Source organism: Enterovibrio calviensis DSM 14347 (assembly GCF_000621165.1).
Classification (GTDB): domain Bacteria; phylum Pseudomonadota; class Gammaproteobacteria; order Enterobacterales; family Vibrionaceae; genus Enterovibrio; species Enterovibrio calviensis.
In genome coordinates this window covers 179,070-234,633 of the sequence record NZ_KK211219.1, presented here as the reverse complement: position 1 = coordinate 234,633, position 55,564 = coordinate 179,070, and the positions used below count along the sequence as shown (strand labels likewise).

At 48.8% G+C, this 55,564-nt stretch carries 54 protein-coding genes (1 of these 54 running past the window's edge); 16 read left to right on the top strand and 38 right to left on the bottom strand.

Annotation, left to right across the window (positions count from 1 at the left end):
- From Q365_RS0125035 to fkpA, 9 genes are all read right to left on the bottom strand, one after another.
- Window positions 1–435, bottom strand: a 435-nt coding sequence (locus Q365_RS0125035; RefSeq protein ID WP_028025943.1) for a GTP-binding protein, incomplete at its 3' end; no start/stop codon positions are given.
- Between the two features lie 100 nt (window positions 436–535).
- Window positions 536–2,632 carry an elongation factor G gene (gene fusA, locus Q365_RS0125030; protein ID WP_028025942.1) on the bottom strand — a complete coding sequence of 699 codons (2,097 nt, stop codon included), beginning with the start codon at window positions 2,630–2,632 and terminating at the stop codon, window positions 536–538.
- A gap of 72 nt (window positions 2,633–2,704) precedes the next feature.
- Window positions 2,705–3,175 carry a 30S ribosomal protein S7 gene (gene rpsG / locus Q365_RS0125025; RefSeq protein ID WP_028025941.1) on the bottom strand — a complete coding sequence of 157 codons (471 nt, stop codon included), beginning with the start codon at window positions 3,173–3,175 and terminating at the stop codon, window positions 2,705–2,707.
- A gap of 97 nt (window positions 3,176–3,272) precedes the next feature.
- Window positions 3,273–3,647, bottom strand: a complete 375-nt coding sequence (rpsL, locus tag Q365_RS0125020; protein WP_028025940.1) for a 30S ribosomal protein S12 — start codon at window positions 3,645–3,647, stop codon at window positions 3,273–3,275.
- 179 nt (window positions 3,648–3,826) lie between these two features.
- On the bottom strand, window positions 3,827–4,117 hold the full coding sequence (tusB, locus tag Q365_RS0125015; RefSeq protein ID WP_028025939.1) for a sulfurtransferase complex subunit TusB: 291 nt from the start codon (window positions 4,115–4,117) through the stop codon (window positions 3,827–3,829).
- 9 nt (window positions 4,118–4,126) lie between these two features.
- Window positions 4,127–4,483 (bottom strand): sulfurtransferase complex subunit TusC, encoded by a 357-nt coding sequence (gene tusC / locus Q365_RS0125010; protein ID WP_028025938.1) that lies wholly within the window; start codon window positions 4,481–4,483, stop codon window positions 4,127–4,129.
- Between the two features lie 10 nt (window positions 4,484–4,493).
- Entirely contained in the window at window positions 4,494–4,886 is a 393-nt protein-coding gene (gene tusD, locus Q365_RS0125005) for a sulfurtransferase complex subunit TusD (protein WP_028025937.1), read from the bottom strand.
- Complete coding sequence (locus tag Q365_RS0125000) at window positions 4,883–5,605, bottom strand: helix-turn-helix transcriptional regulator (RefSeq protein ID WP_028025936.1); 723 nt, start codon at window positions 5,603–5,605, stop codon at window positions 4,883–4,885. Before Q365_RS0125000 ends, tusD begins: the two co-directional genes overlap by 4 nt.
- A 195-nt stretch (window positions 5,606–5,800) precedes the next feature.
- The gene (gene fkpA, locus Q365_RS0124995; RefSeq protein WP_028025935.1) at window positions 5,801–6,556 is read right to left on the bottom strand and encodes an FKBP-type peptidyl-prolyl cis-trans isomerase; all 756 of its coding nucleotides are present in this window, start codon (window positions 6,554–6,556) and stop codon (window positions 5,801–5,803) included.
- 119 nt (window positions 6,557–6,675) lie between these two features.
- On the opposite strand from fkpA, the gene Q365_RS0124990 reads away from it, so the two are divergent.
- Together Q365_RS0124990 and Q365_RS0124985 are read left to right on the top strand one after the other, a co-directional pair.
- Window positions 6,676–7,662 (top strand): WD40 repeat domain-containing protein, encoded by a 987-nt coding sequence (locus Q365_RS0124990; RefSeq protein WP_028025934.1) that lies wholly within the window; start codon window positions 6,676–6,678, stop codon window positions 7,660–7,662.
- Between the two features lie 4 nt (window positions 7,663–7,666).
- Entirely contained in the window at window positions 7,667–7,891 is a 225-nt protein-coding gene (locus tag Q365_RS0124985; RefSeq protein ID WP_028025933.1) for a SlyX family protein, read from the top strand.
- 47 nt (window positions 7,892–7,938) lie between these two features.
- Here the strand turns inward: Q365_RS0124985 and Q365_RS0124980 are convergent, their stop codons facing one another.
- The 5 genes from Q365_RS0124980 to kefG form a co-directional block, all read right to left on the bottom strand.
- On the bottom strand, window positions 7,939–8,904 hold the full coding sequence (locus tag Q365_RS0124980; RefSeq protein ID WP_028025932.1) for an isoaspartyl peptidase/L-asparaginase family protein: 966 nt from the start codon (window positions 8,902–8,904) through the stop codon (window positions 7,939–7,941).
- A gap of 213 nt (window positions 8,905–9,117) precedes the next feature.
- Window positions 9,118–9,693: a peptidylprolyl isomerase gene (gene slyD / locus Q365_RS0124975; RefSeq protein ID WP_028025931.1), complete on the bottom strand. Its 576-nt coding sequence runs from the start codon at window positions 9,691–9,693 to the stop codon at window positions 9,118–9,120.
- Window positions 9,694–9,803: 110 nt separating this feature from the next.
- Window positions 9,804–10,013, bottom strand: coding sequence for a YheV family putative zinc ribbon protein (locus Q365_RS0124970; RefSeq protein ID WP_028025930.1), 210 nt, complete (start codon window positions 10,011–10,013; stop codon window positions 9,804–9,806).
- Between the two features lie 75 nt (window positions 10,014–10,088).
- Window positions 10,089–11,885 carry a glutathione-regulated potassium-efflux system protein KefB gene (gene kefB, locus Q365_RS0124965; protein WP_028025929.1) on the bottom strand — a complete coding sequence of 599 codons (1,797 nt, stop codon included), beginning with the start codon at window positions 11,883–11,885 and terminating at the stop codon, window positions 10,089–10,091.
- Complete coding sequence (kefG, locus tag Q365_RS0124960) at window positions 11,885–12,448, bottom strand: glutathione-regulated potassium-efflux system ancillary protein KefG (RefSeq protein ID WP_028025928.1); 564 nt, start codon at window positions 12,446–12,448, stop codon at window positions 11,885–11,887. Before kefG ends, kefB begins: the two co-directional genes overlap by 1 nt.
- A 331-nt stretch (window positions 12,449–12,779) precedes the next feature.
- On the opposite strand from kefG, the gene Q365_RS0124955 reads away from it, so the two are divergent.
- On the top strand, window positions 12,780–14,702 hold the full coding sequence (locus Q365_RS0124955) for an ABC transporter ATP-binding protein (RefSeq protein WP_028025927.1): 1,923 nt from the start codon (window positions 12,780–12,782) through the stop codon (window positions 14,700–14,702).
- The gene (locus Q365_RS0124950) at window positions 14,645–15,169 is read left to right on the top strand and encodes a TIGR02444 family protein (RefSeq protein WP_081796397.1); all 525 of its coding nucleotides are present in this window, start codon (window positions 14,645–14,647) and stop codon (window positions 15,167–15,169) included. The genes Q365_RS0124955 and Q365_RS0124950 overlap by 58 nt, the downstream gene beginning before the upstream one ends.
- Before the next feature lie 41 nt (window positions 15,170–15,210).
- Here the strand turns inward: Q365_RS0124950 and Q365_RS0124945 are convergent, their stop codons facing one another.
- Window positions 15,211–15,813, bottom strand: coding sequence for a LysE family translocator (locus tag Q365_RS0124945; protein ID WP_028025925.1), 603 nt, complete (start codon window positions 15,811–15,813; stop codon window positions 15,211–15,213).
- Between the two features lie 123 nt (window positions 15,814–15,936).
- On the opposite strand from Q365_RS0124945, the gene Q365_RS0124940 reads away from it, so the two are divergent.
- The 5 genes from Q365_RS0124940 to Q365_RS0124920 all read left to right on the top strand — a co-directional run bounded on the left by Q365_RS0124940 (window position 15,937) and on the right by Q365_RS0124920 (window position 20,503).
- Complete coding sequence (locus tag Q365_RS0124940) at window positions 15,937–17,319, top strand: aminotransferase-like domain-containing protein (protein WP_028025924.1); 1,383 nt, start codon at window positions 15,937–15,939, stop codon at window positions 17,317–17,319.
- Between the two features lie 11 nt (window positions 17,320–17,330).
- On the top strand, window positions 17,331–18,299 hold the full coding sequence (locus Q365_RS0124935; RefSeq protein ID WP_035025805.1) for a hydrolase: 969 nt from the start codon (window positions 17,331–17,333) through the stop codon (window positions 18,297–18,299).
- A gap of 30 nt (window positions 18,300–18,329) precedes the next feature.
- Complete coding sequence (locus Q365_RS0124930) at window positions 18,330–19,337, top strand: DUF3187 family protein (RefSeq protein WP_028025922.1); 1,008 nt, start codon at window positions 18,330–18,332, stop codon at window positions 19,335–19,337.
- An 8-nt stretch (window positions 19,338–19,345) separates the two neighbouring features.
- A complete protein-coding gene (locus Q365_RS0124925) occupies window positions 19,346–19,564 on the top strand; it encodes a YheU family protein (RefSeq protein WP_028025921.1) in 219 nt (72 codons plus the stop codon).
- Between the two features lie 69 nt (window positions 19,565–19,633).
- On the top strand, window positions 19,634–20,503 hold the full coding sequence (locus tag Q365_RS0124920) for a phosphoribulokinase (protein ID WP_028025920.1): 870 nt from the start codon (window positions 19,634–19,636) through the stop codon (window positions 20,501–20,503).
- Window positions 20,504–20,674: 171 nt separating this feature from the next.
- Here Q365_RS0124920 and Q365_RS0124915 read toward each other — a convergent pair whose 3' ends face one another.
- Window positions 20,675–21,094 carry an OsmC family protein gene (locus tag Q365_RS0124915; protein ID WP_028025919.1) on the bottom strand — a complete coding sequence of 140 codons (420 nt, stop codon included), beginning with the start codon at window positions 21,092–21,094 and terminating at the stop codon, window positions 20,675–20,677.
- A 237-nt stretch (window positions 21,095–21,331) separates the two neighbouring features.
- Between Q365_RS0124915 and crp the strand changes: the two genes are divergently transcribed.
- The gene (gene crp / locus Q365_RS0124910) at window positions 21,332–21,964 is read left to right on the top strand and encodes a cAMP-activated global transcriptional regulator CRP (RefSeq protein ID WP_002535199.1); all 633 of its coding nucleotides are present in this window, start codon (window positions 21,332–21,334) and stop codon (window positions 21,962–21,964) included.
- A 179-nt stretch (window positions 21,965–22,143) separates the two neighbouring features.
- Window positions 22,144–22,341: a hypothetical protein gene (locus Q365_RS0124905; RefSeq protein ID WP_028025918.1), complete on the top strand. Its 198-nt coding sequence runs from the start codon at window positions 22,144–22,146 to the stop codon at window positions 22,339–22,341.
- A gap of 99 nt (window positions 22,342–22,440) precedes the next feature.
- On the opposite strand, the gene Q365_RS0124900 is transcribed toward Q365_RS0124905, so the two are convergent.
- The 11 genes from Q365_RS0124900 to rpe all read right to left on the bottom strand — a co-directional run bounded on the left by Q365_RS0124900 (window position 22,441) and on the right by rpe (window position 38,041).
- On the bottom strand, window positions 22,441–23,235 hold the full coding sequence (locus Q365_RS0124900) for a DUF1338 domain-containing protein (RefSeq protein WP_028025917.1): 795 nt from the start codon (window positions 23,233–23,235) through the stop codon (window positions 22,441–22,443).
- 42 nt (window positions 23,236–23,277) lie between these two features.
- On the bottom strand, window positions 23,278–24,735 hold the full coding sequence (astD, locus tag Q365_RS0124895) for a succinylglutamate-semialdehyde dehydrogenase (protein WP_028025916.1): 1,458 nt from the start codon (window positions 24,733–24,735) through the stop codon (window positions 23,278–23,280).
- Between the two features lie 9 nt (window positions 24,736–24,744).
- Complete coding sequence (astA, locus tag Q365_RS0124890) at window positions 24,745–25,761, bottom strand: arginine N-succinyltransferase (protein ID WP_028025915.1); 1,017 nt, start codon at window positions 25,759–25,761, stop codon at window positions 24,745–24,747.
- A gap of 44 nt (window positions 25,762–25,805) precedes the next feature.
- Window positions 25,806–27,023, bottom strand: coding sequence for an aspartate aminotransferase family protein (locus Q365_RS0124885; protein WP_028025914.1), 1,218 nt, complete (start codon window positions 27,021–27,023; stop codon window positions 25,806–25,808).
- Between the two features lie 320 nt (window positions 27,024–27,343).
- On the bottom strand, window positions 27,344–27,928 hold the full coding sequence (locus Q365_RS0124880) for an aminodeoxychorismate/anthranilate synthase component II (protein ID WP_028025913.1): 585 nt from the start codon (window positions 27,926–27,928) through the stop codon (window positions 27,344–27,346).
- A 91-nt stretch (window positions 27,929–28,019) separates the two neighbouring features.
- Window positions 28,020–28,988, bottom strand: coding sequence for a response regulator (locus Q365_RS0124875; protein ID WP_028025912.1), 969 nt, complete (start codon window positions 28,986–28,988; stop codon window positions 28,020–28,022).
- The gene (locus Q365_RS0124870) at window positions 28,978–32,316 is read right to left on the bottom strand and encodes a PAS domain S-box protein (protein WP_028025911.1); all 3,339 of its coding nucleotides are present in this window, start codon (window positions 32,314–32,316) and stop codon (window positions 28,978–28,980) included. The genes Q365_RS0124875 and Q365_RS0124870 overlap by 11 nt, the downstream gene beginning before the upstream one ends.
- Before the next feature lie 171 nt (window positions 32,317–32,487).
- A complete protein-coding gene (locus tag Q365_RS0124865) occupies window positions 32,488–35,307 on the bottom strand; it encodes an ExeM/NucH family extracellular endonuclease (RefSeq protein ID WP_028025910.1) in 2,820 nt (939 codons plus the stop codon).
- A 257-nt stretch (window positions 35,308–35,564) separates the two neighbouring features.
- Window positions 35,565–36,581, bottom strand: coding sequence for a tryptophan--tRNA ligase (gene trpS, locus Q365_RS0124860; RefSeq protein WP_028025909.1), 1,017 nt, complete (start codon window positions 36,579–36,581; stop codon window positions 35,565–35,567).
- A gap of 83 nt (window positions 36,582–36,664) precedes the next feature.
- Window positions 36,665–37,363 (bottom strand): phosphoglycolate phosphatase, encoded by a 699-nt coding sequence (locus Q365_RS0124855; RefSeq protein ID WP_028025908.1) that lies wholly within the window; start codon window positions 37,361–37,363, stop codon window positions 36,665–36,667.
- Window positions 37,364–37,366: 3 nt separating this feature from the next.
- On the bottom strand, window positions 37,367–38,041 hold the full coding sequence (gene rpe / locus Q365_RS0124850; RefSeq protein ID WP_028025907.1) for a ribulose-phosphate 3-epimerase: 675 nt from the start codon (window positions 38,039–38,041) through the stop codon (window positions 37,367–37,369).
- Between the two features lie 175 nt (window positions 38,042–38,216).
- Here rpe and Q365_RS0124845 point away from each other — a divergent pair, with 175 nt between their 5' ends.
- Entirely contained in the window at window positions 38,217–38,429 is a 213-nt protein-coding gene (locus Q365_RS0124845; RefSeq protein ID WP_028025906.1) for a DUF2970 domain-containing protein, read from the top strand.
- A gap of 9 nt (window positions 38,430–38,438) precedes the next feature.
- Here Q365_RS0124845 and Q365_RS0124840 read toward each other — a convergent pair whose 3' ends face one another.
- From Q365_RS0124840 to pilM, 9 genes are all read right to left on the bottom strand, one after another.
- Window positions 38,439–39,272, bottom strand: coding sequence for a Dam family site-specific DNA-(adenine-N6)-methyltransferase (locus tag Q365_RS0124840; RefSeq protein ID WP_028025905.1), 834 nt, complete (start codon window positions 39,270–39,272; stop codon window positions 38,439–38,441).
- A gap of 104 nt (window positions 39,273–39,376) precedes the next feature.
- Window positions 39,377–40,900: an AAA family ATPase gene (locus Q365_RS0124835; RefSeq protein ID WP_028025904.1), complete on the bottom strand. Its 1,524-nt coding sequence runs from the start codon at window positions 40,898–40,900 to the stop codon at window positions 39,377–39,379.
- Between the two features lie 30 nt (window positions 40,901–40,930).
- Window positions 40,931–42,007 (bottom strand): 3-dehydroquinate synthase, encoded by a 1,077-nt coding sequence (gene aroB, locus Q365_RS0124830; protein WP_028025903.1) that lies wholly within the window; start codon window positions 42,005–42,007, stop codon window positions 40,931–40,933.
- Between the two features lie 18 nt (window positions 42,008–42,025).
- A complete protein-coding gene (gene aroK, locus Q365_RS0124825; protein WP_028025902.1) occupies window positions 42,026–42,544 on the bottom strand; it encodes a shikimate kinase AroK in 519 nt (172 codons plus the stop codon).
- Window positions 42,545–42,827: 283 nt separating this feature from the next.
- A complete protein-coding gene (locus tag Q365_RS0124820) occupies window positions 42,828–44,546 on the bottom strand; it encodes a type IV pilus secretin PilQ (protein ID WP_035025783.1) in 1,719 nt (572 codons plus the stop codon).
- Window positions 44,547–44,600: 54 nt separating this feature from the next.
- Window positions 44,601–45,119 carry a pilus assembly protein PilP gene (locus Q365_RS0124815; RefSeq protein WP_028025900.1) on the bottom strand — a complete coding sequence of 173 codons (519 nt, stop codon included), beginning with the start codon at window positions 45,117–45,119 and terminating at the stop codon, window positions 44,601–44,603.
- On the bottom strand, window positions 45,116–45,709 hold the full coding sequence (locus Q365_RS0124810) for a type IV pilus inner membrane component PilO (protein WP_028025899.1): 594 nt from the start codon (window positions 45,707–45,709) through the stop codon (window positions 45,116–45,118). Before Q365_RS0124810 ends, Q365_RS0124815 begins: the two co-directional genes overlap by 4 nt.
- Window positions 45,699–46,286: a PilN domain-containing protein gene (locus Q365_RS0124805; protein ID WP_028025898.1), complete on the bottom strand. Its 588-nt coding sequence runs from the start codon at window positions 46,284–46,286 to the stop codon at window positions 45,699–45,701. The genes Q365_RS0124810 and Q365_RS0124805 overlap by 11 nt, the downstream gene beginning before the upstream one ends.
- Window positions 46,283–47,215 (bottom strand): type IV pilus biogenesis protein PilM, encoded by a 933-nt coding sequence (pilM, locus tag Q365_RS0124800; protein WP_028025897.1) that lies wholly within the window; start codon window positions 47,213–47,215, stop codon window positions 46,283–46,285. The genes Q365_RS0124805 and pilM overlap by 4 nt, the downstream gene beginning before the upstream one ends.
- A gap of 147 nt (window positions 47,216–47,362) precedes the next feature.
- On the opposite strand from pilM, the gene Q365_RS0124795 reads away from it, so the two are divergent.
- Window positions 47,363–49,879 carry a penicillin-binding protein 1A gene (locus Q365_RS0124795; RefSeq protein ID WP_028025896.1) on the top strand — a complete coding sequence of 839 codons (2,517 nt, stop codon included), beginning with the start codon at window positions 47,363–47,365 and terminating at the stop codon, window positions 49,877–49,879.
- Window positions 49,880–50,062: 183 nt separating this feature from the next.
- Here Q365_RS0124795 and oxyR read toward each other — a convergent pair whose 3' ends face one another.
- A complete protein-coding gene (oxyR, locus tag Q365_RS0124790; protein WP_028025895.1) occupies window positions 50,063–50,971 on the bottom strand; it encodes a DNA-binding transcriptional regulator OxyR in 909 nt (302 codons plus the stop codon).
- Between the two features lie 148 nt (window positions 50,972–51,119).
- On the opposite strand from oxyR, the gene Q365_RS0124785 reads away from it, so the two are divergent.
- The 3 genes from Q365_RS0124785 to Q365_RS26575 all read left to right on the top strand — a co-directional run bounded on the left by Q365_RS0124785 (window position 51,120) and on the right by Q365_RS26575 (window position 53,802).
- Window positions 51,120–51,851 carry a glutathione peroxidase gene (locus tag Q365_RS0124785; protein ID WP_028025894.1) on the top strand — a complete coding sequence of 244 codons (732 nt, stop codon included), beginning with the start codon at window positions 51,120–51,122 and terminating at the stop codon, window positions 51,849–51,851.
- A gap of 115 nt (window positions 51,852–51,966) precedes the next feature.
- On the top strand, window positions 51,967–53,418 hold the full coding sequence (locus Q365_RS0124780) for a dihydrolipoyl dehydrogenase (protein ID WP_028025893.1): 1,452 nt from the start codon (window positions 51,967–51,969) through the stop codon (window positions 53,416–53,418).
- Window positions 53,419–53,553: 135 nt separating this feature from the next.
- Window positions 53,554–53,802 carry a DUF3624 domain-containing protein gene (locus tag Q365_RS26575; protein WP_081796394.1) on the top strand — a complete coding sequence of 83 codons (249 nt, stop codon included), beginning with the start codon at window positions 53,554–53,556 and terminating at the stop codon, window positions 53,800–53,802.
- Between the two features lie 110 nt (window positions 53,803–53,912).
- On the opposite strand, the gene argH is transcribed toward Q365_RS26575, so the two are convergent.
- Window positions 53,913–55,564, bottom strand: partial view of an argininosuccinate lyase gene (gene argH / locus Q365_RS0124770; RefSeq protein ID WP_028025892.1) — the 3' portion only. The gene runs 226 nt beyond the window's last position; only the last 1,652 of its 1,878 coding nucleotides appear in the window; its start codon lies beyond the right edge, outside the window; it ends in the stop codon at window positions 53,913–53,915.

Here is a 55,564-nt window from a genome sequence, read left to right as displayed (position 1 = left end):
CTCTTCGTCGTCAACCATGTCACACTTGTTCATGAAAACAAGGATGTAAGGAATACCAACCTGGCGACCTAGAAGGATGTGCTCACGAGTCTGTGGCATTGGACCATCAGTTGCAGCAACAACTAGGATACCACCGTCCATTTGCGCAGCACCGGTGATCATGTTTTTAACATAATCGGCGTGTCCTGGGCAGTCTACGTGTGCGTAGTGACGTGTAGGAGTATCGTATTCTACGTGTGAAGTAGAGATAGTGATACCGCGCTCGCGCTCTTCTGGAGCGTTATCGATAGATGCGAAGTCACGTGCAGAACCGCCGTATACTTTAGAAAGTACAGTACAGATTGCTGCAGTTAGAGTGGTTTTACCGTGGTCAACGTGGCCGATAGTACCAACGTTAACGTGCGGTTTCGTACGTTCAAATTTTTCTTTAGACACGATCGTGTTCCTTCCTAGTTATGAGCCGCACCTACCGTCGTAAGTGCGATCAGAAGTTTTTATCAATGCTGGCGAACAATGCCAACATCAAAGCTACTAATCAACTACGCTGTGCGATGATTGAGTCAGCAACATTCTTTGGAACGTCAGCGTATTCGCTGAATTCCATAGAGTAAGATGCGCGGCCCTGAGTCGCTGAACGCAAGTCAGTTGCGTAACCAAACATCTCAGCCAGCGGTACTTGTGCACGAATGATTCTCAAACCAGCAGGACCTTCGTCCATACCAGAAATCAAACCACGGCGGCGGTTCAAGTCACCCACTACATCACCCATCCAGTCTTCTGGAGTGGTGATTTCCACTTTCATCATTGGCTCAAGAATGACAGGTTGTGCTTCAAGCGCACCTTTCTTGAATGCCATAGATGCAGCGATTTTAAACGCCATTTCGTTGGAGTCAACATCATGATAAGAGCCATCGAACAACGTGGCTTTCACGTCGAGTACTGGGTAACCGGCAAGGACACCACTACTCATCTGTTCTTCAATGCCCTTAGCCACTGAACTGATGTACTCTTTTGGTACTGAACCACCAACGATTTCATCAACGAAGACAAAGCCTTCGCCGAGTTCAGATGGCTCCAGTTTGATCCATACATGACCATACTGACCGCGACCACCAGACTGCTTAACGAACTTGCCTTCGACTTCAGCATTTCCACGGATGGTTTCGCGGTATGCCACCTGAGGCTTACCTACGTTACATTCAACGCTGAACTCACGGCGCATGCGATCGACAATGATGTCGAGGTGCAGTTCGCCCATACCTGAGATCAGGGTTTGCCCTGATTCAATGTCAGTTTCAACGCGGAACGATGGATCTTCTGCCGCCAGTTTACCCAGCGCGATACCCATTTTTTCTTGATCAGCTTGTGAGCGAGGCTCTACAGCAATCTGAATTACCGGCTCAGGAAACTCCATGCGCTCAAGAATCACTTTAGATTCTAGTGCACAAAGGGTGTCACCCGTCGTCACGTCTTTCAGACCAATTGCCGCCGCGATGTCACCCGCGCGGATCTCTTTGATCTCTTCGCGTTTATTCGAGTGCATCTGAACGATACGGCCAAAGCGCTCACGCTTTTGCTTCACAGAGTTATAAACTGTGTCGCCAGTATTCACCACACCTGAGTAAACACGCAGGAAGGTTAACGTACCAACAAATGGGTCAGTGGCGATTTTGAATGCTAGTGCTGCGAATGGTTCGTTATCGTCAGCATGACGGTCGATCACATTGCCATCTTCGTCTTCACCATTGATCGCTTTCACGTCAACCGGTGATGGAAGGTATTCAACAACAGCATCTAGCACCGCCTGAACACCTTTGTTCTTAAATGCAGAACCACAAGTTGCCAGTACGATTTCGTTATTTAGTGTGCGTTCACGCAAAGCTTGCTTAATTTCGGCTTCTGTCAATTCCCCGTCTTCGAGGTATTTGTCCATCAGCTCTTCGTTTGCTTCAGCAGCAGCTTCAATTAGATTTTGATGCCACTCTTCAGCCAGCTCTTGCATGTCGGCTGGGATTTCTTCATAACTGAAGGTCATCCCTTGATCAGCTTCGTTCCAGTTAATCGCCTTCATTTTAATCAGGTCGATAACACCACGAAACTCATCTTCTGAACCAATATTCAAATGAATTGGAACAGGATTAGCGCCTAGTCGATCTTTAATTTGATTAACTACGCGTAAAAAATCTGCGCCTGTACGATCCATCTTATTGACGAAAACCATACGAGGAACTTGATATTTGTCGGCTTGACGCCAAACAGTCTCAGACTGAGGTTCTACACCAGAAGAGCCACAGAATACAACGACTGCACCATCCAATACGCGCAGTGAACGTTCAACTTCAATCGTGAAGTCTACGTGTCCAGGGGTATCGATGATATTGATGCGATGCTCAGCGAATTGTGCATCCATACCATGCCAGAAGGTGGTAGTCGCAGCGGATGTGATAGTAATACCACGTTCCTGCTCCTGCTCCATCCAGTCCATGGTTGCGGCACCATCGTGCACTTCACCAATTTTATGAGATAGACCGGTATAAAACAGGATACGCTCTGTTGTTGTAGTTTTACCTGCGTCTACGTGAGCACAAATACCGATGTTACGGTAGCGCTCAATCGGGGTCTTACGAGCCACAGTAGTATCCTCTTACTAAGGTCAACCTTAGAATGTGGTTTAGGCGCGGCAGATGCCGCGCCTAAAAAGGTATTACCAGCGGTAATGAGCAAACGCTTTGTTAGCGTCAGCCATACGGTGAACGTCTTCACGTTTCTTAACCGCAGTACCTTTGTTCTCAGATGCATCTAGCATTTCATTAGCTAGACGCTGAGCCATAGATTTTTCACCACGCTTACGCGCTGCTTCAACCAACCAACGCATAGCAAGTGCGTTACGGCGAACCGGACGAACTTCTACTGGTACTTGGTAAGTTGAACCACCAACACGGCGAGATTTAACCTCTACCGCAGGGCGTACGTTTTCAAGAGCTGTTTCGAACACAGACAGATGCTCTTTACCAGAACGCTCTGCCATGATGTCTAGTGCACCATAAACGATTTTTTCTGCAGTCGACTTTTTACCGTCAACCATTACGATGTTTACAAATTTTGCCAGCAGTTCTGATCCGAACTTAGGATCCGGAAGGATTTTACGCTGACCAATTACGCGACGACGTGGCATGGAATTCTCCGTTGTCTTCTTCAGGTTTTATCCAAAACTTTTCAGTTTTTTCAAAATTACAAATTAATTAGTGTTTGGCCTTACTTAACGGATTCCATTAAGACTTCGGACGTTTCACACCGTACTTAGAACGACCTTGTTTACGGTCGTTAACGCCTGCACAGTCAAGTGCACCACGAACGGTGTGGTAACGCACACCTGGAAGGTCTTTTACACGACCACCGCGGATAAGAACAACACTGTGCTCTTGCAGGTTGTGGCCTTCACCGCCGATGTATGAAGTTACTTCATAACCGTTAGTCAGGCGAACACGGCAAACTTTACGTAGAGCCGAGTTAGGTTTTTTAGGCGTGGTAGTGTAAACACGAGTACAAACACCACGTTTTTGCGGACACGCTTCCAACGCAGGCACGTTGCTTTTTGCAACTTGCTTAACGCGTGGCTTACGTACCAGCTGGTTGATAGTTGCCATTAAATAGCTCCTGATATTACTTACGTATAAGTGTGAAAAATCTATGCCCCACAAAAGTAGGGACGCGAAATTTTAGGCGTCGTCTATTTAGGTGTCAAGATTTATACAACGATCTTTGCATCGCGCAAATTGTAAACGCTGCAATCCTGAACTTTTACGCTAGTCGAAAGAGGCGGAATTCACCATTTCATTTGCGTGACATGCCGTTCGGTTAAAGAAATAAAACCTTTAATATCAATAACCTTAAATGATTTTATAATTTCATCATTTATGCCTCGAGCAACAACATCTTCATGAAGCACATAAATTCGGCGTCCACACGATGTCAGCGCTTGTTGCCACTGTCCGCTGTCAATTGCGGCGATTACAGCGTCTTCGATCAGTAAGATCTCGCTGTTTGGGTCAGAATATCGCAGACAATTGCTCAATGATGACGATGAAAAAGGGGAAGTGCTAACGGTATGAAGCATCATCTGTCCTTAAAACTGAAGTACTTTTGTACACGCAGAAAGTTGCTCTGATATCGTTGCCGATGACACGATATCGGCATCAATCACCAAGGATGAATGACTCAATCCCCGCTCTTTCAATGAAGAGTCACACACATAGATTTCTTCCACATCACATAGAGACAGCATTTTGAATGTAGAGATGTAGTCACGGCAGCCTATTTCATTAGGCCGCTGATTCGCTAACAACTGCATCACCCCGTCACCCACGAAGAATAGCGCGAGGTTTTCGCTATAGTTTGATGTCGCGAGTACGGCATCCAGTCCTTCACGCCCACTGGCAGAACCATGCGGTGCGGAAGAAAAGACAAATCCTAATTTCTTCATGTCTATTCTCTTAAAATTGCACAACACGATCGGCGGTAAGCAGCGCTTCAGATAGCGCACCGAGTCCGGCTTGAGAAAAGCCCGCCGCCATATTCGAGGAAGATAAACCGTGTAACTTAGCTTCATCTTCGCCAATTTGTCCTCGACGAAGCGCTGCTGCGACACAGGTTTCTAACTCAACATCATGCGCTTTCGCCAGTGCTTGCCACGCAGATACCAAATCAAATTCATCATTGGCTGGCACTGTCAGCGACGACGCGTTGGACACACCGTCTTGATAGAAAAAGACTTTCGATAATGTATGCCCTTGTGCCACTAACGCTTCGGCAAAACGATACGCCGTCATCGACGATTGGCGTCCGTATACAGGCGCACTCACAACAATGACATAGTTGAGTGTCATCTTTCTCCGTCCTCACCTTTGCGCTGACGAATATAGAGATACACGGTGTGCTTTGAGATATTGAGGCGGTCCGCAACACGGTTGATAGCATCTTTGATATCAAAAATACCTTTATCAAAAAGCTCCATCACGATCTGGCGATTTTTGGTGTTGTTAGAGACCGATTTGTCCGCGTTGATTTCTTCTATCGTGCGCTCTACCGTTTGGTCGACAAGCTCATCTACGTCGCTCGCAAAGTTAACGGCAGATACCGCCTGACGGGCTTCTTCTGTGGGCATAAAGGCTTGAAGCACTTGAGAGAATGGCGCGTCGAGGTTGATGTTGATACACAACAATCCAATCACTCGATTGTCGCCATTGCGAATGGCTACCGTGATGGATTTCATCAAGGTATTCCCTTTCGCACGCGTGAAATAAGCACGAGAGAAATTACGCTCAGACCCTTCAATATCTCGCAACATGCGCAATGCCAAGTCGGTGATGGGTGAGCCCACCTGACGACCGGTATTTTCACCGTTAGCGATTTTAATGGCTGACGTATTTAAGTCTTCGAGGGAGTGCAGCACGATTTCACAATGTTGACCAATCAATGCTGCCAGACCGTCTACCACGGCTTCATAGGACTTTAGGATAGTGAAGTCTTGCTGTGTGAACGGATTACTTTCGATAAAGTCACTGTCGACGATCACATCTGAATCCAAACTGTCTGTTGATACCACGGCCTGTTTTCCTTCTGTTAGTTTTCGCTCATCAACGGACAAAAGATAAACGAAATCTGCAACATTTAAAATATAGCGACAAGTCTAACAGACTTGGTTCAAAAGATATAAAAACCCCGACATTAGTCGGGGCTTCAAGTATCGCAATGTGATCATCGCAGTCGGCATCACACGATGCCGAGCGAGCAACGCGGATTACTTTTTGATTTCAAGCAACTCAACGTCAAATACCAGCGTTGAGTTCGCTGGGATTGTTGGTGTGTCTTGCGCACCGTAAGCCAATTCTGACGGGATCACGAATTTGAACTTAGAACCCACAGGCATTAGTTGAACACCTTCCGTCCAACCTGGGATCACACGATTAAGCGGGAAAGTGGCTGGTTGGTTACGATCATACGAGCTATCAAACTGCGTACCATCAGTCAGTGTGCCTTTGTAGTGAACAACAACGGTATCTTCCGCGGCAGGCTTATCGCCTTCGCCCATGGTTTCAACCAAATACATTAGGCCAGAATCCGTGGTTGTTACGCCTTCTGTTTTTGCAAATTGAGTGCGGAACTCTTCACCGGCTTTCACTGCTACTGCAGCATTTTCTTGTGCTTGTTTTTGCGCCATTTCAGCAACACGTTGATCCAATGCTTGCAACGCAGCTTGCGCTTCTTCGTCGCTCAGTTTTGATTTATCTGAGAACGCGTCTTGTACGCCTTGTAGAACCAAGTCAGAGCTTAATGACAAACCAATTTCTTGTTGTTGCTCAAGGTTCGCTTTCAGGTATTGCGCCAACGATGCGCCAATCGCGTAGGCAGCTTTATCGTCTTCGGTCGCAAAGGTAACGGTTTCTGCGGCCACTGGCGCTTCTACTTTCGCGGTTTCTTCTTTCGCGTCTTCTTGACAACCGACTGCCAATGCAACGGTTGCCGCTAGCAATGACACTTTAAAAACTGATTTCATTTGTTACTCCGTTGGTGTAAACACCACATTTCTCTTATTCGCTTACGCGAGAACAATGCGAAAGCCCAAAACGATCAATATACTCGACGTTATAGGGGTCCAAGATAAGGAACACAAGGGTGACGCGACAATTCGCCAGCACAATTTGCTTATTTCTGACACTGTTAGCACTTTCTGGATGCTTTCACTCCACCCATGAAGCCCAGCGTTGGACGCTTCAGCCGGATGGCGTGACCAGTTTCAGTCTCAGCCGGGACGGGCGTTTTGCCCTGATGGCATCCACTGAAAATGGCATCGTTCTTTGGGATTTACTCCAAAACAAGCAGCTTGCCGATTTTGGTTATCAGGACCCAAACAAGAACACCGTCACGGCCAGTCAGATCTCCGATAACAATCGTTATGCAATTTCTGCCACTTCCCAAAACTTTGCGGTGTGGGATCTTGCATGGGGACAAGCTGAAGGCTTGTGGTCGATATCAGACGGAATTATCCGTGATGTTGATATCAGTAATAACGGCCAGAAAATCCTGCTCGCGCTGTCTAACGGCAAAGCCTTGTTCGTAGACTTAGGCACAGGAAGACGCTTAGAGTTCCTTGCTCATAAAGATAAAGTGAACAGCGTGTCTCTTGCGCCCAATGGCAAATACGCCATGTCTGGCGGGAATGATCACAATGCATACTTCTGGAGCACGGAAACGGGTCAAATTTTAAATGAATTTGCCCATGAGCATCGTATTACTCGTGTGGAATTACATAGAAGCGGTAAATTTGCCTTTTCGGCAGATGGCGACGATTCTGCCATCATTTGGGACTTGTCCACTGGCGAGCCAATGAGTGAACTCCAGATGTTCCAGCGCCATGCCAACTTCTCAACGGCACGATTTTCAGATGATGGCACCAAGTTAGTCACTGGTACGCCAGGGCGACGCATTGAATACTGGAATACCGCGACCGGAGACAACCTAGGCCGCTGGTTAGCGCAAGAACAACAAAATACTCGGCCGCCAAGCGCTGTGGTGTATGATGTCGCTATTGATCCAACTGGACGCGTTATATCTGGCACCTCCGCGGGTATCGCACAGGCTTGGATAGCGCAGGAAGATTAAAAACATGACCGAATTTGAACAACAGCTACAAAAGCAGATTGAAGATCTTGAAATCAAACAAGCATTTCAAGAACACACCATTGATGAACTCAATGATGCGTTAACTGGCCAACAGAAAACGATTGATCGCATGAACACGCAAATCGCTTTTCTCGTGACCAAACTAAAAGCGATGGAGCCTGCCAACATTGCAAGCATGAACGAAGAAACGCCACCACCGCATTACTAACACATAGGTTCTAGTGCGTAAGTTTCTAGGGCCTAAGGTTCTAGGGCCTAAGCGCCTAGGACCTGAAGTTCCTCATCCGCAAAAATTGCCACTCGCGCATTGCCATCCGCATCCACTGTCGCACGATACATGCCCGCGCAATTCAATTCGAAGTTTACCCTGCCGTTGGCATCAATCGCGATCACGCCGCCTTCACCACCTAGGGTGAGGAAGTCGCCATGAACAACATCACGACACGCCTGCTCAATACTCGCATTCCCATACTGCATTCGCCCTGCAATATCGCCTGCCACCGTGCAACGCATCAATAGTTCGCCCATACCTGTGGCTGATACCGCTACATTACCGTTACGGGCATAATTCCCACCGCCGACAATAGGTGTGTCGCCAACCCGTCCCCAACGCTTGTTGGTTAAGCCACCTGTGCTGGTCGCCGCCGCCAAGTTACCATACTGATCCAACGCCACCGCACCAACCGTCCCGTGTTTCTTTTCATCGGGGTAGCGGGCTTCTGACAGTGCAACACCACCCGTTTTCTTCATCGCACGCAGTTCTTTGTATCGACGATCTGTGAAGAAGTAATCCTGCTCGGTGTATTCATAGGCGCATTCTTTGAAGGCAAACGTCTCTGCACCTTCACCCGCCAGCATCGCATGTGGGCTTTTTTGCATCACGTCGCGAGCCAGTTGTATCGGGTTTTTAATATGGCGAATCAAGGTCACTGCGCCAGCACCGAGGTCTTGCCCATCCATCACACAGGCATCCATTTCTACGGTTTCGTCATAAGTCAGCACTGATCCCTTTCCGGCGTTAAAAAGGGGACTGTCTTCCATCACAGTGACGGCGGCCACCGTTGCATCAACCGCATTGCCACCAGCAACAAGCACGGCATGACCTGCAAGGACAGACTGCGCTAATGCTTGGCGATAGGCCTTTTCAAGCTCCGGTGTCATCAAACTACGAACAATGGTTCCTGCGCCGCCGTGAATAGCGATCGATAATGGGTGAGACATGGCGATTCCTTCGTTAACGATTACTGATTACTGATTACTGATTACTGCAAGTGTTAAATGGTTCTTCGTTCAGTGTAAAGCGCTTAGCTTTTCCTAGGATCTTCTTTTCCCACGACCTAAGTCCTGACCCCAAACCAAAAAACAAAAAGCGCCGCTCGATTTCTCGAACAGCGCTTTGTCAGTCAGACGCTCAAAGCGTCTAGCAGAATACGATTAGTGAGAGCCGCAACCGCCGCCGCCACAACATTCGTGGTCGTCGCCTTTGTCTTCGCCACCACAGCAACCACCTTCGTGGTCATGGTCGTGATGACCGCCACAACCGCCAGCTTGGTGGATGTGACCGTGCTCGATCTCTTCTTCTGTTGCTGCGCGAAGCTCTACCACTTCAACGTTAAACGTCAGAGTTTGGCCAGCCAGCATGTGGTTACCGTCAACAACCACTTCGTCGCCGTCAACTTCAGTCACTTCAACAGGGATTGGACCTTGGTCAGTATCCGCAAGGAAGCGCATACCTACAGTGATTTCGTCAACGCCTTGGAATACGTCAGCAGGAACACGTTGAACCATTTCGTCCATGTGCTCGCCGTATGCATCTTCCGGTGCAACTGTCACTTCAAATACTTCACCTACTTCACGGCCTTCCAGCGCGTTTTCTAGGCCAATGATCAGGTTGTCGTGACCTTGAAGGTACTGCAATGGGTTCGCTTGGGTTGACTCATCAACCACGATACCATCTTCATTTTTCACTTGGTAAGCAATGCTTACTACCACGTCTTTAGTGACTTTCATCTTTACTCCGGAAGCGGTTATTTAAGTCTGGGTGCTGCCATCGCGAGTTTGCATTATGGCCACCTGCTTATTTCGGCGCCGATAATACATAAATCTTCTCGCTACGACTATCACTGCGGTTTAAATATCCCTATCACTTGCGCATCCTGCTGTTTGGGTGCGGACTCAGAATCTTCCGATGCCACGGGTGAACGGCGGTCAGTATGACCACATTTCACACACTCTACCACTTCTACGTGGTGCTCTTGCCACCAGCGCATCGTGTCACCTTCTTTACATGATGGGCACGTGGCGCCAGCGATAAAACGTTTCTTAGTCATGTCAGTCCTTGTACGTATTTCATCAACCACTCCGCTCAATACTCGCGTTCGTCTCGCCGTATTGAGCGATTGATATTATTCCCGATTCCAGCTTTGGTGTCGCTCTGTGTCCCCTTTCATTTCGAGGTCAAACAACTCTTCCAGCTCCAAACGGGCTTCTTTTGTTCTAGACGCTGCCGATACATCCTCACTATGGTGAGGCTGCATTTCATGTAAGCGCATCTCATCTAGCTTGCGGAAAAAGGCTTCCGCCCGTTTCGCTTTGTACGGGTGCATCCCTAAAGCGATCAATGTTTGCTTACCTAAATCCAATGCACTTAAAAAAGTCTCACGCGAGAAACCCTCAACATTGAGACCCAGCAGTTGATTGGCTTCAACGCGGCTTCGTGCTCGTGCCAACACCTTTAAGTTCGGAAAATGATGCTGACACAACGAGACAATTTCGATGACCTCTTCTGGCGAGTCGGCACACACAATAATGGCCTCTGCGGTGGCAGCGCCAGCGGCTCGCAATAAGTCCAATTGCGTTGCATCTCCGTAATACACCTTGTAGCCAAACTGACGCAACAGCGCGATTTGAGATGGGTCACGCTCCAAAATCGTCAGCTTAATTTTATTGGCAAACAGTAAGCGCCCAACCACCTGACCAAATCGACCAAATCCGGTAATGATCACGCGACCACCATCATGGTCAAACTGCTCATTTTCCGGCAAAGATGCATCTGCATTAATGGTGCGAGCAAACCATTTGGTTTGCAGCATTAGCAGTATCGGCGTCGTCATCATAGACAGGCTCACGACCACTAACATGAACGCATTCAAGTCAGGGTCAAGAAGCCCTTCCCCACGCGCTGCAGTGAACAATACAAACGCAAACTCGCCACCTTGACTGAGAAGTAGCGCCACCTGACTGCGTGATTTGGCACTCCCGCCAAAGGATCTAACCAACGCATAGATGATGGCGACTTTCACGCCAATCAAGGCAATCACAGCACTGATTATCTCAAGCGGGTATTCCAGCAACAGCCCCAAATCAACGGCCATGCCTACGGCGATGAAAAACAGCCCCAACAACAATCCTTTGAACGGTTCAATCGCGATTTCTAACTCATGGCGATATTCACTTTCTGCCAAAAGCACACCCGCAAGGAAAGTGCCTAATGCCATCGATAACCCTAACGCTTGCATGCCAAGTGCAATACCGATCACCAGTAGCAATGCGGCAACTGTGAACATCTCTTTGACGCGGCTCATCACGACCCAGCGAAGCAGTGGACGCAAAAGGTAATGACCGCCCACCAGGAGCGTGATCACTGCGCCTAACATGATACCGACGTCTAACCAGCTTCCGCCCGCGCCACCCGCCAAGGCAGGTAGCACTGCCAGCATAGGTATCACTGCGATATCCTGAAACAGCAATACCGCAAAGGCAGATTGCCCTGCTTCACTGCGCATTAAGCGTTGTTCTTCGATAATTCGCATGGCGATAGCGGTTGATGACAACGCCAAGCCCATCCCCACAACAAGGGCATCGACCTTGGACGCGCCAAACAACATGACAACGACACCAATCACCACCGCACTGATCAGTACCTGGCTGCCCCCCAGCCCTAATATGGGTTTGCGCATTTGCATTAGTTTTTTGGGGTTAAGCTCAAGGCCAATCAAGAACAGCAGCAGCACAACACCGAGTTCAGCAAAGTGAAGAATGGCCTCAACGTCACTGATAAGCCCCAAACCCCAAGGGCCAATCACCACACCGGCAAGCAAATAACCCAAGACAGAACCAATCCCAAGACGCTGAGCGAGAGGTACCGCAATCACTGCGGCTGCAAGAAAAATGAGGGCGTCGAGAAGAAAGTTATGCTCCATTACACCACCTCCGAAACAGGGTGGCACAACCAATCCGCATACAACTCCGCGTGGGCGTTTCTGTCATCATCAGTGATGCGACGCGCCCAGTGCAGAATCAGCGGTTCAACCCAGCGCATTTGGCACAAGAGCGCCGTCAGCTCGAAAGGCTGCAACAGTTCTTCCATGCTGTATTTGTTATAACCCGTTTGGCTAAAGGCTTCCGCTGCGCCCCCCGTCGTCACCACAAAGCGACAGGTTTTCCCTGCCAGCGCATTACCACCGCCATGAGCAAAGCCCTTGCCAAGCACGACATCAATCCACTCTTTCAGTAAAGACGGACAGGAATACATTTGAAGAGGGTGTTGAAACACAATCACATCATGGGCAAGAAGCAGTTCACGTTCGTAGTGAACATCGATAATGAAATCGGGGTAAGTGGCGTAGAGATCGTGAATAGTCACATGCTCGTGCTGGCGAGCGGTATCAATCATGCGCTTATTTGCCACTGACTCATAAGGGTCTGGGTGGGCAAATATGATCAATACTTTTGATCGAAAAAGTGACGTCGTCTTGTTTTCCATTTTGCAGCAAATTCCTTTATCACTGTGGAGCATCAGCATCTAACAAGCAAAAAGCATCTCGAGATAGCTCGGACATAACATAATATTTTTTATTGTCTTTTTATGATGACACAAATCACCCGATCATGAGTGGTACTCATTATTGTTTCCACCATACGGTAAATACCGCCACTTTTCACGACCTGAGACTAGGACAAATCCGTCAAAAGCCCCCTACACTCTCGATTTACCCTCCGTCCGACATATCGCATCTTAAGTAAACGACTGGCCTGTGGTATAACTGCGCCAGAATTTTTATCTCCAAAGCATGCGGCTGGGGCCGCCAGTAGTCATGATCACAATTTCTGATATTCAGCTTCTTCGCGGCGGAAAACCGTTACTTAATCAAGCTTCTGCCACGATTCACCCCGGCGACAAAGTCGGTCTGGTGGGTAAAAATGGCTGCGGTAAATCAACCTTATTTGCGCTATTGAAAGACGAATTGTCACTCGATGCCGGCAGCTGCAACTTCCCAAGCGGCTGGGAGTTAGCGTGGGTGGCACAAGAAACCCCTGCGTTAGAACGTGAAGCGATTGAATATGTCATTGATGGCGATCGCGAATACCGCGCATTGGAAGCATCTCTTCGTCATGCAGAAACCATCGACGATGGGCACAAGGTCGCCGTACTCCACGACAAGATTGATGCCGTTGGCGGTTACAGCATTCGAGCTCGCGCCGCAGAATTGCTTGATGGCCTGGGGTTTAGCCAAGAGCAGATGCAATGGAACCTGACGCAGTTTTCGGGCGGTTGGCGTATGCGCCTTAACCTCGCACAAGCGCTGCTTTGTCGTTCTGACCTATTGCTACTCGATGAACCAACCAACCACTTAGACCTCGATGCGGTGATGTGGCTTGAGAAGTGGCTGCAAAATTACCGTGGCACCTTGCTGTTGATTTCCCATGACCGTGATTTCCTTGACCCTGTGGTCAGTCGCATCGTGCATGTCGAAAATCAGTTACTCAATGAATACACGGGTAACTACTCCGCATTTGAAAGCATGCGCGCTGAAAAGCTCATGCTGCAACAATCGATGTATCAGAAACAGCAAAAGCAAATGACGCACATGCAGTCATACATCGACCGCTTCCGCTATAAAGCGAGCAAAGCACGTCAGGCACAAAGCCGAATCAAAGCACTTGAGCGCATGGAGAAAGTACTACCAGCCCAATTCGATAACCCATTCAGTTTTGAGTTTCGCGAGCCAAGCGCGCTGCCTAACCCTATCCTAATGATGAAAGATGTGGCGGCAGGCTATCCGAACAAGCTGATACTGGAAAAAATCCACCTTAACTTGGTTCCCGGCAGCCGCATCGGCTTGCTAGGTCGCAACGGCGCAGGTAAATCAACACTGATCAAATTGCTATCGGGAGATTTGCAGGCACAAGCTGGCGAGCTTCAGTATTCGCAAGGGGTGAAAATTGGCTACTTCGCCCAGCATCAGCTGGAAACTCTGCGCACCGATGAGACGCCGTTACAGCACATGATGCGCCTCGCGCCCAAATCGACTGAGCAACAGCTTCGCGATTACCTTGGTAGTTTTGGTTTTGTGGGTGAAAAAGCGCTAGATATCATTGGCCCATTCTCTGGTGGTGAAAAAGCGCGTCTCGTACTGGCACTCATTGTTTGGCAAAAGCCCAACCTGCTGTTACTTGATGAACCAACCAACCACTTAGACTTGGATATGCGCTCAGCGCTGACATTGGCACTACAATCATTTGAAGGTGCCATGGTTATTGTCAGCCACGACCGTTATTTGTTGCGAGCGACAACCGACGATTTGTATCTGGTTCATGACCATCAAGTGTCCCAGTTCAATGGCGACCTGAATGACTACCATCAGTGGTTGACCGAACAACAACGTGCAGAGCGTCGACAAGAGCAAGCGGACAACGCCAAAGCCGCTGGGACTAACACCCAAGTCTCACGTAAAGAGCAAAAGCGCCTCGAAGCCGAATTTCGTAAAGAGACCGCGCCACTTCGCAAGAAAATTGACGCGCTGGACACAAAACTCGAAACCTTCTCTGCCACAATCGCAGACGTAGAATCAGCATTGTCGGAGCCTTCTATCTATGAAGCTGCTAACAAAGATAAACTGACTGAGTTACTGCGCAAACAAGCCGATGCAAAATCGTCATTGGAAGAGGTGGAATTGGAATGGATGGATCTTCAGGAACAACTGGAAGCGATGGAAACCGCGTTCCAAAACCGCTAAAAAACAATGCCACGGCCGATGGGCTGTGGCAGTTTTGCCTGCATCACTATAGTCAGCAGGAAGTGAAACATGCCTGTTTGAAGCTGCAAGACCACTACAAAGGCAACGTCAATCTGGCGTTGCTATTGGCATGGTTAGAAGATGCGGGGTTCTCACTGACAGGCACATCATTGACAGCCTTACGCCAATCTCTGATCCCATCGGAAACCCTGCTCAACCGCTATCGCGTCATGCGACGTGATTTAAAACCCCAGCTCTCTCGCGGTGCCTATCAAAAGATGCTGAATTACGAACTCACGCTAGAAAAGTTCCAGCAACAGGCGCTGTTAGCATGCATCAATCAGCAGCCTTGGCGAGACAGTGGCCCTTCTGCGCTTCAATTGTATTGCACACAACTTGATGCCTCTTCACGGTACTTGTATCCAACGCTGACCAAAGGCTTGCATGGACTTGCTGACTCGAGATAACACCACATTAGCCTCAGTTCATTTCCCCCTTCGTGATGCCCTTAAGCCCAAATGAAAAACAAACACGACGCCGTCAACATACCCATCACACGATTGAATATGACCCAGCTTCTGTCCGACGACAGTACCTTGCCTACCCAAACGCCAAAGCCAGCCCAAATCGAAGTCAGAGATAAACCAACCACCAAAAAAGTGATGACAATCACTAGCGAAGACAGCCAGTAGTCCCCACCAGACAGCGTAAAGGTTCCCACCGCACTGACCGCCATTGCCCATGCTTTCGGATTCACGTATTGGAATAAGGCCCCTTCTAATAACGTCATTGGACGACGATCAGACGACGTATTTTTTGACGGCGCACCCGCGATGGCAATACGCCAAGCGAGGTAAAGCAAATATGCACTGGCCATCAGTTTCATCCCCTCCTGCACCCAAGGATAAATTTGAAACACCGCGCCAAGTCCGGCCGCCACCACGCCGATCAACGAAGCAACCCCAAGGGAGATACCAATCAGGTGCGGTACCGTGCGTTTGAAGCCAAAATTCGCCCCAGATGCCGTCAGCATCATATTATTGGGACCAGGCGTGCCCGTCATCGTCGCGGCAAATAGTGCCAGTGTTACTAAAAAAGATAGTTCCATCATGAATTGTCTCCCCGCTCACATTGTATCGATACAATTCACATCAAAAGTTGAAATGACCGCACTTACTGTTCAAAATTCACGCTAACAGGGATCGAAAAGCGGATCAAAAGGTTTATTGTCACCATGACAATCATGAATATTGTATTAGAGAAAGACGGCACGCCGATTTATCGCCAAATCGCAGATGCCATTGCCACTAAAACACAAAGTAATGAGCTCCCCGCAGGCAGCAAGCTGCCCACGCATCGTGCGCTCGCTGATGCATTGTCTGTTACGGTGGGAACCATCACTCGTGCCTATGCTGAGGCAGAGCGACGCGGTATTGTCGAAGCGAAGGTCGGTGCGGGCACTTATGTGTGTCAAAACGACAAACCGCGATGGACGTTCGCCAGCCCAGAACGCCCGGGGATCACCAGCTTTGGCTACAATGTGCCCCCAGCAATCAACCGTGCCGATTTATTTTCCGATGCGTTACAACAACTCGCCGATCACCCCAATGAATTGAACAACCTGATGTTGTATCAGCCGCCATCCGGTATTGTGCGCCATCGTGAAATCCTGTCGCAGTGGCTGGCGCAACACAATGTCATCACCGACATCAATCGCTTGTTGTATTGCTCAGGGGCACAGAATGCCATGCAGCTTTGCATGCTCACGCTCTGTCGTGCCGGCGATACCATTTTGGCGGATAAATTTACCTACCCCGGTTTAATGAGCCTTGCCCGTCAATTGCAGCTCACCGTTAAGCCTGTTGATATGGATGACGAAGGCATGCTGCCAGAGTCACTGAGCGCCGCCTGTCAGCAATATCAGCCTCGTTTCGTCTACCTCACGCCCACGTTGCAAAACCCAACGTCTGCCATCATGAGCGAATCACGCCGACACGCGATGATTGAGGTTTGCCAAGCACAGAAACTGGTGATTGTGGAAGATGATGTGAACGGACTCCTGCCCATTGAACGCCCGCAACCTATGGTGAACCTCGCGCCGGATGACGTGATATATATCGGTGGCCTCGCGAAGACATTAGCCCCCGGATTGCGACTGGGCTTTCTGCATTTGCCAGAGCGCTACTATCCGCAATTTGTGAATGCGCTACAAAACCACAGTTGGATGATTAGCCCCCTGCTCACCGCAATGGCTGCCATCTTGCTGGAAAACGGCGGCGCTAATCAGATTTTGCAGACCATACGCCAAGAAATGGAACAACGATGGGAAGTACTAACACACCATCTTGGAGAGGCCAATCTTCGCTTTCATCCTAACGGTTTCCATGGCTGGCTGCGTTTGCCAGACGAGTGGTCACTCAGCGAATTTCTCTCGGCATGCAAGACACAAGGGCTGGAGATTAAATCGTCTGAACTGTTTGTTCCCGCGGGCTATTCTGCTCCTCCTTGTGTTCGGTTAGCCGTCAGTGCGCCCCCCACCCGAGAAGCACTGGAATTTGGCAGTCAACAATTAGCACAACTGCTTGCCAACCCGCCGATATCAGAATTTGCGATATGAGCATGCAATCCATGAATGAGAATTTTGAACCGATGAAATGGGGGAGCAACCCTCACGTACAAACCCTGCTACCCCGCTTCATCAGAAGAAAAGCCGTGTTTGAACCGATATGGCAACGCCTCGATACACCCGACGGTGATTTCCTTGATATTTGCTGGACTGAACCACCAGAGAAAGCACAAGGAAAGCCAGTCGTCGTGTTATTCCACGGCCTTGCTGGGTGTTTCTATAGCCCTTACGCCAACGGATTACTTAACGCCTTCAAACAGAAAGGCTGGCTGGGCGTGATGATGCACTTTCGGGGTTGTAGCGGTTTGATTAACCGCCAAGCTCGCAGCTATCACTCAGGGGAAACCAGCGATGCGCGTTTTGTGTTGGAATATATTCAACAGCGCTTTCCCGATGTTCCCCGACTGGCAACTGGGGTGTCGTTGGGCGGAAATATGTTGGTTCGGTACCTTGCAGAGTTTAATCACGACCCACTCATACAAGCCGGTTGCGTGATCAGCCCTCCGCTTGATTTAGGTGCCTGCTCATCGCGTATTCAACAAGGCTTTTCACAGGTCTATCAGGCGTATTTACTGCGTTCCATGAACCGAACACTCACCAACAAGCTTCAGCGTCACCCTCAAATTGGTCACTGGACATCGGGTCAAAAAGTGAAGATCTCCACCCTGTATCAATTTGATGAAACAGTGACAGCACCACTCAATGCATTTGATAGTGCAGAAGATTACTACCAGCGATGTAGCGGATTGTCGGTGCTCCAAGACATTGCGACACCGCTAAAAGTGATCCATGCTAAAGATGACCCATTTATGACACAGGCAGTTATACCAACAGAACCATTGCCGGATAACATCGACTATCACTTAACCGAGTTCGGTGGTCATGTCGGGTTTGTGTCAGGCACGCTCAAACAGCCAGAGTTTTGGCTTGAGAAAGAAGTGCCACGCTGGTTAGCCCTGCACATAGAATAATTCGACCAAGCAGGGCGAGAGAGGTGGACAATGACATTATCTCGCACTGCTTACTCAATGCTCGCGCTGCCCTTTTTTTTGCAGCCAGCGTTTGCTGACGAATCAAAAGAAGAGACAACGGAAACTCATGCGATGCGACTTGGCCCGTTTATCGTGCAAAGCCAAGCGCCTCTCCAAATCACCGGGTTGACGCCCTTCCTCCACGACCCGACACTGTTGAAAAGTGGTGAAACCGACGTGTTCGCATCGGCCACCATTGCCAGTGTTTGGGCCAACACGCCAGAGTACCAATTCGATTACTACCACAATCAATTCATGTTGGGCTTCTTGCACGCCCCCAGTGACACCACCAAAGTGGGTGTCTGGTATCAATATCGCTATGCAGCTAATAATCGTTTAGACGGCCTGACAGAGAAATTTCACAGCATATTTGGCATTGACCAAAACGGGCGAACGGAAGTCGATGAAGACCGATTTTTCATCGACTTTCCCAATGATAATTCTGCTCCGCAGGAATACTTTGTTGGCGACCCTTTGCTTAGCGCAATCAATCTCTACGGAGAGCAAACCGTCTATCGTTCCGCACACCATGCAGTCAGTGTGGGAGCGACGTTGTTTTTTAATCGAGTAAGTCATGGCACGTTTGCCAACACATCTTTTGAGCAATCGATGCAAATCAATTACGGCTATCAGCGAAATAAGCATCGCGTTACCGCTTCTTTCGCCATCGTGCATCGCCCCGACAAGCCCCAACATTTTGTGCCCGTAAAATCGACAAGCATGAATGGTGGCATCAGCTATCAATACCAATGGCGAAAAAATCACGAATTCATTGGTGAGTACCTGCTCTCTCAGGCAAAAACCGACACCGACGGTTTGGGGGAATTGAATGCGCCGGTTCATGAGTTTGCACTGGGTTATCGCTACCTTTTTGATACCAGTGCGCTAGAATTGGTGGCCTTAGAAAATATGTTTAATCACGATAACAGTACCGATATCGTGTTTACTGCCACCTTCCGCCACCGTCTCATGTTGTAGGTATCGCGATGATCATCCCTTGGCAAGAAATCCCAGAAGAAACGCTTCGAAATTTGGTTGAACACTTTGTGCTACGTGAAGGCACAGACTACGGAGAGCAAGAGGCAAGCTTCGAAGAGAAAGTAGAGCAGGTCTACCTTTTGCTCAAAAACAAAGAAGCCATGGTGGTGTACTCCGAGTTACACGAAACGGTCGATATCAAACCTGCGCGATCACTCACCGCCTAACGTCTACTTGACCCAACCGCAACACCCTGTTAATTGTTTGACATCTTTTTAAAATTGACAGGGTTTGTCATGTCTGCAAAACATCCTATTATTGCAGTCACCGGTTCATCCGGCGCAGGAACCACCACCACATCTGATGCATTTCGAAAGATCTTCAACATGATGGACATTCGTGCCGCGTGGGTTGAAGGCGACAGTTTTCACCGTTTTACCCGTCCAGAAATGGACGTAGAGATCCGTAAAGCCAGAGACCAAGGCCGCCACATTAGTTACTTTGGCCCGCAGGCCAATGACTTTCCAAGGCTTGAATCCTTTTTCAATGAATACGGTAAGCAAGGCACAGGGCAGTTTCGCCGCTACTTGCACACCTTTGATGAAGCGGTTCCCTATAACCAAATGCCTGGCACCTTCACCGCATGGCAAGATTTACCTGAAAACAATGACGTGATGTTCTATGAAGGACTTCATGGTGGCATTGTGGATGGTGACATCAACGTTGCAAAACACGTCGACCTTTTGATTGGCATGGTGCCTATCGTGAATCTAGAGTGGATTCAGAAATTTGTTCGAGACACTCGCGACCGTGGTCATTCACGCGAGGCTGTGATGGATTCTATCGTGCGTTCCATGGACGACTATCTTAACTACATCACGCCACAGTTCAGCCGAACACACATTAACTTTCAACGTGTGCCTACCGTGGACACATCCAACCCGCTAAACGCCAAAGGCATACCCAGTCTCGATGAGAGCTTTGTCGTGATTCGCTTCCGCGGTATTAAGAAAGTGGACTTCCCTTATTTGCTGTCCATGATCCAAGGGTCTTTCATGTCGAGGCACGATACCTTGGTGGTACCTGGTGGGAAAATGAGCTTTGCGATGGAATTGATTATTCAGCCACTTATTCAACAATTGATTGAAACAGGCAAGATTAGCTAGGTAACAAGATAACGCTCTGCCTGCCTGAAAGTCTTGGCAATATCGCAACCCCAGACTTCGCTATTGCATCGTCACAAACAACATTAAAAAATACATATGGAGGGCTACGCCCTCCATTTTCTCGTTTGCTAAATCAAAACGCATGCGAACGCTACCAGCCTTCCGCTGCACTCAAACCTTGCAACTAGGGATATCACGCACTTCGTACGAATGCGTCATTTCCATGCCCGCGCCTAGCATCAAACACACAGAGCAATATTTCAATAAGCTATCTTTCACCGCGGTTGCCACCAACGCTTCTTCCAGTGCTGTACCTGTCACCACAAAGTGAAAGTGTATGCCAGTAAACAGGCGTGGTGCTTGCTCTCTTCGCTCTGCGGTTAACTCGACTTCACAATGAAAGATGGATTGTTCGGCTGATTCTAAGGCCGCGACGACGTCAACTGAGCTGCATCCGCCCGCGCCCATCAACACCATTTCCATAGGGCTTGGTGCTTTTTCACCCCCATCTCCATCCATCACAATGCTATGGCCTGAATTTGACTGGCCTAGAAAAGTCTTATTTCCGCACCACTTGACGCTTGCTCGCATCTCTTTCCTCCATTTACTTTCAGTGTCGTGATCTTGTCCACGTTTTTAGCCTTTAATAGGGCACTAAGTCCATATCAAAATCAAGAAATCGTGCTGGAAAAAGGATAAACTCAATGACTCAAACAGAGAGCTTGTAGCCTGACGGTTGACACTTTATGCTATCCGACGGACTTGTGCCGCAGGACGGTGGGCTAAGGAAGACTCATCAGGCAACAACTGCAGAGGAAATGAGAGATTATGGTTCCAGGAAAACCTCAAACAGACCCAACACTAGAGTGGTTCCTTTCACACTGCCACATTCATAAGTACCCTTCAAAAAGTACACTGATCCATGCTGGTGAGAAAGCAGAAACGCTGTACTACATCGTGAAAGGTTCTGTGGCTGTACTGATCAAGGATGAAGAAGGCAAAGAGATGATCCTTTCTTACCTCAACCAGGGCGACTTCATTGGCGAACTGGGCCTATTCGAGGAAGATCAGGAGCGTACAGCTTGGGTTCGCGCTAAATCTCCATGCGAAGTCGCTGAAATCTCTTTCAAGAAGTTCCGTCAGCTGATTCAAGTGAATCCAGACATTCTAATGCGCCTTTCTTCTCAAATGGCTCGTCGCCTACAAGTGACCAGCCAGAAAGTTGGCGACTTGGCATTCCTAGATGTGACAGGTCGTATCGCGCAAACATTGCTGAACTTGGCGAAACAACCAGATGCAATGACTCACCCAGACGGTATGCAAATCAAGATCACCCGTCAGGAAATCGGTCAAATCGTGGGTTGTTCACGTGAAACCGTTGGTCGTATTCTGAAGATGCTTGAAGAGCAGAATCTGATTTCTGCACACGGTAAAACTATCGTGGTATACGGCACTCGCTAAGCATTTATGCTTTGAAGTGAAAGCCACCGTAAGGTGGCTTTTTTGTTTCCGCGTGTTTTTTGTTTCCACGTGATAATTGTCACATGAATTTCATCACAGAGATTCCAATTTGGTGCTAAGTTTCAGTGCAAGACATGTACGAATTAACGTGCATATCATGACAGAACTGGAGCCTCAATATGGACATGGAACGTCACGCGTTTGGAAGCACCCCGACCCCATCAGCTATTGGGCCTTGGGGACAAGCAAGCACAGAGCTAACCGGCTTTACCGGCATGTCTCACTATCATCTTCAACGTCTATTGGGCGATGATGAGCGACGTACTACGCCGCCCGCTCATGCAGAATGGCCAACAAGCCCAACCGACCTTTGCTAGACACCAGCCTCATTTGGACGCTGAGCTCTTTTAAACAGAGTGATATCATTGCCATGTGATAAACACTTCGTGATTGCTTACGCGATCAGCAAACTAGGCCTAATGATCGGTACTCTCAAAGATCTTATCCGCTGACGCTTCAACAAACCCCTGATACAAAGAACCATCAGGCAAAGGGTATCGCTTAGCAAATTCATAAAATCCGCCCGAAACCTCTTTTTCACCATCACTAAAGCGCACTGAAACCTTATCTGCCATAGTCGCAGATTGCTCCAAGCACACCTCTGGGTCACCTTTGACTTCGCCACCCGACTCATTAATCGCAAAGCCAGACTGACGCAGCACTTGGTTGACATCAACCACCTCATTAAGCGTGCTTAATTGGTTAACACTCACCGTAAAGTGGTTCGCGCCAAAACCATGCGCCGACAACCAGCCTGCGTATTCGCTTTCGCCCGACAGCAATTCATAAGTTGCGGTATCAAGATCCCAAAGGCGTCCGCCATACAAAAACGCGGGGTCATTAAGTGCTGCATCGTCTACCTGATCAACCAAGGCGCGCACAGCCTGCTGCAACTCAAACGAGCACTGTCCGACCAGAAGTTCGCTAATAAAAACCTTAGGGGCATCAGGGTTCGGATGCTCAAAATGGCGCGCGAACAGTTTCTTGGCCTTGAAATGGTATTCCCCTTTTGGAACGTAGCCGATAGCAATGAATGGCGCAGCCAGTCGGTCAAGTCCTACCTTAGGAAGCGCAAACGTGCGCAGCGCTATATGGTCATTGAGAAGCGGGGTTCCTTCTTCCAATAATGCATGTACTTTCGCCGCTGATGGGCACAACCGCTGAGTGTAGTCTTTCCAAAGTCCATCAAATAAAGCCCGTACGCGTTCCATGACATCCTCCTACCTTGAGTATCCTAATTGACTTTTATATCGCTACAGCGATAACCCTGGACTCAGTTGTGCGGGCATGGACACTTTATCGCCCTCCATTGATGCCATCGGATACGCACAATAGTCCGCCGCATAGAAAGCACTTGGACGCAGATTTCCTGACGCGCCCGGCCCACCAAATGGCGCATCACCACTGGCACCCGTCAATTGGCGATTTCGATTTACAATGCCAGCGCGAATATGATCTAAGAAATATGCCCATTCGCTATCGTCTGTCGAAATTAATCCCGCAGACAATCCATAGCGTGTGTCATTGGCCAGCACAACCGCTTGCTCGAGGGAGTCATAACGCACGACTTGAAGCAGTGGCCCGAAGTATTCTTCGTCTGGCAATTGTGCAATCGCTGTTGCCTCAATGATGCCCGGCGAGACCACAGCATCATGCAGCAGTTCCGCTTTCAACAGTGGCACACCACCCAAAGACTCCAAGTTAGCCTGCGCCGCCAGAATGCCTTCTGCGGCGCGTACAGAGATTTGTGCGCCCATGAACGAAGCTGGTTCATCAAACTGACCGCCCACTTTGATGTTCTTGGTCATCTCAACAAGACGGGTAAGCAGTACATCTCCGCGCTCACCGTTAGGTACATAAAGGCGACGCGCACACGTACAGCGCTGCCCTGCACTGATAAAGGCAGACTGGATGATGGTGTAAGCCGTCGCATCCAGCTCGCCATAATGCTCGGAAATCACCATAGGGTTATTGCCGCCCATTTCTAGGGCTAACATCTTGCCGGGTTCGCCAGCAAACTGGCGGTGAAGTATGTGTCCGGTATTCGCACTTCCAGTAAAGAGCAGCCCATCAATCCCTTTGGATTGCGCTAAAGCTTCACCGGTTTCGCGACCACCTTGCACCATGTTGATTACGCCTGCAGGTAAGCCGGCATCTATCCAAAGCTTCATGGTTTCTTCAGCGGTTTTTGGTGTGAGATCAGACGGTTTGAACACCACAGTGTTACCCGCTAAAAGCGCAGGAACAATGTGTCCGTTTGGCAAATGCCCTGGGAAATTATACGGGCCAAACACAGCCATGACGCCCAAGGGGCGATGACGCAATACTGCCTGCGTACCCGCGACATCTTTGCTGCGCTCGCCCGTGCGTTCTTGATAAGCGCGCAATGACAGCGCAATTTTTCCCACCATGGCAGCTGCTTCAGTGCGTGTTTCCCAAAGAGGTTTTCCGGTTTCTTCTGCAATGACGCGTGCCATGTGCTCGCTGTTCGCTTTGATTGCCTCAGCGAAGCGCTCAACCAGTGCCTGACGTTCTGCCAACGAGGTGTGCTTCCACGTTACAAAGGCGTCTCGCGCTGCGCTCACCGCAGATTCCACTTGCTCCGGCGTTGCTGCACGTCCTTGCCAAATCGACTCGCTATTAAACGGGTTCAGTGATTCAAACGTGTCGCCTTTGCCTTCAAGCGGCTGGTTATCAATCCATTGTGTCATTATCTACTCCTACACAGACACGAGTCGCACCACGTCGCCATTGCTCACATTGAGCGCATCGGCGACGGCTTGGCTAATCAATGCTTCATTGCGCTCTTCGTCGACACCAATTTTGGCTGACGTGGCACGGAAGTTTTGGAAGTCGCTGTTACAAATCAGGTAATCCTGCGCACTGCTGTGCTCGGCGATTTTGACCCTTGCAGTGAACGAACGACGAATAGAATCAATGTTTTGAAGCAAGCATTCGACTGTCGGTCCGGCATCAAAAATGTCGACGTAGCCACGGCAGGTAAACCCTTCTTTTTCTAGTAAACGCAACGCTGGGCGTGTTTTTTCATGCACTTGCCCAATCACCTCACGCGCTTCATCGCTGAGCAAATTCACGTAGATAGGAAGCTTGGGCATCAAATCGGCGATAAAGCCTTTTTGACCAATTCCGGTTAAGTAATCTGCGAGGGTAAAATCAATGGAGAAAAAATGCTCTTTGAGCCATTTCCAGAACGGTGAATTCCCTTCTTCATCAGACACACCGCGCATCTCAGCGAAAATGATGTCCGAGAACTTTTCAGGGAATTGCGCCAGCATCAAGAATCGGCATTTAGACAGCAACTTGCCATTGAGCCCGCCGCGAAATTCAGGGCGCAAAAACAGGGTGCAGATTTCCGTCGCCCCAGTGTAGTTGTTCCCGAATGTCAGCACTTCGACCACGTTGTGCACGTTGAGTCGGCGCGAATGGTGTACCACTTTGCTGATGTGATAGCTATAGAAAGGGTTATCCAGTCCGATGGCGGCTTCAATGCCTGTCGTCCCAGCAATTTCTCCGGTTTCCGTATCTTCCGCGACCATCAAATAGCCTTCGGTGCCCGGTGCTTGAGCGTTACGAGAAAAACTGTCTACCGAATGATCGATACGGCCTTGGATCAATTCATCATTGACCGGCAGTGACGTAAAGCCATGCCCCGACTCTTCGGCACAAAGCATCAACGCGTCAAAATCAGATTCCCTGATGGGACGAATTACTAGCATCTTACTTCCTCCTGATGCAGTGGGTGGTCAAAACAGCGCGGCAATTATGCCGCCGCCAGTTTCGCCAGCGCACGATCCAAGCGCGCCATACCTTCATCGAACTCTTCTTTGGTGATAACCAGTGATGGCGTCATACGCACCACGTTGGTTCCTGCCACCAGCAGCAGTAGCCCTTCATCGCCAGCTGCCAGCAAAACGTCACGTGCGCGACCTTGCCATGTTTCATTCAATGCAGCGCCAATCAAAAGCCCTTTGCCTCGAATTTCGCTAAACATATTGTATTTCGCATTGAGCGCTTCTAATCCTTCACGGAACCACGTTTCACGCGCTTGAACGCCCGCAAGAACCTCAGGCTTGCTCACTTCTTCCACCACGGCTTCAGCCACAGCACATGCCAATGGATTACCACCATAAGTAGAACCATGTGTGCCCACTTTCATGTGTGCCGCCAACGCTTCTGTCGTTAGCATGGCACCGATTGGGAAGCCGCCGCCGAGCGATTTCGCTGTGCTCAAAATGTCTGGAACCACGCCTGTTGGCTCGTACGCATAGAATGTACCCGTACGACCGTTACCAGTTTGGACTTCATCGAAAATCAACAGGGCGTTGTGCTTATCACACAGCTCTCGCACACCTTGTAAAAATGCTGCGTCCGCCGACACAATGCCGCCTTCACCTTGAAGCGGCTCCATCATGATGGCGCAGGTTTTGTCTGACATCGCCGCGGCAAGTGCGTCGAGGTCATTGTAAGGAAGGTGGGTAACATCCCCCGGTTTCGGGCCAAAGCCATCGGAGTAAGCCGCTTGTCCACCTACTGTCACAGTGAAGAAAGTACGACCGTGGAAACCTTGCGCGAAGGAGATGATTTCACTCTTCTCTGGACCATGAACATCAACGGCCCAGCGACGTGCCAACTTCAGTGCAGCTTCATTGGCTTCTGCCCCTGAGTTAGCAAAAAAGACGCGTTCCGCAAAGCTCACTTCCGTTAGCTTTTTCGCCAAACGCAAAGCGGGAGCGTTGGTCATCACATTACTCAGATGCCACAACTTTTCTGCTTGTTCTTTCAGGGCATTCACCATCACAGGGTGACAATGACCCAAGCAGCTCACGGCTATCCCGCCGGCAAAATCAATATACTCACGATCGTCTTGATCCCAGATACGAGAACCTTGGCCTCTATCAGGGATCATTGTCATGGGTGCATAACATGGCACCATTACTTCATCGAACAGTTTACGTTCTACTTTATGTCCGGCTGTCATCGCTCATATCCTTCTGTCGATTCTGCTATAAGCATAGTATTTACATTTCATTAACCATATCAATAGCAGAAAATATCAAACCCTTAGCGTGTAAAGGCGGGGAAATTCATCACAATGTCATAGTTATGCGCAATTGCGCCGAAATGATTAATACCACAAGAGGTAAGAGTGTCTTTCCTGGTGGGAAACAAAGCGACAGAGGGAGTATGGGAGTGAATAAGGTTTCACTGTTAACAGGGCGAAAACAGTGGGATTAAAATGTAAAATTGGTGATACAGATCGTCTTCGCGTCACGCGCAAAACGCACGAACAGCGACAGATTACGCGCAGGATGAAGCAAGAAAGTTCGCCAACAACTGGTGACCTTGCTCAGTCAAAATACTTTCCGGATGAAATTGAACGCCTTCCAACGCCAGCGTGCGATGACGGATCCCCATGATTTCATCGAACTCACCATCACGCTCTGTCCACGCAGTTATCTCAAAGCAATCAGGCAGTGACGCTGTTTCGACGACGAGTGAATGATAACGGGTGACCGTAAGTGGATTGTTCAAACCGGCAAATACGCCAAGGTTTTGATGCGTCACCGGGCTAGTTTTCCCATGCATAACTTGCCTTGCACGCACCACATTGGCACCAAACACTTGTGCCATGGCTTGATGACCGAGACACACGCCAAGGATCGGAAGCTTTCCGGAAAAGTATTCGATGGCATCAAGGGAGATACCTGCATCATCGGGGGTGCAGGGTCCAGGGGAGATCACGAGATGGCTAGGCGCCATGGCATCGATATCGGCGAGCGTGATCGCATCATTGCGATGCACTTCAACCTCAACACCTAATTGACAAAAATACTGATACAGGTTGTAAGTAAAAGAGTCGTAATTATCAATGATTAACAGCACAGTTGATCCCGCCAAAGCCTTTCCGCACTACGTCAGCGGAACTGGGCGCAAATGCTACCACAGGCAATTGCGCACTGCATCAGCTGCGACGCTAGAACTCATTGATAGGAAGAATAGGGGTAGGCCAAGGCGAAGAGAGCCAAAGTGCATAGTGCTTGATAAGCTCATCACTTTGGGTGTCTAGGATATGAATGAGCCTAGGGTCCACCAAGGTGCCCGCTTGCTGCGAAATAGTTTGAAGCGCTCCAAGCACACGTTGTTCGACGCTTCCTTCCTGTCTTTCAACTTCTGCATCCAATAACTCAGCGGCACTGACAACACGGCATTCTTCTGGGATTTTCTCACCCTCTATTTCAGGAAAACCAGCGCCGTCCCACCGCGTATTTTTGTAAGTTAACAGCGTAACCGATAAACAAGCAAAGCCTTTAGTGGCCTCGGAAAGAAGCAACATGCTTCGGCTTTCTGCGGATGTGTTATTGCCCCCGTCGTCCCAAAGCTCACCGATGGCGCATAATGGATAAGCGAGTGAAATATCCTCCGCTTTCGATTTCGTCAGCCCATATTGCAAGGCTAACCACTCGCACAATTGCGCGATACGCGGCGCTGCAATCTCTACCTGATTATTATGAAGCGCGGCAACAGCAGCAATTTGATTCATGACCAATTGGTAGTTTTCACGCATGTTTTTTGCGCGGGACTCGCCGAGCAAATTTGCCACTCGACTTCTCACTAACTCTGGAGAGACGGGTTTAATCAGAAAATCGGCGGCACCGCTTTTGAGCCCTTCCACTTCGCTTTGGTATTCATCCAGTGCAGAAACAATCACCACAGGAATATGCCATACCGTTCGCTCACTTTTTAATTGGCGGCACACCTCGTAGCCGTTCATGCCCGGCATCATGATGTCTAGCAAGATTAAGTCAGGCTTTTGCTGCATGGTAAGTTCAATCGCACGCTCTCCGCTTTTGGCAAAAATTAACGTGTATTGATCTTGCAGTATGGTTCTCATAACGTGCAGGTTGCTGGGTTCATCATCAACAACAAGAATTTTATATGCCATAACTTTGGACTCCATCGCGCTGCGAGTTCGGCATCTTATCCATTATGGTTAAGATCAAACTGTATGCCTCATCAAGCTCAAAACTTTCTATTGACGCAACAAACTGCGAAAGCAACGAAGGCGCGACAAAGCTGGCCATCGCTGGAACGAGTTCTTTGTATAAGCCGTCGTCAAATTGGCCTTCTGACAATTTGCTAATAAACACTTCTGTTTTACGGGAAAACGCTTCTTGCGAGAGTTTCACGAACGCCATGTCGCTATCCAATTCATCGGAGCGTATGCCAAGGTAGGCCAGAGCCATGTCAAACGTGTTCGTCATGCAAGCCTCCAGCCCATCGAGTTTGGATTCTGCTTTAGCAATGTCCCCGCCCTCTATGTAAGACAGCAATCGTGTCATGTCTTGTTCAAGCCGCTGAAAACCAATGTGATGAGCGCCATCAATGGCTTCGGAGAGTAATCGCTCTATCGTTTCTGGTTGCTCGCTCAACATTTCTTTCATATGAACAGCAAGACCAAAATAGTTAGTTCGATATTCGGCTACGACACCCAATAAAATCTCTGACGTTGGCCAGTGTTGGAATGCCCATGCATCATTGAAATATTCCCTCTCTTTTTCCTGATCAGCCACATTGAGGGTCGTGATATTTTCATTGCCATCCGCACAGCCACAACACTGCTTCAAAACATCAAGGACAGCGTCACTGAAAAATGGTTTTTCAATCACGCCATCAAAACCGTTTTTGGCCCATTCGTCATCAGGCGTCGGGTCAACTGACAGTTTCATCGCAATCACCTTCAGTGACTCTGAACCACTTTGCTCAGACCATTGACGCAACGTTTCCGGCGAGGGGTAACGCTGTTCATCCAAATAAGCATCGAATAACACAACGTCTACCTGCTGAGTTTTTATGACATCTTCCGCCGCCTCAATGTCTGTAAAGGTCAGTACTTTCACTCCTTGCCGCAACAGCATGTCTCTCAATTCCTGTTGGTTGCGCTGCACATCATCGATAACCAGCACTTCTAATGGTGGCAGTGCGTAACGAACGGTTTCATTGCTAAGCTGAGCGCTATGTTGCGCCAAAATAATCGGTAAATCGGCATACACGACCGAACCGTGTATGGACTCGCCGTCAAACCATAAACTGCCATTCATTAGCTCAATAAGTTGTGTCACTAAGGTGGCAGACAAGGTTTGCCCTGTTTTTTCAGCATCCGCAGGCAGTACGTTACCGTTTTCAAAGGAGTAACTTGCCACCGCAAAGCGCACCATATCGCCGGTAGGAAGAACATGAAGCGCCACGTTGCCTTTGTCTGTTTTGGTTAACGCACTTCGCATCATGTTTTGGAGTAGCTGCTTGATTCGACGAGCATCACCCACATAATGCTCTCTTAGTTGGTGGTTGTAATGCAGAGACACCTGCAGTTCCCGCGCTTGCACCGTTTCTCTGGCTATGAACTCAATTTGGCGGCAAAGCTGAACCAACGAGAAATCATTAATGTCGAGAGGCAATGATTGGCTTTCTAGCTTCGAGGTATCAAGAATGTCATTGATGAGTTTCAACAAGCTGTTACCAGACTCTCGGATGACTTCTAAATGATGACGATGGATAGGGTTATGTTGCTCGTCAATCAACACTTCGGTCAGCCCCAATATTGAATTCATTGGTGAACGAAACTCATAGCTCATGTTCGCCAGAAAAGAGGCTTTCGACTGCGATGCTTTATCTGCTAAACGTATTTTCTCTTCGAGTTCTTTTTCTTCTTCACGCTTATCGGTAATGTCGACAATAATGCCGTCAATCCACGCGCTGCCATCCTCGGCTCGATAGCTATGACCAATTTCCCAGAACCATTTCTCTTCGTCATCTCGGCTAATGAACCGATACTCACAGTCATACTTGCCATTTCGCCTTGATGCGACTTCTCTCGTTTTACGATAATTAGCGGTATCTTCTACGTGGATCCTATCCACAAAATGAGAAACGCCATTCTCGCCGGTCAGTATGGATGCGCTATACCCCGTCATCGACTTTGCGGCTTCGCTGATATACACCATATGGCGTGTCGCACCGGTCATTTCTCGAAAGGCCATACAAGGTAAGTTGGCCACCAAGGAGCGGTACTGCTTAGCATTCTCTCTTAGCGCCCAAGCAAGATGTCGCTGCTCTGAGATGTCAGAAATAACCCCAACAAAACAATGTTCTTCGCCCTTCTGCTGGTATCCAATTGCCAGCCTTACAGGAAACACCGATCCGTCTTTGTGCTTTGCCATGACCTCTCGAACACTGTTCACTACCCCAGGGTCGCGATTATCGAGAAAATTATGAATGTACATGTCGTGGCGATGCTGATGCTCATCAGTGACCAAAATGCGGATGTTTTTACCCAAAGCGTCTGATGCATACCAACCAAACACTTTTTCAGCTGCGGGATTAAAGAAGGTGATCTTGCCTTTACTGTCGATAGATATCACCGCTTCCGTTGCGGTCTCTAGAATCGAATCGAGCTTTTCCTCTCGCCTCCCCAACCGAATGGCTTGCGCTTTCACGCTGAAGTAAGCATTTGCGAGCAGGCTGAACAAGAGCACAAAACTGACAATGAATGTCAGGATCATCAATACATCCCACGCCTCATAGGGACGTTGATCAATTCGATTGGGTTGTGAAGACAAAGAAATCGCTTCGCAAGATAGTATGGCGCAAAGAAGCAACGCCAACGCAAAACACAAACCGCTAGTTAGTGCCCCAGAGATATCGCGTTCCTGCGTGACCTTCTTCTTTTTGGCAAAACGCGACCATAATGCAAGTGTGATCAGCGCAACGCCCACAACCGCAGCCATGGTGAAAACCGCCATATCAAAATGCGCAATCGCGACACCATTAATACCGGCATACACCAAGATGTTTTGCACAACCAGAGACACGGATAGCATCCCTGCGGCCATGAAAATTTTAATCGGTGGGTTCGATTGATAGGCAATCAGCCTCAATGCGACCAAATTAAAGTAGAAGGTGATAACCGCTGGCATCGCAAACATGGCCGGCAAAAAACCTTCATTTTGAAACGATGACACCGACAATACAGTCGCAATAGGCATCAGTGCCATGCCTACTGTCAACACAGCCGCATTCACTAAAATTGGCGAAAATTGAAACATGGGGCTGCTTCGTTCCTGCAAAGGCCTATGCAAGAATGCAAACGTCGCCGTCGCAAACGTTGCCACCGATGCTATCAGCAATACCCACGGTCCTGTGAAGCTGTGCGGCAAAGGCTGAAACGTCACGGAAGGCAGGAAAAATAATGACAATGATTCAATAATTGACATGCACGCTACCGATTTAACTCAAAGTGATACGCAGTGCCCCACACTCAGCAAAGAGATACTAAGCGCTTTTATGAGACACCTATAAGCGTAGTCAAGAATCGGCGTGCAACCCATTAAAAGATGGGTAAAAAATAGGCTCCCGAAGGAGCCTATCGTTTCACCAGCATGTGGTTACTTGATGTTGCAGCTAAAGCGGCGGAATACCGCTTTGGTTTTCTCGTCGAGCGTGGCCTCTCCACATGGGATGTCGATGAAGCCCCACAAGCGGATACCTAGCGACACGGAGTCGCCATAGCTAATGCCCTGGTCAATAAGGAATTGGTTGTCTTGCTTGTACTTACGGTTACTCTTCCAACGTAGCCAAGGGCGAGACGGATCCACGAGCCCATTGATGGTTGGTTGTACCCAGAAGAAACTCTTATTCTTAAATCTCAAGGTGAATTTCTGAGGCGCCACCGCGTAGTTCAGGCTGATAATCACAGGATCATGATCTGATGATGAGTATGGATTATCAGATTTTACCAATTCACCCGTGAAGCGACCCGAGTACTCAAACAATGTGCTTTCTACCGAGTTAATGTGCCAATCTTCTACCCCAGTGATTTTCTCCACCACACTGGCGTTACCAACGGCATGATCTAAGCTGCCCAGCTCACCATCAAAGGTGTAAGAGAACGCATCATCACCTAACGCATAGGTTGCTAGGTTGACGTAACCAAAGCCATCACCCACTTCTCGTGCCATTTCATCGAGCTTCACGCCCGCAATGGAGGTACCTGCCGCCGTCACAATCTTGCGAGTCGCACTCGCGGCATCATAATCAGTGAAGACGCGCATCGGATCTTCTTGCCCGTAGGCATTGAAATCACCTAACGCAATCACATCACCTTGAATATCGCTAAGCGCGTTGCCTAATGTTTCTGCAGCAGAGACACGGAACTCGTTACAGCGGCCTTGAAGATCGGCAGGGTCGTCATCAAATTCACCGGCAATCCAATCCTCATAGCAACCCGAGCCTTTAGATTTGAAGTGACTGACCGCAACAGACAGCATTTCGCCCTCAACCACATCAAAAGTTTGCAGCAAGCTGTCACGTTGGAATTTGTCCAACTGGCGCTCTTCGCCACTTGGGTCAGCTCCACTGATGTGCTGCTCAGGCATGCGGACAACCACTGCATCAGACGACGGCGCGACCGACGCTGGACGGTAAATCAATGCTACCTGTATCGCATCGCCACCCAAGAAAGCACCTTCCGTCAGATCTGCCGTGGCTGGCGTGACATAAGCGTAATGATCGGCTTCATCGGCAAAACGACTGTTCAGCTCCTCCACCAAGTTGGCCAATGCGCCCGTATCAGCAAAGCCGTTGTTCTCGATTTCCATCAAGCCAACGATATCCGCATCCATTGCGGTTAACGCATTGACGATCTTCGCTTGTTGCAGTGCAAATTCCGCTGCGTCTTTGGTGCCGCGGTTACAACCTCGTGATGCATCTGCATCCGCTTGGTCATTACACGTCACGTTGAGGTCACCACCAATCGCACTTGCACTGGTGAAGTAATTCAACACGTTAAAGCTGGCGACTTTCAGGTTGGTCTCGTCAAAGGTTTGCGGAGCGGCAGTTCTGTCTTGCTCACGCACAAAGTCGCTCGCAACCAGCTCATTGGTTACCACCAGTCGATAGTCACTAAAGCTGTAACCCAGAACACCTTCAAGGTTCGTGACTGTATCACCGACACGGATATAACCTTGCTCGGCATCTAGCCCAGGGAAGTATGGGACAACGCCGTCTGGCGCTTTTTCATCTGATTCAATGAACAGTTGATTGGCATCATTTGCCGCCACCAAATCTGCCGCTTCTTGCGAGCCTGCAATGTGAAGCTGCGTTGGCTTGAACAATGGCGCTTCATGAGACAGCACCATATTGTTTCTAAAGGCATCAAAGTCAAAACCGAAGTTACGTGCCACGACCATCTCACTGGTCTGTGTCAAACGCACCTTCATGCCTTCGTGACGCTCTAGCGCTTCGTCAAGAGACTCGTTGTCGTTAACCACAAGTTCGGTCGCCGCCAGTTCACCGACGGTATCGAGGATTTCCCAGTTATTGCCCGACGCATCAAGTTCGGTGAGATTAAAGAACTCTTTGACCACACCACCCGCACACACCTGCATGCCGGGCTCTATGTCGGTTGGCGCTTGTCCTGTAAACACGAACAAACCATCAGACGTGGCTGAATCACCATCACCATTGGCATCTTGAATCCAAAAGCCTTTGTACAAGCCCGTAGTAACCGCCGTAACGACACCGGACACAAAATAACTATCTTCACTTTCAAAGCTACCATCAGGCACTAGAGGACTTCGCGCACCGTTGCCTTGAACTGCATAGGTTGTCGTTAGCGTTTCATCCTCACACGTGAAGGTATTTCCACCCCCACCACCTCCGCCGTCACAGGCTTCAAGGCCACTACAACCCAAACCATCAAAGGTATCTTGCGCGAAAGATTGCCATTCAATCGATGAATCAAACGCTGTCGTGACATCAGTACGGCCAGTGCTGCCCTCTTGGCGGCGCAACGTGGTGTTAATCGCATAGTTAGAACCCAGCGCTAACTCGCCTAAGCTATCAACAACGTTATCGCCATCATCGACCAAGGCAACGACATCGTTACCATTGAACCCTAATGAGCCTGTCGTGATCTGGCTTACATCGGTGATGTCTGCCGAGGCGCTGCTGTTGCCTACCACAAAGCTTTCACCCGCAGCCAAGGATCCAGACAACGCAATGGTCGAAGAGAAGGTGGTGTTACTGTTGAACGCGATTTTGAGCGACCAGTTATCAAGGTTGACCGAAGAGGCACCTAGGTTTGAAATTTCGATTGCCTTGTTATTGGATGAACCTTCGACGTATTCGGTAATCAATACGTCAGCGCTGGCAGGCAAGGCCACGCCTAATGCTAGAGCCAGAGAGCTCCATGATGAGATCTTCATTTGCTGTCCTTTTTTGCGTGTGAAGTCGTAAACACAACAAATATGTAACAGCCATAGATTTCATTTAAGTGATAAATACCTCAAGTCCATTAATAGAGACAGGACATGTCTACTTGTTTCTTGAGGTTAATGCAGCATTCAACAGGAAGAGAAAGCATCATTTGGAATTGATTACAGGTAGGTAACAGGAAGAATAAAGACAAAAAAAGCAGCGAATTCGCTGCTTTTTGATTGGATTGAACGAGAACAGGTTTCGATTATGGACGAGTCACGAAGCCCACAGCCTCGTACACTTTCTTCAATGTCACGGCGGCACGCTCAGACGCTTTCTCGGCACCCGCTTTCATCACTTGATCCAAGTAAGTACGGTCTTGGCGGAATTCTGCATAGCGCTGCTGAACAGGCTCAAGCATGGCAACAACGGCATCAGCCGTGTCCGTTTTCAGGTGACCGTACATTTTGTCAGCGTAGTCTGCTTCAATTTCAGCAAACGTCTTGCCTGTTGCAACCGACATCAGACCCATCAAGTTAGCAACACCTGGCTTGTTTTGAATATCAAACAGAACGCGTGGTGGCTCTTCTGAATCTGTCATCGCACGTTTGATTTTCTTGGCAATCGCTTTCGGGTCTTCAAGCAGGCCAATCACGTTGTTGCGGTTGTCATCAGACTTCGACATTTTCTTCGTCGGGTCTTGCAGGCTCATCACTCGCGCACCCACTTGCGGGATGTACGGTTCTGGCACGCTGAACACATCACCGTAAACATTGTTGAAACGGGTCGCGACGTCACGCGCAAGTTCCAAGTGTTGCTTCTGGTCATGACCCACTGGCACTTGGTTTGCCTGATACAACAGAATATCTGCCGCCATCAACACGGGGTAACCAAATAAACCAGCGTTAATGTTTTCTGCGTGACGTGCTGATTTGTCTTTGTATTGGGTCATGCGGTTAAGCTCACCCATTTGCGTGTAACAGTTAAGCACCCAACCCAATTGCGCATGCTCAGGCACGTGCGATTGAATGAATAGGTTACTCTTTTCAGGGCTCACACCAACCGCTAGACACAGAGCTAGTGAATCCAATGTTGCTTCACGCAGTTTTTCGGCTTCCTGACGAACAGTGATCGCGTGCAAGTCTACGATGCAGTATTGGCAATCGAAGTCATCTTGCATTTGTTCCCACTGACGCAAAGCTCCGATGTAGTTGCCGATACTAAGTTCACCTGAAGGCTGAACACCGCTAAGTACAATGGGTTTGGTCGAAGGATTACTCATGTTCTTTCTGTTCCTGTCAGTCAATTCAGCCAGCGTGACCACACGCTGGCTGTCTGTTCGAGAAAATTCTAAGCGTTCTAAATTTACGCTGTTTTTTCGGTGCTGAGAACCGTTAAAAGCTGATTGAAGTGCTCAGCGACAAACTCAGGAGCACTGTCACTGATTGGCTCTCCATAGTTGTACCCGTAAGTCAGGCCAACAGAGACAAAACCTGCATTTTTTGCGGCAAGAATATCGTTTTTGGAATCACCAACCATCAGCACTTGGTCGTTATTGAGACCGTGCTTGTCACGCAGGCTGAATAAGCCCTCAGGATCGGGTTTATTGGTTGGTAAAGAGTCACCGCCAATCACATCAGTAAAATATTGCGCCAAATCCAAGTCAGCGAGGATCTCTGGCACAAACTGATACGGCTTATTGGTGACGATGCCCAGCGTGTAACCTGCTGCCAGCAACTCACTCAACGTTTCGCGTACGCCTGGGTACACAATGGTTTTACTATGGCCATTGTTGGCATAGTGAAAATCAAAACGCTCGCGAACTTGGCGATACAGTGATTCGTCGATATCCGGACGAATCGTCACACTTTGGCTAAGTGCGCGCTTGAGCATGATCTCTGCGCCGTTACCGATCCAGTTACGCACTTCGTCGTCAGTCACTGTGTACAGGTTGGCGTCTGCCAATGCCATACGAATGCCTTCCGCCAAATCGGGCACGCTATCAACGAGGGTGCCATCAAGATCAAACGCGATGTATTTGATCGAATCAAAAGTTGCCGTCACGAATTATTTTCCTACTTTACTCAGTTCCGCTCGCATTTCATCGACCACAGTTTTGTAGTCGGGCTGACCGAAGATAGCGGAGCCCGCTACAAACATGTCAGCGCCCGCTTCTGCGATTTCACGGATATTATCGACTTTTACGCCGCCATCAATTTCAAGACGAATATCACGACCGCTTTCATTAATGCGGCGACGTACTTCACGCAGTTTATTTAGCGTTTCAGGAATAAATGACTGACCACCAAAACCTGGGTTCACCGACATCAGTAGGATCAAGTCTACCTTGTCCATGATGTGGTCCAGGTGGTGCAATGGTGTCGCTGGGTTAAAAACGACGCCTGCTTGGCAGCCGTGCTCTTTGATCAGTTGCAAGCTACGGTCAACATGGTCACTCGCTTCCACGTGGAAGGTGATCATGCTTGCGCCAGCTTTGGCAAAGTCAGGGATGATGCGGTCAACCGGCTTCACCATCAAGTGAACATCGATTGGCGCAGTGATGCCATAGTCTCGAAGAGCTTTACAGATAGGTGCACCAAACGTGAGGTTAGGTACATAATGGTTGTCCATGACATCGAAATGCACCACATCAGCACCCGCTGCCAGTACTCTTTCGACATCTTCACCTAAACGTGCGAAGTCCGCCGAAAGTATCGACGGCGCAATCAGAAAATCCTTCATTCTATAGCCTCACTTGCCCAAAAGTCGGCGCAATTCTACCCGATCCGAACACATCTGTCTTATCAGATCCTCTGATTGATACCATAACGTGATCGTTTTATAGATGGGGCAAGTGATACCTATACAAATGGGCTAAGCTGGTGTCAGAACAAGCAGATACTGCGAGAGAGTCACTATGCACGACACCGATCAAAAACCAGAAAAAGTCGGCCTTTGGGATGTAGTAAAAAGTGTATTCGCGGCGATGTTTGGCGTGCAATCCGACAAAAATAGACAACGTGATTTCAAGCAAGGCAGTATGCTGCCTTACCTGTTTGTCGGTATTATTTTTGTAGTGATCTTTGTACTGGGGTTGATTGGCGTGGTGGCGTTGATCACGCCAAGCTAACGTGCGCGATTACGGCGACTCAGGGCTTTCGCAAGCAAACAGAGCCAACAGTTCGTTAACTTTGTTTCTTCCGCTACCATTGCGACTGATCGTTCGCTTAACTCTCACCACGTTCAAGTGTGCGCCATGATAAAGGCTGCGTGTTAGCGGCGTATCGTGGTTTGAAATCAACACTGGAACACTTTTATCCATCGCGGCTTTGCGGGCAAGATCGCCCAATATCGCTTGGTCGTCGAGACTAAATCCACCACTAGAGTAAGTCGTGAAGTTCGCCGTCGAAGAAAGCGGGGCATAAGGGGGATCGCAATAGATTACGCTGCCACGGCGTGCGCTCTTAAAGCTCTGCTCATAACCTTCACAAACAAACGTCGCCTTTTTGGATTTTTCTGAGAAAAACTCAAGTTCGGCTTGTGGGAAGTAAGGTTTCTTGTAAGAGCCAAATGGCACATTGAAGCCACCTTTTTTGTTGTAACGGCAAAGACCATTAAACCCGTGACGATTCATGTACAAGAAGTACAGTGATCGTAGGTACGGATCGGTCGTGGCGTTAAACTCTTCGCGAATAGAGAGGTAAGCTTCTTTTTGATTGTACTCTTGCGTAAACAAGGTTCGCACATCATCGATGTAACGCTGCGGCTCTTGCTTGAGCAGATTATAGAGATTAATCAAATCAGGATTGATGTCAGCTAGGCGGTAGTGCTCGTAATCTGTATTCAGAAATACCGAGCCAGCGCCAATAAAAGGCTCAATCAGCTTTTTACCTTCCGGCAAGTGTTTGCGGATATCGTCAACCAGAGAGTATTTACCCCCAGCCCACTTAAGAAAGGCGCGATGCTTTTTCATTAATGTGTATCCACCACCACAGATGCTCGAAAGGTGGCGGATTGTATCTCATTTTTAACCATCAATCAGCGTAATTTCGCACCTGACGTGACGCTCAGGCGCGGTTAATTAACCAGTCCTATCTCTTTGTGGATCTGAGTGAAGGATTTCGCCCACGGATTTAAGCCTCGAACATCGGCAGATAATGCCAATTCAGCACGTCGTGCTTCAGCCACGGTTGGGTAGTCGCCGAGCAATACCATGTACCAAGGTTCGCCATTTCGACGAGTCTCATAAACCAATGCGCGCCCTTGAAGCTCATACTGCGCCAAAAAGTCGCTCACAGCCGCCTTTGATTGCAATGCAGCGAGCTGAAGCGCATAGCTTGCCTTTGGCACCGTCAGCAAAAGCTTATTCGCCATCGGCACATCTGACGCTGATGTCGATGGTGTTGGAGGCGTCGTTGCTGCTGCAGTCTCAACAGCAGCACTCTCTTGCACCGTCAACATCTCAGGCGTCTCAAGCTCTGTCGTCATCGAATCAGAGATAGTCGCGTTTTCAGGTTGAGCCAATTCGGGGATCAACGGTTCAGTAACGGCATTGGTTCCATCACCACCGGTTTGTTGATCATCCATGATGGCGTCAACCACATTATCTGGCACCACAATTCGGCGATCTTGATCGCGACGACCGACGGTCATACCTTCAACAATTGGGGTATCAGGTAAAGCCATGGTGTCATCAAGCACCACGGAGGAATCCTTAAGCTCACCGGACATCGACTCGTCACTGTTGGCCTGCGCTGCCATTTCTTGCTCTTTTTCATCCAAAATATCAGCGAGCGCTTTCACGCCATCAGGCATGTCTACGACTTCTTCTTGATGAGTCTGAGGCATCATTGACCACCAAACAATCCCACCACCGATAGCCAGTAAAAACAGCACTAAGATAAGCAAGGGTAATGGGGATCGACGTTTTTTCTCTTCCATCAAGGAGGTCTCCTGTTGTTCCAGCCCTCGTAAAGCGCCAGGTAACGAAGGCAACGATGCCGCTTTTTGCTTCAGCGCTCTGCGCTGTGCGGCATCCAATTGGCGGCTGACCATCATCACTTCGATGAACATCTCGCGTTCATTGTCAGCCAAAGGGCTGACTTCTAGCTCGAGTGGTTTTACACCCTGACCATAAGAAACTTTATGTAGCCACTTATTTAGCTTCCCTTTGAGACTAAACAGTAACACATTGATTTGCCAGCCTTCACGTTGCTGTGATTCGGTCACTAAGGCCCACAATTCAGCAATGATGGTGGCACTCAAACGCTGCGCATCATCAATGACAACTAATGCATGAACACTTCGGCCTTCGAGCATGTATTCAAGGCTTTGCAGCATCGAGTCCTGCTCGTTAAAGACACCGTCACGTACGATCTGACGCAAAATGATGGCACGATGTTGTGCATCTTGCTGGCTAGGATTGCAGATAAGAAGGGATTGGGTGGGCTCATTGGCCCAATTCTCGAGGTAACGTTCGCTTAACCACGTCTTTCCTGCACCGGGTTCACCAGTGACTTGGACTAGGTTAGAGCTGAATCGAGTAAGGAACTGTATTCTCGACAATAACTGGATTTGGCTATCTAAATCCAGTGCGATCATGTCATGGGAGCCTGTCATATACAAACCCGCTTAATGTGTCTTGATGACCTCAGCAAGCGTCTCGGGAGTCACGTTTGCAACTACTTCAGCGGTGCCAATAGATGTTGGCAGCACGAAGCGAAGTTGCCCTGAAAGCACTTTTTTGTCGCGTTTCATGTGCTTAATAAAGGCATCATAGTCCATGCTTGCAGGTGCTTTCACGGGGAGATTCGATTTTTCGAGCAAGGAAGTGATACGGCTAACATCTTCTTGCGAAAGCAATTGCTGATATTGGGCTGTTTTGGCAGCCATCACAGTACCCGCGGAAACCGCTTCACCATGCAGCCAATTACCGTAGCCCATTTCCGCTTCAATCGCATGACCAAATGTATGACCAAGATTGAGCAGAGCACGAACACCAGACTCTTTTTCATCTTCGGCAACGACATCTGCTTTGATTTGACAACAGCGCTTGATGGCATGCACCAAAGCTGAGGAGTCTAGTTGGTTCAGCGCTGCATAGTTGTCATCCAACCACGTGAAAAATGCGCTGTCAGCAATAATGCCGTATTTGATCACTTCAGCCATACCTGCTGCAAACTCACGGGCAGGTAAGGTTTTCATTACATCAATATCAATCACGACCGCTTTAGGTTGGTAAAACGCGCCGATCATGTTTTTTCCGAGGGGATGGTTTACCGCGGTCTTCCCCCCCACAGAGGAGTCCACTTGTGACAACAAAGTCGTAGGCACTTGGATAAAGTCCACACCACGTTGATAACAAGCAGCCGCAAACCCCACAAGATCACCAATCACACCACCACCAAGGGCAACAATCAACACGTCGCGAGCATAGTTGCCCTCAAGTAAAAACGTATTGATGGTGTTAAACGTGTCGAGTGTTTTGTATTGCTCACCATCAGGGAGGGTAAGCAAAGCTGGTTTACCACCAGCTTTTTCCAAGGTATTCAGGAGACGATCCGCATACAGCGGAGCAATGGTATCGTTTGTGATAACCACCACTTGACGGTCTTTAGCATCAGAAAAGAAGGTGGGATCGGAAAGCAATCCTTCACCAATCGATATGGGGTAGCTTCTGTCGCCTAGATTTACGTCGATCCTTTCCATGGAATACCTTATTCGTGCTTAGTGATTTTCCAATAGTTCGATGATTTGATTTGCCACAACCTTGGCACTTTGATCATCAGTACGAACTACGTAATCAGCAATTTCTTCGTAAAGAGGGTTACGCTCTTGTGCCAACGCTTCCAGCACTTCACGAGGCTGATCGGTTTGCAACAATGGACGCTTTTTGTCACGTTGAGTACGTGCCAACTGCTTTTCGATAGTGGTTTCTAGATACACAACAATGCCACGTGCGGATAGACGGTTACGGCTCTCTTTACTCAAGATTGAACCACCACCGGTCGCCAGTACGATACCTTGCTTTTCAGTCAGGTCGTTAATGACGTTCTCTTCGCGAACACGGAATCCCTCTTCACCTTCAACATCAAACACCCATGCGATATCAGCACCAGTGCGCTCTTCAATCACGGTGTCCGAGTCAAAAAATTCCATGTGTAGTTGTTGTGCTAGGTGTCGACCAATTGTGCTTTTGCCAGCCCCCATTGGACCTACAAGAAAGATATTTCGTTTTTCAGCCATTTTAAGCAATATACGCGCGGTTAATGAAAACAACACCGCCCGCAGGCTCGCTACTTGAAAGCCCGAGGCGCCAAATTCCTCACAGATAATTCGTGATCAGACCAAAAATTATCTCAGGTCAACTAGCCCTTTGGCAACTTAAAATAGCCTTTATGGCAGTTTAAATTTACGGGCACGGCATGTTTATCAAGGAAACAGGCTGAAACAAGCACTTGGTGCTTACTTCAGCCTGTGTAGGATGTTTGTTACGACAAGTATCTATAACACAATGAGTTAAATCACTTTATTGTGTCATGATTCGTGGTGTAACAAAGATAAGAAGCTCTCGTTTGCCCATGGTTTCATAATTTCGGCGAAACAATTGACCAATCCCAGGAATGTCGCCAAGCAATGGAATTTTGTCGACACCTACCATCATTTCATGTTGATAAATGCCACCTAGCACGACGGTTTCGCCGTCATTCACCAAGACTTGGGTGCCAATACGCTGAGTATTGATCGCCATCGCTTCGCCAGTACCAGCTTTTACTGTTCCTGCTGGCTTGTCTTGAGTCACCTGCAAGTCCAACACCAGTTTGTTATCTGGCGTGATCTGTGGTGTCACGGAAAGACTCAATACGGCCTTCTTAAACGACACCGCCGCAGCACCACTGGATGATGCTTCCAGGTATGGTAATTCAGTACCTTGCTCAATGTAGGCCGCACGTTTGTTAGTGGTCAGTAGGCGCGGAGATGAAATGATTTCAGCGCGCGATTCAGCTTGAAGCGCTGACAGTTCAAGATCCAACAGTAAGTCTTTACCGAGGTTCGCCACTTGAAACGCGATGCTTGCTGCATTTGGGCTGACCGCTCCCAAGTTCACGTTGAGAAAATCATCAATATTATTTTGATTGGTGGAGTTAGAGCCGTCCGTAATAAAGTCGCCGCTATCTCGATCAGAAATAAATTGGTTGTCCCACCCTACATTGCTCTCAATCGAGCCACCCGTTGTGAAGCTACCATTGGTGTTCGCGATACCCCAACGCACACCTATTTCTTCAAGTGTACCTTCATCAACGGTTACTATACGTGCTTCAATTTCTACTTGTTCGACAGGGATATCCAGTGACGCAATCAGTGATTTCACCACATCAATATTGTCCGCCAAATCTCTGATCACCAATGCATTGGTACGAGAGTCAACCGCAATACTGCCGCGCTCAGTCAGCAGACTGATGCCTTCATCTTCGCCACCATCAAGCATGTCTTTCAGATCAACTGCATTGGCATATTTGATGTGCAGTACTTCTGAGCGCAGCGATGCTAGCTCTCTCTCATTGCGTCGTTTCTCAAGCACCAATCGCTCTTGTTCATCTAACTCAGCTTTTGGAGCAACCAACAAGATATTGCCCATCTGACGCTTATCTAGCCCTTTGACATTCAAGATGGTATCGAGCGCTTTTTGCCACGGCACATCATCGAGTCTCAAGGTTAACGTGCCGTTGACCGAATCCGATACAACGAGGTTAAATCCGTTGTGCTCTGCCACCATCTGCAAGACAGAACGCACTGAGATGTCTTGGAAATTAATTGAGATGTTGGCGTTCTTCTTCGCTTTTTTATCTTTGTTTGATTGGCTCTTCGGCAAAGATGAAAAGGGGAAAACCTCCACGGTTAAGACATTGTCGGTTTGATAATAGTCGTAGCCGAAGTAGCCAGCAGTTTTCAACGTCACTTGGGTGTCATCATCGACCGCTTGAACATCGAGAGACTCAACAGTGGTGTCAATCTGGTCGAGACTTCGCGAACCAATCATGTTGTCTTCAACCTGTGTTGCTTTAGCGCTAATGATCAGCGCTTTGTCTTCTTTGCCAAAATTCGTCACCACGGATTTATCGGCAAAAGTTAGGACAATAAGCGTTTTGCCGTTTTCTCCTTTTGAAAAATCGACGTTTTGTAGCACATTACTTGCGGACACCAGCGGTGACGCAAGCAAACATATCGCAGCGAGAACCCAATACATTCCGCTGCGTATTTTGCCTTGGCATCCTTCCCTCAGGCTTTTCATTATTTACCCTTATTTGTTGTTATTTAGTGCCAATCTGACGTTACGTACCTGCCAACAGCCAAGGCCGTCTGGCAAGTGTTCAGTAATAGAAAGCGTGTGTTGACTAATGCTATCGACGCGACCACGGTTGTTTCCCATCATGCGCCCTAGCCCTACTCGGTGAATGGTGCTGTCCGGTGCCTCAACCAAAGCCCAATAACTGCCAGGTAAGCCAATGACCCCTTTAAAATCTAACGACGCGAGTTCATATCCTTCCAACGTGTCTCTGCTTGGTAAATCATTAGGCTGCCAGCAATCACCTTTTGCCAACGTGTCTTCTTGCTCCGCCACCGGCAAAACAAATGGATCGGTATCAACCGCAGGGCTAAATGGCAATGCCGCATAAATTGGCTCTGGCGGCAGCGGCGTTGCAGTCACTTCTGCGGCGGAGTAAGTCTGCACGATAAAACGTTCTAGCTCTTGCGAGGCATCGTTTTTCTCACAGCCTGTCAGCACGGCGAGAGCAATCAGTGCAAAGGGATATTTCATTGCGCCACTCCCTTATTCGCGTTTTCATATCGATAGGTATGCGCCGTGACGGTAAATCTCAGATTATCTTGCTTGCCTTCACTTGATATAGAGAAGTCTTGAAGCGCGACAATCCGCGGCAATCGCGCTAACGCTGCAGAGAATTGGCCAACATTTCGATAGTCGCCCTTCAATTCGATCTCTAGCGGAATTTGATACAGCCAACCCATGCGTTTGCCACCACGCCAATTAAGACGTTCAAAGCTCAAGCCATATTGCAGACCTGTATCATTAATTCCCGCAAGCAAAAGAGCGAGTTCATCTTCGGCTGGAAGCTGCTGTGTTAAACGCGCATAGTAGCGTTGTAACTCAACCATTTGCTCTTCCACATCCGGCAATGCCGCTACTTGTTCGGCTTTGATTCGAAACTGAGTTCGAAGCAGCGTTTCCTCTTGTTTTGCCATGTCAATATCGTCTTGCACCGGCAACACAACAAAAAACATCGCCGCCCCTAGCAACGCTAAGGCCATAACGCCAAGCAACAGATTTTGCGCCACTGCGGGCCATTCGGGGATTTCATCGATATCCCAATCACGCCAATCAGCGGCCATCCGTGTTCTCCTTAGGTAAGTTAGGGATCACGTAACCCACCAACTCAAAGGTTGCCTTAAATCGCTTTTCAACAAAGGTTGCTCGTGATGAATCACTAATTATGGAATGAATTTGAACCTGATTAGCGGCTGGATCGGCCTCTAGTAACGCTAGCAGCGTCGCCAATTGCGCATTTGAGCGGCTTCGTCCTTCAATATTCACTTTCCCCGACGTCATAGAGACCTTGTCGAGCACCACACCATCGGGGGTGATTTGAGGTAAAAGGTTAAACAGCAATGTCGCGTTATTTCGCTGTTTTTGTAGCGCATTCACTAGCGTTAAGCGCCGTTGTAACGTGTCTCGCTCAACTTCTCGTTTAGCAAACGCACGTAAGGTTGTATTCAAACTGTCTATCTCAGTTTGCAAGCGTGCATTGCGGGCCTCTTGTGCCTCAAGTTGTTGGCTCATCATCCAGCGCCCCAAACCAGTGAGTGCAATCAGCAAAATGAGTAACATCGCCACTTTTTGAAAAAACTGCCGACGTATAGCCTGTCTATTAATCTCTCGCCACGGAAGAAGGTTAATACTGACCATCATTGGTTCACTCCTCGCAAGGCGAGACCAATCGCTGTAGACCATGCGCTCACAGGCTCATTGAGTGTTTCAATGAGATCCGGCGAATACGTCAAGCCACGCAGTGGGTTTAAGGCTTGTGTTGGCCAAGATAAGAGAGATTCAAGCTGCAAGATATCGACATGCTTTGCACACTCGCCCGACAGCCAAACGTGCGAGACTTCAGCGCCAGAAAGCTGGGTTGCCGCGAGTTGATAATGACGCTTAATGATATCGGCGAGTTGCTCGGTATACATATGTCGATCTGTCGAAGGCTGGCTGGATTGAGTCAACATAGGCGCTGGCAGTTCACGATAGAACGGGCCTGATTGCTCTCCACCCATACAAATCTGTAATCGCTCAAGGCCAACATCCACCAATAACCCTATCCCAGGCACAAGCTGAATGTCTGATTGCTCTCGATATAAGCGCGTCAACGCCTGAGTATGAAGCTCGATCACAGACAACGAGAACCCAGCCTGAGCCAGTCCCGCTAAGGTGTCATTCAACATGGATTTTCGACAGGCATACACTTCCGTTGCGCTTTTGTCGGCCAGTGTATGGTAATCATAAAGAAGCTCGTCAAATGGCAACCCTAGGCTTTCAGAGAGCTGCAAGCCTACTTGAACAAACTGCTCATGTTCAGGAGCGTCTTTTAGTACAGGGAATCGCTTCACAGCAATGCTACTTTGCGGCACACCCATGATCTGATGTTTTGGCCAGTGCCATGGCAGTGAGCACGCCTTAGCAATACGTTTTTTTACACTTTTTAATACGGAATCGAGGGTGTCTGCGTCATAAGGAGCAACCAGCAACGTTTTCAACGTGACCGATTGATTACCTTGCTGAAGTAAAGCCGCTCGCACTGTGTTTGTGCCAATATCAATGCCTACCGTCGTTGTTACACCAAACATTTACCGTGCTACCTTCTTAAAAGTCAGCATCAAGTAACTTTTTTGAAAGTTCTCTTTGCAGATCCGTTATTTTTTGTTCAGTTGTCTTTATACTACCCACATTAATCAATCAGACGGCTCGACAAAAAACGTGACGGGAAATATCAAGTGAAGTTCATTAAGCGACTGCTCATACTTGCAATAGTTTGCATATTACTTGGAGTGGGTACAATTTTTGGGTTTTATGTTTACGTAAAACCTGAATTGCCAGACGTTGCCACTCTAAAAGATGTGGAGCTGCAAACGCCGATGCAGGTATTCAGCTCAGATGGCAAACTGATCTCCCAATTTGGCGAGAAACGTCGCATTCCGGTCACCTATGATCAGCTGCCTCAAGACTTAATTGATGCATTAATCGCAACCGAAGATAGTCGTTTTTACGAACATCCAGGGATCGACCCCATCGGGATCACCCGAGCTGCCATCGTGGTTGCGATGTCCGGTTCGGCAAAACAAGGTGCGAGTACCATCACTCAGCAGCTAGCGCGTAACTTCTTCTTGTCCAACGAGAAGAAAATCATGCGTAAAATTAAAGAGATTTTCATTGCCATTCACATTGAGCAACTGCTAACCAAAGAAGAAATCATGGCGCTGTACGCCAACAAGATTTTCTTAGGTTATCGCTCATACGGATTTGGCGCTGCCGCACGCGTTTACTTTGGTAAAGATTTGAACGATCTAACACTCAGTGAACTCGCGACGTTAGCGGGCATGCCAAAAGCCCCGTCAACCATGAACCCTATTTACTCCATCGAACGCGCAACCAATCGCAGAAATGTGGTTCTCAAACGCATGTTGGATGAGGGCTATGTCACGCGTTCAGAATACGAACAAGCACGCAACGAGCCTCTCGTTGCTCGCTATCACGGTGCCGAAATTGAATTGAACGCCCCTTACGTGGCGGAATTGGCGCGTGCTTGGGCTGTCGAAAAATACGGGGAAGGTGTTTACGAGTCAGGCATGAAGGTTTACACCACCGTCGACTCTCGCCTTCAAGAGTCTGCGCAACATGCCACTGTCAGCAACTTACTCGCCTATGACCAACGTCATGGTTACCGTGGTGCAGTGGCCACTCTTTGGTCCGACAATGCGCAGCCTTGGAGCAGCGAAGAAATCATTGCTCACCTAAGAAAACAACCGAGCTATGGCGACCTAAAGCCAGCGGTGGTTACCAAGGTTGAAGACAAAACCGCAAACGTTGAGCTTCAAGGTGGTGAAACTGTCACGCTACCTTGGGATGGCATGAAGTGGGCACGTCGCTACATTACCGACAACCGCCAAGGCTCTGCGCCAAAGCAAACAGCAGATATCTTGAGTGTCGGTGAGCAAATATGGGTACAAAGTATCGATGACGCTTGGCATTTGAGCCAAGTGCCGGACGCCAACACCGCCATGGTTGCTATCTCTCCTGAAAATGGCGCAGTCAAAGCGTTAGTGGGCGGATTTAACTTTGTGCACAGCAAGTTCAATCGAGCGACGCAATCAATCCGTCAGGTCGGGTCGAGCATCAAACCGTTCATCTATTCAGCTGCGCTGGATCAAGGCATGACTTTAGCTACCTTGGTGAATGACGCACCAATCAACCGCTGGGATTCGAGCCAAGGTGTTGCATGGCGACCAAAGAACTCGCCACCCACTTACGATGGACCAACGCGCTCTCGCATTGGTCTGGCGCAATCCAAAAACGTCATGGCTGTGCGCGTGCTTCGTCGTGTTGGCCTCGATGAAACCATCGACTTCCTCACTCGCTTTGGATTTAAGCGCGGCGATCTTCCTCGTGCAGAAGCGTTGGCATTGGGCGCAGGCAGCTTAACGCCAATGGAGATGGCCCAAGGTTTTGGTGTGTTTGCCAATGGGGGTTACTACCTCAAGCCGTTTTACATTGTCAAAGTCGAAGATGCATTTGGTGAATTAGAATACACAGCAACACCTCAGACTATCTGTCGTGAGAGCTGTGAATCGCAACAAGCCAACAAACGTGACTCCGACAATTTGCTAGAAGAAGAGAACCTGCTCGAGCAAACCGCTGACATGGTGAATGAACCAGAATATGCGCCGAAAGTGCTGAGCGAACAAAATGCATTCTTAGTCAGAGAGATGCTGGAAGCCAACATTTGGGGTGGCGGTGATTGGCGTCAAGGTACAGGTTGGAATGGCACAGGCTGGCGAGCGCAGAAGCCGCTAAACCGACGTGATATCGGCGGTAAAACCGGTACGACCAATGACTCTAAAGATGCTTGGTACACAGGTTTCGCTCCGGGCTTAGTCGCCACAGTATGGGTAGGTTTTGATGACCACTCTCGTAACCTTGGCCGTACGTCACGCAATGCCAACTTGGACAACACCCAAACGTCTGGCGCGGAAGCTGGCGCAAAAACGTCTCAACCTGCATGGATAGACTTTATGGTTGATGCCTTGGTGGATGTCCCTGCCCAACGTAAAGTGCTGCCGTCTAACATCGTTAAAGTACGCATCGACCGCGATACTGGCCTGCTTACGCGTAAAAACGATGCCAGTGCAATGTTTGAGTACTTTGAGAAAGGCAGCGAACCGACAGAATACGTCTCCGCCGCGGCCTCTAACGGCGGCAACATCTACGAATCCGATGGTGAAGAGCTTTTCTAACACGTAAGTGATGACGTTAGATACCCAATGCAACTCACATAATATAAAGGCGCCCCCGCGGGCGCCTTTATTGTTTGAACTTAGTTGCGTGAAACTGTTGCTTGAACCTGGTTGCTTTAAGTTAGCTGTTTCAACTGGCTATTCGCGAAACGTATTCACATTCTAAGCCGTTAACCGAATGCGTTAGTTTTTCACTGGATGACAAACGTCTTTCAGTGCAGAAGCAATGATGACGGCAAGCTTTTCATAGCGCGCTCGCAGCGGCGATCCAGGACGGTAATCAAGCGTTACCAATCGTTGTGGCTCTGGGTCAACAGCATTGATGTACACCACTCCGTCTCGACGCATGCTCTTAGGCACTGACAGTTTTGGCAACAAAGTTATGCCCGTTTCCGCCGCAACCATATTGCGCAGGGTTTCTAAGCTCGTCGCTCTAAAACGTGTATCTTCTTTTGCACCTGCCGCGAAGCAAAATCCCATCGCCTGATCACGCAGACAATGACCGTCAGCCAGCATCAATAGATTTTCCCCGTGTAACTCAGGCATGCCAATTTCTGTTTCATTCGCCCAGCGGTGACTTTCAGGCACAGCCAACAGCATAGGCTCAAGATAAAGCGGGATCTCTTTGAAATGCTCCGTCTCTTTCACTGATGCCACAATGATGCAATCGAGTTTACCTTCATCAAGCTGTTGAACCAGCTGATGAGTTTGCGCTTCATGCAGGAACAGCTCTAACTCAGGAAATGCCTGCTTAATCGCGGGGACAATATGCGGCAAGAGGTAAGGGCCAATGGTGGGAATGAACCCAACATGCAACGGACCGGACATCTCCTCCCCTTGCTGGCTGGCCATTTCTTCCAGCACTTTCACTTCCATGAGCACCTTCTGCGCTTGACGAACCAGTTGCATCCCCGCATCCGTGAAAAGGACCTTACGACTGGTGCGCTCAAGCAATACCACGCCAAGCTCATCTTCGAGTTTGCGTATCTGCCCACTCAACGTTGGCTGACTCACAAAGCAAGCTTCAGCAGCCTTACGAAAATGCTGATGCTCTGACAATGCCACCAGGTATTCGAGGTCTCGAATATTCACTTCACACACCTTTTGATAGATTTCACTTATTAAAATGATAAACCTAATCAATTAGAACTATCTACCCTTATCGACGTAATATAAACACATCAACCGGGAACACCGGACTAAAGAACTGAAAAACAAAATTTATTTTAAGGGGTACACCATGGAACTAATTAATAAAGAAGGTCAAAATATCCCAAACGTTACTTTCCCAACTCGCCAAGGCGATGCATGGGTTAACGTAACAACGGATGAACTGTTTGCAGGTAAAACAGTCGTGGTCTTCAGCCTACCAGGCGCATTTACACCAACGTGTTCATCAACTCACTTGCCACGCTATAACGAGCTGCACTCAGTATTCAAAGAGCACGGCGTTGATGACATTCTGTGTGTATCAGTGAATGACACCTTCGTGATGAACGCTTGGAAAGCGGATCAAGAAGCAGAAAACATTACTTTCATCCCAGACGGCAACGCAGAATTCACTCGCGGCATGGGTATGGCAGTAGCGAAAGATGATATCGGATTTGGCGAGCGCTCATGGCGTTACAGCATGCTGGTGAAAGACGGCGTAGTAGAGAAAATGTTCATCGAGCCAAACGAGCCAGGTGACCCATTCAAAGTCTCTGATGCTGACACTATGCTAGGCCACATTGCTCCAAATCATAAGCTGCAAGAATCAATTACGGTATTCAGCAAACCAGGTTGTCCGTTCTGTGCGAAAGCAAAACAACAACTGATCGATAACAAGCTACAGTTCGAAGAAATTGTACTGGGTCAAGATGCCACCACCGTCAGCCTTCGTGCTATCAGCGGCCGCGCAACGGTACCGCAAGTCTTCATCGGCGGTAAGCACATTGGTGGTAGTGAAGAGCTTGAAGCGTACTTCGCTTAATCTCAACACTTAACCATCTTGAGGGCAGCATTGGCTGCCCTCTCTATATCCGAAGCCCAATACACGAACTCGATTTATCGCGCCGTCTGGACGTCGTTTCATCTGGAGAAGAATAATGAAAACCTTGAATGTTGATGTAGCAGTTATTGGCGGTGGTACCGCAGGACTAGGCGCTTACCGCGCTGCAAAAGCACACACTGACAACGTCGTCATGATTGAAGGTGGCCCTTACGGCACCACATGTGCTCGCGTTGGCTGTATGCCATCAAAACTGCTCATCGCCGCTGCTGAAGCTGTTCACAATATCGAGAAAGCACCGGGGTTCGGTGTGTATCCTCAAGGTGAAATCAAGATCGACGGTCGCGAAGTCATGGACCGCGTTAAACGTGAACGTGACCGCTTTGTAGGCTTCGTTCTAGAAGGTGTCGATGAAATCCCTGCCGACGATAAAATCGCAGGCTACGCCAAGTTCATTGATAACAACACACTCATGGTTGATGACCACACTCGCATCGAAGCTAAACGCGTGGTCATCGCGACAGGCTCTCGTCCAACGTGGCCTGCCCCATGGAACGATCTTGGTGACCGTTTGATCATCAATGATGACGTATTCGATTGGGATGACTTACCGGAGTCTGTGGCAGTCTTTGGCCCTGGCGTGATTGGTTTGGAGATAGGCCAAGCCCTACATCGTCTTGGTGTGAAGGTGAAAGTATTTGGTGTCGGTGGTCAGGTTGGCCCGCTGACTGACCCAACGGTGATGGCGTATGCAGACAAAGCCTTCAATGAAGAGTTTTATCTCGATGCCGATGCCAAGGTTGAAGAGATGGTGCGTGAAGGTGAAAAAGTCCACATCCGCTATCTCGACAAACAAGGCGAGCAGCAACACATGGAAGTTGACTATGTGTTAGCAGCAACAGGTCGTCGCCCGAATGTCGACAAGCTCGATGTCGAAAACACCGGTATGGAACTTGATGCTCGCGGTGTTCCTATCGCGGATCACTACACCATGCAAACCAGCGTGCCTTCAATTTTCATTGCTGGTGATGCAAGCAATCAGCTTCCGCTGCTGCACGAAGCCGCAGACCAAGGCCGAATTGCAGGTGATAACGCAGGACGTTCACCAGACATTCGAGCGGGACTGCGCCGCAGTAAGATTTCCGCCGTGTTCTCAGATCCACAAATCGCAATGGTCGGTGAAACATACAAAGAAATCACCACGCGTTTAGGAACCTGCGGCTGTTTTGAAACCGGTACAGTGTCTTTCGAAGGGCAAGGTCGTTCACGAGTCATGCTAAGAAACAAAGGCGTGCTTAACGTGTATGGCGAGCAAGGAACAGGGCGTTTCCTTGGCGCTGAAATGATGGGTCCGAACGCAGAACACTTGGCTCACTTGCTTGCTTGGGCACACCAAAACCAAATGACCATTTCGCAAATGCTAGATATGCCTTTCTACCACCCAGTGATTGAAGAAGGCGTGCGTACGGCACTGCGTGACTTAAATGCAAAACTGCACCTTGGCCCTGAAATGGTTAAACACTGTCTGGACTGCGGTCCTGGCTGTTAAGTTTCCCCTAAAGTGCGTAAATGCACGTTCACACCAACCCTTTCTTAATTAGATTGGGTTTGTGATTTGCCCTTCTTTACGGAGGGCTTTTTTGTTTGTACGCTTCAAGCATCTAACCCCTAACCGACTGAATTCATGAGCTGCCGATTTTGTCAGGATGCATCACTTTCACTGCGCGCCAAACTGGGGCGCTGCAAGCGCTGCATGATCCAACTTGCTGTAATGAATTTAGTGCTTTGGCCCATTTGGCTAATATGGTTTAGCGACACGCCTAAATCCATTGAGTCGATCACCCTATTATTTGCCGCTGGAGCCAGTGCCATCTTGCTCTCATTGCACCTGATCCTCATGCCTTTTCGCAAAGGTGAACCCGACACTAAATAGCGAAATAGCGAAATAAAAAACACAAAAAAACCGGCCTCAGCCGGTTTTTTAAATCTTATGACCCGTTCTTACTTTACGTTCTTACTTTACGTTCGCACTGTCAGCTCGCACTATGCCACATTGGCTTTGGCGATAAGACGGTCTTGGTCGAAAGTAAACTCGAGCGCAACTTCATCACATGCGTGCAAGCGAGGACAACGTTCACAATCTTTCATCACCTTCTCAGGCAACAAGGATTTTGATGTTGGGATAAAGCCCTGCCCCATGAAAAACTCTGGAACACGTGTCAGCACAAACACTTTCTTTATAGCCATGCTCTTCGCTTTTTTCAGCAAATGTTGAACGATGGCGCTGCCTTGGCCTTGGTTCTGCCAACCCGCTTCCACGCCCAAAGAGCGCACTTCAGCAAGGCCAGAGTCATAGACATAAAGCGACGCACAACCCGTTACTTCCCCTTGGTGCTCTGCCACAGAGAAAGAGCCAATATCGCGTACTAACTCATTACGTTCACGCGGCAAGTTCTCACCGAGACCTGCCCAGTACACCACCATACCTTCGATCGCATCAAGGTCAGTCAACCTTGCTCCGCGTACCTTCACGCGCGGTGAATAGCGCTTATCAAGACGTTTCTCAGCTTGGCTGATCGCATACTCAACTTGCGTCGGTGCAACGCCGCCTAAGGCACTGCGTTTTTCTAGGCAAGATTCGATGGTCAGAATGGGGTAAACATCTTCGTCAATAACCGTGGAGAATTGCTTCATCTCTTCGAGACTCAACTCTTCCAATGCGCAGCCTTTCTCAATGGCCGCCACCACAGCAACACCCACGATATGGTGCGCCTCACGGAAAGGAATACCTTTAGCAACCAAGTAGTCAGCAAGTTCTGTGGCGTTGGAGTAACCTTGCATGGCCGCTTCCAACGTACGCTCTTTGTTGATTTTGATGCCATCAAAACACAAAGCTGCCATTTCGATGCAGTCGAACCACGTGTCCAGCGCGTCAAATAAGCCTTCTTTATCTTCCTGCATGTCCTTGTTGTAAGCCAACGGCAACGCTTTTACCGTCATCATCATGGCTGACATTGCGCCGTACACACGACCTGTCTTACCACGAATCAGCTCAAGGGCATCGGGGTTTTTCTTTTGTGGCATCAGGGATGAACCTGAAGTGACTGTATCAGCCAACTCAATGAAGTTAGATTCACCGGAGTTATAGAAAATCAGGTCTTCCGCCATACGCGACAAGTGAAGCATAGAAACGGTCGCCACGGACATCAGTTCCATCACGTGGTCACGGTCAGACACGGAATCTAAGCTATTGCGGGTTGCGCGACGAAAGCCCAGGCTGTGTGCCAGCGCTTCACGGTCAATAGGGTAAGCCGTTCCCGCTAAGGCACCTGAACCCAATGGGCAGGTATCGAGGCGGTTGAGGGCATCGCTCAAACGAGAGTAATCGCGCTCAAACATTTCTACATAGGCTAGACACCAATGCGCAAACGTCACCGGTTGGGCGCGTTGCAAGTGTGTATAACCGGGTAATACCGTGCTTTGATTGACTGCTGCTACCTGAACCATTTGGTTTTGTAGCTTATCAAGAGCAAGGAGAAGCTGCTGACCTTGCTGACGACACCATAGCTTAAGATCGGTGGCCACCTGATCGTTACGCGAACGACCCGTGTGCAGCTTTTTACCCAAGTCGCCGACTTTGGCAATCAACTGCTGCTCGACCCAGCTATGAATATCTTCGGCATCAGAGCGCAGGA

What these genes read in the sequence shown, in the direction of transcription:
- rpsG (WP_028025941.1), bottom strand. Translation starts at nt 3,175, where the DNA reads ATGCCACGTCGTCGCGTAATTGGTCAGCGTAAAATCCTTCCGGATCCT.
- rpsL (WP_028025940.1), bottom strand. Translation starts at nt 3,647, where the DNA reads ATGGCAACTATCAACCAGCTGGTACGTAAGCCACGCGTTAAGCAAGTT.
- tusB (WP_028025939.1), bottom strand. Translation starts at nt 4,117, where the DNA reads ATGCTTCATACCGTTAGCACTTCCCCTTTTTCATCGTCATCATTGAGC.
- tusC (WP_028025938.1), bottom strand. Translation starts at nt 4,483, where the DNA reads ATGAAGAAATTAGGATTTGTCTTTTCTTCCGCACCGCATGGTTCTGCC.
- tusD (WP_028025937.1), bottom strand. Translation starts at nt 4,886, where the DNA reads ATGACACTCAACTATGTCATTGTTGTGAGTGCGCCTGTATACGGACGC.
- fkpA (WP_028025935.1), bottom strand. Translation starts at nt 6,556, where the DNA reads ATGAAATCAGTTTTTAAAGTGTCATTGCTAGCGGCAACCGTTGCATTG.
- Q365_RS0124985 (WP_028025933.1), top strand. Translation starts at nt 7,667, where the DNA reads ATGACCGAATTTGAACAACAGCTACAAAAGCAGATTGAAGATCTTGAA.
- Q365_RS0124980 (WP_028025932.1), bottom strand. Translation starts at nt 8,904, where the DNA reads ATGTCTCACCCATTATCGATCGCTATTCACGGCGGCGCAGGAACCATT.
- slyD (WP_028025931.1), bottom strand. Translation starts at nt 9,693, where the DNA reads ATGAAAGTCACTAAAGACGTGGTAGTAAGCATTGCTTACCAAGTGAAA.
- Q365_RS0124970 (WP_028025930.1), bottom strand. Translation starts at nt 10,013, where the DNA reads ATGACTAAGAAACGTTTTATCGCTGGCGCCACGTGCCCATCATGTAAA.
- kefB (WP_028025929.1), bottom strand. Translation starts at nt 11,885, where the DNA reads ATGGAGCATAACTTTCTTCTCGACGCCCTCATTTTTCTTGCAGCCGCA.
- kefG (WP_028025928.1), bottom strand. Translation starts at nt 12,448, where the DNA reads ATGGAAAACAAGACGACGTCACTTTTTCGATCAAAAGTATTGATCATA.
- Q365_RS0124955 (WP_028025927.1), top strand. Translation starts at nt 12,780, where the DNA reads ATGATCACAATTTCTGATATTCAGCTTCTTCGCGGCGGAAAACCGTTA.
- Q365_RS0124950 (WP_081796397.1), top strand. Translation starts at nt 14,645, where the DNA reads ATGGATGGATCTTCAGGAACAACTGGAAGCGATGGAAACCGCGTTCCA.
- Q365_RS0124945 (WP_028025925.1), bottom strand. Translation starts at nt 15,813, where the DNA reads ATGATGGAACTATCTTTTTTAGTAACACTGGCACTATTTGCCGCGACG.
- Q365_RS0124940 (WP_028025924.1), top strand. Translation starts at nt 15,937, where the DNA reads ATGACAATCATGAATATTGTATTAGAGAAAGACGGCACGCCGATTTAT.
- Q365_RS0124935 (WP_035025805.1), top strand. Translation starts at nt 17,331, where the DNA reads ATGAATGAGAATTTTGAACCGATGAAATGGGGGAGCAACCCTCACGTA.
- Q365_RS0124930 (WP_028025922.1), top strand. Translation starts at nt 18,330, where the DNA reads ATGACATTATCTCGCACTGCTTACTCAATGCTCGCGCTGCCCTTTTTT.
- Q365_RS0124925 (WP_028025921.1), top strand. Translation starts at nt 19,346, where the DNA reads ATGATCATCCCTTGGCAAGAAATCCCAGAAGAAACGCTTCGAAATTTG.
- Q365_RS0124920 (WP_028025920.1), top strand. Translation starts at nt 19,634, where the DNA reads ATGTCTGCAAAACATCCTATTATTGCAGTCACCGGTTCATCCGGCGCA.
- Q365_RS0124915 (WP_028025919.1), bottom strand. Translation starts at nt 21,094, where the DNA reads ATGCGAGCAAGCGTCAAGTGGTGCGGAAATAAGACTTTTCTAGGCCAG.
- crp (WP_002535199.1), top strand. Translation starts at nt 21,332, where the DNA reads ATGGTTCCAGGAAAACCTCAAACAGACCCAACACTAGAGTGGTTCCTT.
- Q365_RS0124905 (WP_028025918.1), top strand. Translation starts at nt 22,144, where the DNA reads ATGGACATGGAACGTCACGCGTTTGGAAGCACCCCGACCCCATCAGCT.
- Q365_RS0124900 (WP_028025917.1), bottom strand. Translation starts at nt 23,235, where the DNA reads ATGGAACGCGTACGGGCTTTATTTGATGGACTTTGGAAAGACTACACT.
- astD (WP_028025916.1), bottom strand. Translation starts at nt 24,735, where the DNA reads ATGACACAATGGATTGATAACCAGCCGCTTGAAGGCAAAGGCGACACG.
- astA (WP_028025915.1), bottom strand. Translation starts at nt 25,761, where the DNA reads ATGCTAGTAATTCGTCCCATCAGGGAATCTGATTTTGACGCGTTGATG.
- Q365_RS0124885 (WP_028025914.1), bottom strand. Translation starts at nt 27,023, where the DNA reads ATGACAGCCGGACATAAAGTAGAACGTAAACTGTTCGATGAAGTAATG.
- Q365_RS0124875 (WP_028025912.1), bottom strand. Translation starts at nt 28,988, where the DNA reads ATGGCATATAAAATTCTTGTTGTTGATGATGAACCCAGCAACCTGCAC.
- Q365_RS0124870 (WP_028025911.1), bottom strand. Translation starts at nt 32,316, where the DNA reads ATGTCAATTATTGAATCATTGTCATTATTTTTCCTGCCTTCCGTGACG.
- Q365_RS0124865 (WP_028025910.1), bottom strand. Translation starts at nt 35,307, where the DNA reads ATGAAGATCTCATCATGGAGCTCTCTGGCTCTAGCATTAGGCGTGGCC.
- trpS (WP_028025909.1), bottom strand. Translation starts at nt 36,581, where the DNA reads ATGAGTAATCCTTCGACCAAACCCATTGTACTTAGCGGTGTTCAGCCT.
- rpe (WP_028025907.1), bottom strand. Translation starts at nt 38,041, where the DNA reads ATGAAGGATTTTCTGATTGCGCCGTCGATACTTTCGGCGGACTTCGCA.
- Q365_RS0124845 (WP_028025906.1), top strand. Translation starts at nt 38,217, where the DNA reads ATGCACGACACCGATCAAAAACCAGAAAAAGTCGGCCTTTGGGATGTA.
- Q365_RS0124840 (WP_028025905.1), bottom strand. Translation starts at nt 39,272, where the DNA reads ATGAAAAAGCATCGCGCCTTTCTTAAGTGGGCTGGGGGTAAATACTCT.
- Q365_RS0124835 (WP_028025904.1), bottom strand. Translation starts at nt 40,900, where the DNA reads ATGATCGCACTGGATTTAGATAGCCAAATCCAGTTATTGTCGAGAATA.
- aroB (WP_028025903.1), bottom strand. Translation starts at nt 42,007, where the DNA reads ATGGAAAGGATCGACGTAAATCTAGGCGACAGAAGCTACCCCATATCG.
- aroK (WP_028025902.1), bottom strand. Translation starts at nt 42,544, where the DNA reads ATGGCTGAAAAACGAAATATCTTTCTTGTAGGTCCAATGGGGGCTGGC.
- Q365_RS0124820 (WP_035025783.1), bottom strand. Translation starts at nt 44,546, where the DNA reads ATGTATTGGGTTCTCGCTGCGATATGTTTGCTTGCGTCACCGCTGGTG.
- Q365_RS0124815 (WP_028025900.1), bottom strand. Translation starts at nt 45,119, where the DNA reads ATGAAATATCCCTTTGCACTGATTGCTCTCGCCGTGCTGACAGGCTGT.
- Q365_RS0124810 (WP_028025899.1), bottom strand. Translation starts at nt 45,709, where the DNA reads ATGGCCGCTGATTGGCGTGATTGGGATATCGATGAAATCCCCGAATGG.
- Q365_RS0124805 (WP_028025898.1), bottom strand. Translation starts at nt 46,286, where the DNA reads ATGATGGTCAGTATTAACCTTCTTCCGTGGCGAGAGATTAATAGACAG.
- pilM (WP_028025897.1), bottom strand. Translation starts at nt 47,215, where the DNA reads ATGTTTGGTGTAACAACGACGGTAGGCATTGATATTGGCACAAACACA.
- Q365_RS0124785 (WP_028025894.1), top strand. Translation starts at nt 51,120, where the DNA reads ATGGAACTAATTAATAAAGAAGGTCAAAATATCCCAAACGTTACTTTC.
- Q365_RS0124780 (WP_028025893.1), top strand. Translation starts at nt 51,967, where the DNA reads ATGAAAACCTTGAATGTTGATGTAGCAGTTATTGGCGGTGGTACCGCA.
- Q365_RS26575 (WP_081796394.1), top strand. Translation starts at nt 53,554, where the DNA reads ATGAGCTGCCGATTTTGTCAGGATGCATCACTTTCACTGCGCGCCAAA.